Origin of the sequence: Neisseria sp. HMSC075C10 (assembly GCF_001815615.1) — a bacterium.
Classification (GTDB): Bacteria; Pseudomonadota; Gammaproteobacteria; order Burkholderiales; family Neisseriaceae; genus Neisseria; species Neisseria subflava_A.
The window spans coordinates 1-49492 of record NZ_KV821266.1 but is presented as its reverse complement, the minus strand read 5'-3'; the positions used below and the strand labels follow the sequence as shown (position 1 = coordinate 49492).

The following is a 49492-nucleotide window of genomic DNA, read 5'->3' as shown; positions in this document are numbered from 1 at the left end:
AAGGCCGTCTGAAAGATTTCAGACGGCCTTATGATTTGCGTTGATGCAGCTTTTAGAAACCTTGCGCCAACATGGCATCGGCAACTTTGACGAAACCGGCAATGTTCGCACCATTGACGTAGTTCACTTTGTCGCCGACTTTGCCGTATTTCAGGCAGGATTCGTGGATGTTGTGCATGATGTCAAACAGGCGGCTGTCCACTTCTTCGCGTGTCCAAGACAGGCGGATGGCATTTTGACTCATTTCTAAACCTGAAGTCGCTACGCCGCCGGCGTTGGAGGCTTTGCCTGGAGCGTAGAGGATACCGGCTTTGATAAATTGTTCGACCGCGCCCAAAGTTGACGGCATGTTCGCACCTTCTGCAACCACATAGCAACCGTTTGCCAGCAGGATTTTGGCGGCATCTGCGTCCAATTCGTTTTGAGTGGCGCAAGGCAGGGCGACTTCGGCTGCGATGTTCCACGGTTTTTGGTTTTCAAAGTATTGCAGGCCTTGTTCTTTGGCGTAAGTGGCGACGCGTTCGCGGCGTACTTCTTTCAGCTCGATCAAAGCGGCCAGTTGCGCTTCGGTCATACCGCTGTCAGGGAAAAGGACAAAACCGTTGGAGTCGGAAACGGTCAATACTTTTGCACCCAGTTGGATGGCTTTTTCGGCTGCGTATTGCGCTACGTTGCCGGAGCCAGAAATCAACACGCGTTTGCCTTCGATGCTGTCGTTGCGGGTTTCCAACATGGCTTGGGCAAAATACACGCAACCGTAGCCGGTGGCTTCAGGGCGAATCAGGCTGCCGCCCCATTCGAGGCCTTTGCCGGTCAGGACGGAAGCAAATTCGTTGCGGATTTTTTTGTATTGGCCGAACAGATAGCCGATTTCGCGGCCGCCTACGCCGATGTCGCCGGCAGGAACGTCGGTATCGGCACCGATGTGGCGGTAGAGTTCGGTCATAAAGGCTTGGCAGAAACGCATTACTTCGGCATCTGATTTGCCTTTAGGATCAAAGTCGGAACCGCCTTTGCCGCCGCCCATAGGCAGGGTGGTCAGCGCATTTTTGAACACTTGTTCAAAGGCGAGGAATTTCAACACGCCCAAATCGACGGTAGGGTGGAAGCGCAAGCCGCCTTTGTAAGGGCCAATGGTGGAACTCATTTGAATGCGGTAGCCGCGGTTGACTTGGACTTGGCCTTTGTCATCCATCCAAGTGACGCGGAACATAATCACGCGCTCCGGTTCAACAATACGCTCAAGCAGGCTTTGTTGGGTGTATTTCGGGTTTTTCGCCAAAAACGGATCCAAACTCATGAACACTTCTTCAACAGCTTGATGGAAGGGTTCTTGGTTGGGGTTGCGTTGTTTGAGATTGGTAAACAGGGTGTTCAGGTCGGTCATTTTTCTACTCCTATTGAGTGATATATTTCAATATTTATGTTTTGAAATATAGCTGTAAAAATTTTACTTGCCAAGAAAAATTTTACCTAGATTGTTGACATTATTTTTTTACCAATTTGTAAAAATGGAATTATATTTTAAATTTAATTAAAAATATATAAAAATATTTCATTAAATAGATTTAAATAAAAATAAAGTGCTAAGTAATTAAACTAGAAAATGTTGAAAAATTTTTTGTAAAAATTTAATTCAGCTCAAAATTTGTGTAAATTAGCGCTAAATTGTCAACATTGTTAATGAGTGTATTACGCGAATATGGGGAAGATTGCCCCATTGAAGACAGAGAGGCGGGCCGTCTGAAAATTCGGTACAATACACACGAAATTCCCACAATACATACATTAAGGAAACACATGAAAGCCTATCACGACCTTATGCGCCATGTTCTCGACAATGGTATCGACAAATCCGACCGTACCGGCACCGGCACGCGTTCCGTGTTCGGTTACCAAATGCGTTTTGATTTGAGTGAAGGCTTTCCGCTGTTGACCACCAAAAAACTGCATCTGCGTTCGATTATTCATGAGCTGCTTTGGTTTCTCAAAGGCGATACCAACATCAAATACCTGAAAGACAACAACGTTTCCATTTGGGACGAATGGGCGGACGAAAACGGCGATTTAGGCCCGGTTTACGGCTACCAATGGCGCAGCTGGCCCGCACCCGACGGCCGCCATATCGACCAAATTGCCAATGTGGTGGAACAAATCAAGAAAAATCCCGACTCGCGCCGCCTGATTGTGTCCGCATGGAATCCCGCTTTGGTCGACGAAATGGCCTTGCCGCCTTGCCACGCGCTGTTTCAGTTTTACGTTGCCAACGGCAAACTGTCCTGCCAGCTTTACCAACGCAGCGCCGATATCTTCCTTGGGGTACCGTTCAACATCGCCAGCTACGCATTGTTGACCATGATGATGGCACAAGTGTGCGGACTGGAAGCCGGTGAGTTTATCCATACGTTTGGCGATGCCCATTTGTACAGCAACCATATCGAGCAGGCCCGACTGCAATTAAGCCGCGATTTCCGAAGCCTGCCGACCATGAAAATCAATCCTGAAGTTAAAGACTTGTTTGCCTTCAAATTTGAAGACTTCGAGCTGGAAGGCTATGAACCGCATCCGCACATCAAAGCCGCCGTGTCGGTGTAATCCAAGCTAAAAAACAAAAGGCCGTCTGAAAGTTCAGACGGCCTTTTGTTTAGGCAGGTTTATTGACGTTTCGCGCCATAGCCACCGATTAAATGTTCGGTTGCATCTTTGTTTTTCAAGCCGTAAGTGCCGCCAATTTCTGCAGCATTGGGACCGTAGAATTTGCCGTTCAGGTTGCCACTTAACTTGTCATCGGCCGTGCTGACTTTGCCGGAGAAGAGGTTGCCGTCTTTCCAGCTTGCCGTACCTTTGAAATCGTAGTTTTTATCTGCTTGGGATAAACGCTTACCATTTTCCAAAGTATGGAAGTGTGAGTTTGACGTTTCAAAACGGACACCTTTGAGGCCGAAATCAACGATAGCCATGACATTGGAAGTCAACTGACGATTGTTCTTGTCGTTAACCACATAGGCAGTGGAAATACCTTTGTAGGTGGCTGTACCTTTAGCAGGCAGGGTAGTGAAGACAGTTTCATCGCCCAGGCTTTGGTAGCCTTGGTATACATGTCCTTTAGGGTCGGTGTAATGCGCGAAGGTTTGATATGTCCAGCCGGCCGCAGAAGGATCATGCAACACAATTTCTGTGCCATCGCCAAAATTGATGACATAGACACCGTCGAATTGTTTGTCGAATACCAAGCCATCTTGGTCTGGACGGAAATAGGCTAGATTATTGCTAACATTCTCATTAATTTCTGCTAGTTTAGCTCGATTTTCAAGATTTTTAGCGTGTGAAGTCTTTAATTCTTCAATCTTTGCTTTGATCTCCGTTACTTTTTTATTGTTAACTGGACCTGCTTCTGGATTTTCTTCTTTTTCAAGCTTTTCTTCTTCAACCTTTAATTTTTTATAATCTTCAGCAATTTTGTCATCCAAAGTTGATTTGCCGTATGCAAATTCAGTATTTTTCTCTTTGCCCGTTTGTTCGCTGATATCTGTTTCAGTATTTCCTTTTGAATATACTTTGGCAATAACAGAAGCGTAGCTTGTCCATGTAGGTTGGGTTGCGCTGCCATTGCTGGTTTTGTTAAACAATACAACGCCGTCCATTTTGACTTCATCATTGCTGTTAAAGTCAATAGAACTGATCAGGCCATTTTGGTTGCGGTCTTGATTGTCCGTTTGGAACATTTTGCCTGCGGCATCTTTGCGGATTTGTACGTTGGGGTTGGATTGCTGTGCACCTTTGGAGGAGATGAAATGTGTGTGCAAAGGCTGGCTAACGTTGGCCGGATCGATTGGAGCTTCATCGGTCAGTTTGGCGAGGTTGTCGGCGCTGTTGGTGAGCGTAGTAGACGGCGCTTTCGGAGTGTTGGCATTGCTGTTGTTGGCAGGATTGCCATTGTTGCTAGCAGAGTTGCCGGTATTAGTGGTAGGAGTTGCGCCGGTGCTTAAAGCAGATGAACCGCCGCCTCCGCCACCACCGCATGCGGACAAGATGGCTGCGCTGATGGCTGTAAAAACGATGGTTTTAAGTTTGGTTTGGATGTTTGACATGAGATTCCCTGTATAGTTATTCGCTTGATGAAAAGGTCGGAGAGATCGTTTATCTGATTTTTAAACCTTTAATGCCCGATAATAACCATAAATCATAAAAAAATAAACAGTTTGTTTGCATTTCTGTACAAAAATTAATCAAATGGAAGGTGGTCGGGTAGATATTTTTTTAGTTAATTGTTTTATATGGATTTATTTTGAATATTTTAGTGAGTTCGATAGCTGGTCTGTTTCTTTTTAACAAACTTTTCAGACGGCCTTTTGAAGATAAAAAAGCAGTCGGACTTTATGGATGCTTTTCTCTCAACGGATCAGCGTATTTCCGTTAAAATACGCCTTCTTTTCCGATTCGAAACATTGCCATGCGCCTGACCCACATCAAACTCTCCGGCTTCAAATCTTTTACCGACCCGACCACGATTCATGTGCCGGGGCAGCTTGTTGCGGTTATCGGGCCGAACGGCTGCGGCAAGTCGAATGTGATTGACGCGGTGCGCTGGGTGTTGGGCGAGGCTTCGGCGAAGCAGCTTCGCGGCGAGAGTATGCAGGACGTGATTTTTAACGGTGCGGCGACGCGCCGTCCTGCGCCGAGGGCTTCGGTGGAGCTGGTGTTTGACAACAGCGACCACAGTTTGCAGGGGGCGTGGGGGCAGTATGCCGAGGTGAGCATCAAGCGGCAGCTGACGCGTCAGGGCGAATCAACTTATTTCATCAATAATCAGACCGTGCGCCGCCGCGACATTACCGATTTGTTTTTGGGTACGGGCGTGGGCGCGCGCGGTTATGCCGTTATCGAGCAGGGGATGATTTCACGCATCATCGAAGCGCGGCCGGAGGAGTTGCGCGCCTATATCGAAGAGGCGGCGGGCGTGTCCAAATATAAGGAACGCCGCAAGGAGACGGAAGGCCGTCTGAAAGATACGCGCGAGCATTTGCAGCGTTTGGGCGATTTGCAGAACGAGTTGGCGCGTCAGGTGGAAAAGCTGGAAAAACAGGCTGAAACTGCCGAACGCTACAAATCCCTGACCGCGCAGTTGAACCAACAACAGGATTTGCTCGATTACGCCCAATGGCAGCAATCGCTTGCCGCCGCCGATAAGGCAACTGCACAACATCAGTCTTTACAGGCGCAGCAGGATGAAACCGCCGCGCAAGTTCAGGCGTTAAACGACGAAGTACATGCCTTGCAGACCGCCGAACAATCGCAGCAACAGGCGGTACACGAATTGAGCAACAAACGCGGCGTGTTGCGCGAGCAGATTGCCCGTTTGGAAGAACAAATCCGCCACCAACAAAACCTGCACCAACGCATCGAACGCGACAAGCAGGCGGCGCAGGCGCAGTTGCAACGCATCCATCAAGAGCAGCAGCAAATCCGCGTGAAGCTGGAAGAAAACGAGTTGCAGGCCGAAGAAAAGCAAACCGAGCTGGCGGAGTGGGCGATGCAGGTTGCCGAACATGAAGAGCGTCTGCCCGAATTGGAAGAAGCCCAAGCCACGCTCAACGCCGCCTTCCAAACCCAGCAGGACGAGGTGAACCGCATCCGCCGCGAGTTAGCGTTGAAGCAGCAGCAGCTTGCCCATGCCGAACAAACCGTTGCCAAGCATGAAGAGCGCAAAGGCCGTCTGAAACAGGAAAACCAAGCCCTGAACCTGCCCGACGAAGCCGAAACCACCGCCGCGCAGGAAGCCGCCGCCTTGTTGCAAAGCCGGCAAGAGCATTACGAAGAACAAATCATTGCCGCCGAAGAAGCCCTACACGCCGCCCGCGAGGCGTTTCAGACGGCCTCAAACTGTTTCCAAAGCCTGAAGCAGCAACACATCACTTTGCAGGCACAGCAACAGGCGTTGTCGCAAATCCTGTCGCAACAGCAGGAAGCCGCCGACTTCTGGCAGGCAACCGACCACACCGCCGCGCCGCAACTGTGGCAACACATCACCGCGCCCGCCGAGTGGCAACACGCCTTGTCCGTCATCCTTGCCGAACGCCTGCATGCCCGCGCCGTGCCGCACGGTTTCGTTCCGCCCGCGCCGTTGCCGCAGGGGCAGGCGGCATGGCTTTCAGACGACCTCTCCGGCGGCATCAAAAAATCCCTGCCCGTACAGGCATTGCTGAACCAAATCCAAGCGCAGCCGCCGTTTCAGACGGCATTGCACCACTGGCTCGACGGCGTATTGTGCGCGCCTGATTTGAGCTACGCCCTCGCGCATCAAAACGATTTGGGCGCACACCAAATCTGGCTCACGCCCGAAGGCCATCAGGTCGATAAAGTCAGCGTCCTGCTCTATGCCAAACCCGCGCAGGAAAGCCTGATTGCCCAAAAAGCGCGTCTCGACGGCATCGCGTCCGAACTGGAAAACCTCGCCCCCGAACTTTCCGCCGCCGAAGCCGCGTTCAAACAGGCGGAGGCTGCCGTGCGTTCGTCCGAAGTGCAGCACAAAAACCTGATGCAGCAGCAACAGCAGCACACGCGCCAATACAGCCAAGCGCAGCAACGCGCCGCCGAACTTCTGGCGCGCACCAACCAAGGGCAAATCCGCCGCGAACACATCGAGCGCGAACTGGCGCAGTTGGCGGAAGAACAGACCGTGTTGCAACACACGTCCGACGGGCTTTCAGACGACATCGCTACTTTGCAGGAAGCCGCCGCCGAACTCGAACACCAGCAGCAAACCACCGCGCACAGCCGCCAAGAGCAGCAAGGCCGTCTGAAACAGGCGCAGCTTGCCCTGTTGGAAGCCAACCGCCAATACGGGCTGACTGAAGTTGCCGTCCACAAGCTCAACCAGCAAAAACAAAACTACCAGCAGCAAATCGCCCGGCTCGAACAGCAAACCCTAGACTGGCAGGAACGCCAGCAAGAGCTTGCCCTTGCCTATGAAACCGAGTTTCAAAACGACGAGCAGCACATCAAGCTCGACGAGTTGACCGAAGCCGTACACTCGCTGGACGAAGAATACATCGCCGCGCAGGAAAGACTCGCGCAGATTCAGGAGCAGGGCAGGGAGCAATACGCCCGCGTACAAACCCTGCAAACCAAGCTGCCGCAGCTTCAGGCCGCCACCCAAACCGCCCTGTTGCAGCAGCAGGAAGCCCTGATCAATGCTAAACGCTACCATCAAAACCTGACCGAACGCGCCGCCGATTTGGACGCGCTCGAAGCGTTGGCAAAAGAATCACCGAAAGTATTGAACAGCAGCATCGGCAGCCTCACCCAGCAAATCGAAGCCCTCGGCGCCGTCAACCTCGCCGCCCTGCAAGAACTCGAAGAAGCGCGCGAACGCGACGGCTACTACCGCAGCCAGAGCGAAGACGTACAGGCCGCTATCACTCTTTTGGAAGAAGCCATCGCCCAAATCGACGACAAAACCAAAGAGCGTTTCAAAGAAACCTTCGACGCCGTCAACGGCAAAGTCCAAACCTTCTTCCCGACCCTGTTCGGCGGCGGCGAAGCCACCCTCAAAATGATAGGCGACGACATCCTGACCGCCGGCGTGTCCATCATGGCGCGCCCGCCCGGCAAGAAAAACAGCACCATCCACCTCCTCTCCGGCGGCGAAAAAGCCCTCACCGCCATGAGCCTCGTGTTCGCCCTGTTCAGCCTTAACCCCGCCCCTTTCTGCCTTCTGGACGAAGTCGACGCCCCGCTGGACGACGCCAACACCTCGCGTTTCTGCAACCTGGTCAAAGAAATGTCGGCGCAAACCCAGTTCCTCTACATCTCCCACAACCGCTTGACCATGGAAATGGCAGAGCAGCTTGTCGGCGTAACCATGCAGGAAAAAGGCGTATCACGCGTCGTTGCCGTAGACATCAAGCAGGCGTTGGAAATGGCTGAACCGAATTGAGGTAAGAATAAAGGCCGTCTGAAAGAATGAGGAAGAAATCTATCATTTCATCTTCCCATTTTTTTAGACGGCCTTTTTGTATTGGATAAAGCGTTATTGTTTCGACGTATTATCTTTGGCGCGTTGAGGCTGCCCCGAACGTTGGTTGCTACGGTTGACGGCATCGCGCCATGCTTTGCGTTCGGCTTCGATTTTGGCGGCTACTTCGTGAACCATGGTTTCTTGTTTTTTGACGGCCGGCTCTTTGGGTGTGTTGTCGGAAAAGTGGAGGCCGTACCACAAGGCGGCGAAAATGCTGCAGACGAAGATCACGGCGATCAAGCCGACGATGGCCTGTTTGCCGGCTAGGGGTTTTTCGGGGGGAGGGACGAGAACGTCAAAGCAGTCGGCGCAATCGAGGGCGAAGCAGACGTTTTCGGCTTCTTTGCGGCCGCGCCGGCCTTCTGTGATGTTGAAGGAGATGTGTTGCCCTTCGGCCGGTAGGCGGGTAAGGGTGGTGAAGGCAGCAAGGGCAAGAAAGATTTCTTGGCCTGTGTCTTCTATGGTAGCGGCGCCGAAGCCGCGCTTGCTGTTCCAGCGAGTAATCGTTCCGTAATAGCGCATAATGTATGTGGGGATATTATTATAGGTAACAGTTTTTCTTTTGACTGATTTTAAATCAAAAAGTTTAGTTATTGTCTTAATTTTACACTAGATTTGGCTTGTTGGAAGAAGGCGGGCCGTCTGAAGGATTTCAGACGGCCTGCATGGTTTATGCCTATTTATTAAGCACTTTTTGGAAGGTGTCGATCAGGTGTTGCGCAATGGCACGGCTGCCGAATTGTTGCAGGCAATCTTGGCGCAAGCGGACGGGATCGTAGTGTGCATGGTTTTCGTATAGGGTGAGCAATGCTTTGGTCAGTTCCGGTATGTTTTCGATTGGCACCAGCAGGCCGTTGTCGGATGTGACGATGGATTCGGGGCCGCCGCAGCGTGTGGCGATGACGGGCAAACCTTGCGACAGTGCTTCGATATAGACGACACCGAAGGTCTCGGTACGGCTGGCGAGGACGAATGCGTTGCTGTGGCGCATAAGGTCTAGGGTTTGGTCGGTGGTCAATGCGCCGGTAAAGGTAACGGCGTGGTTGATGCCCAAGTCGCTTGCCAGTTGTTTCAGACGGCCTTCTTCTGCGCCGCCGCCGCCGATTTTGAGTTTAAGTTGCGGATAGGTTTTGAGTGCTTCGGCAAAGGCAGGCAGGAGCAGGTCGTGGCCTTTGAGGTGGCGCAGGTGGGAGACGCTGCAGAAGGTGAAGTCTTGATGGTTTTTTTCGGGGAACTCGAAATCCTGTTCAAAATTGCCGCCCAGCATATTGGGCAGGTATTGCCAGTCTGTACCGGCGTAGGTTTTTTCGAGAATGCGGCAGAAATCACGGCTGACGGCGAACCGTGCCGCGCTGTGGCACACGGCTTCATGCATGGACGGCCATTGGTTTTTGCGGACAAGGCCGCGTGAAATGGCGCTGCTGTGTTCGGTAATCACATAGGGAATGCCGTATTTTTTGAAGATGGCGCAGGCCAAAATGGCGGCGTAGTTGACGCAATGGGCGTGAATTACGTCGGGTTTGCCGTTGTCGGCGATATAGGCTTCAAAAGCTTTCATGCCTGCGTTGACCCAGCGGATGCGGTCGATGTCGACAACCGGGCAGCGCGGGAAGAAATACATGCTGTCGTAGGCGTAAGTGTTGAGTCCGCCTTGCTGATGGCGGCGCAGGCCGTAGAAGCGCGAGAAGATGGTTTTCGGCTGGCTTCTCAAATAGCGAAACATGGGTACGACCATGCCGATTTTCATGCCTTCGCGTTGCAGGGCTTGGGCTTGAAGGCGGAAAAAGATTCCGTCCACGTCGGTTTCGGAAGAGGGGTACCAAGAGGGGATGACGACAATATGCATGATGTGTTTTTTATAGAAGTAGATAACGGCGAGGCCGTCTGAAAAGAAAAGATATCTTTCAGACGGCCTTTTGTATATTTAGTTCAATCAGTTGCCGGCAACCGTCATTTTGGAAACCAAGACGGAGCCGATTTGGTTGGACGAACGGCGTAATGCGTCGTCTGCCACGCCAATGATGTCGCGGTACATATCCTGTAAACGTCCGGCAATGGTGATTTCCTGAACCGGATAGGCAATGACGCCGTTTTCCACCCAAAATCCGGCCGCGCCGCGCGAGTAGTCGCCGGTAATGGTGTTGACACCTTGCCCCATCAATTCGGTAACCAGCAAACCTGTTCCCATTTCTTTCAATAGGTCGGCCTGCGTGGCATGGGTGTGGTTCAGATACAGATTGTGCGCGCCACCTGCGTTGCCCGTTGTCTGCATACCGAGTTTTTTCGCGCTGTAACTGCTGAGGAAATAGCCTTCGACTATGCCGTCTTTCACCACAAAACGCGGCTGCGTGGCCACGCCTTCAGCATCGAAATAAGTGCTGCGGAACGAGCGCAGGATATGCGGCTCTTCACGAAGGCTGAGAAACTCGGGCAGCACCTGTTTGCCGATGCTGTCAATCAGGAAGCTGCTTTGGCGGTAGAGCGCGCCGCCGCTGAGTGCGCCGATAAGGTGGCCGATTAAGCCGACGGCGACAGTGGTGTCGAACAGTACGGGATAGCTGCCGGTCGGAACGCTGCGGCTGTTCAGACGGCGTAAAGTCCGTTCGGCCGCGGTTTTGCCGATGAGTTCGGGTGTGTCCATGTCTTCGTGACGGCAGGAAGAATCGTACCAATAGTCGCGCTGCATGCCGTGTTCGTCGCTGGCGACCACGCTGCAAGAAATGCTGTGGTGCGTGCTTTGCTGGTGTGCGGCAAAGCCGTGGGTGTTGCCGTAAACGTATTGGTAATGGCCGGTATGAACCGATGCGCCTTCGGAGTTTTCAATGCGTTTGTCCGTTGACAGCGCGGCCTGTTCGCATTGCTTGGCCAAATCAATGGCGGATTCGGTACTCAAATCCCATTCGTGGTAGCGGTCGAGGTCGCCGATATGGGTTGCCATCAAGGCAGCATCGGCAAGGCCGGCGCAATCGTCTTCGGCGGTATAGCGCGCAATATCGATGGCGGCTTTGACCGTATCTTGCAGGGCGCGTTCGGAGAAGTCGGCAGTGCTGGCGCGGCCTTTGCGTTGGCCGACATAGACCGTAATGTCTAAAGATTTGTCTTGTTGGAACTCGATTTGTTCGATTTCGCCCAGGCGCACGCTGACGCTTTGGCCGAGCGACTCGCTGAAATCGGCTTCGGCCGAGGTGGCGCCGGATTGTTTGGCCAAATCCAGCGTGTGTCCGCACAAGCGCAACAGCTCGTCCGGTGTGTGGTTAAACAGCATAAAAAGGTTTCCTGACAGGGTTTTGCGGCATTTTAACCGTTTCAGACGGCCTCTGCAAAAATCGAACGGAAAGGCCGTCTGAAAACTGATAAAATAGGCAGATTCAGAAAATCAGGTAAACACAATGTTTGAACAAGAAGACGAATGGGTCAGCAAAACCCAAATGAAAAAGCAAATGAATGATTTGCAGGCTTTGGGTATGGAATTGACCAAGCTCTCCAATGATACGCTGAAAAAAATCGGCTTGGACGAAGAGCTATTCGAGGCCATCGCCACCTATAAAAAAATCACGTCCAACAGCGCGCTCAAACGCCAAGCCCAATTTATCGGCCGTCTGATGCGCGATACCGACCCCGCACCCATCGAAGCCTATTTGGCCAAACTGCGCGGCGACAATGCAGCACACAATGCCTTTTTGCAACGCGTCGAGCAGGCGCGTACCCGACTGTTGGCAGACGATGGCGCGATTCCCCAATTTATGGCCAATTTTCCGCAAGCCGATGCCGGTAAATTGCGCACCTTGATCCGCAACACCAAAAAAGAGCAGGAGCAAAACAAACCGCCGAAAAACTTCCGCGCGCTGTTCCAAGAAATTAAAGCAGTGATGGAGGCCGGTCAATCCGATGCTTCAGAAGAAGGGCAGGATTGGGAGGAATAAACCTTAAGGCCGTCTGAAAACGGATTGCGGTTTTCAGACGGCCTGTATCGTAATACCGAAGGAGGATGACCATGAAATTTCGCCGCTTTGTACCCGCTTTGTTAATCAGTGTACTAACCCTGAATGGTTGTACTGCTTTTCTTTGGGGAGGGAACAACCCGTTCCATAAAACCACAACCGAAAAAACCGTTGCCAAAGACAAGATTCACGCATTTGGCGTGGTTGCCAAAGACAATACGCAATTGGAAACAGGCAGCTTGGTCATGATGGGCAAAAAATATTGGTTTGTCGTTAATCCTAAAGATTCGGCCAAGTTGAAGGCGGTCTTGGATGTTAAATTGGACAAACAGTTTCAAATGGTTCAGCAAAACCCAAGATATGCGTATGAGGCTTTGCCGGTCGAATTGAAATCCCCTGAAGCGCAAACTTTCCGTTCAAAATTCTGCCTGCGTTACGATACTCAAAAAGCCGCCGAGATTGCCAAGTTGAAACAGCTGGCGTTTAAGCCGGTCGAGCTCGATGACAAAACTGTCTACACGCGGTGTATTTCTACCGAAGGTCATTATTACGCAACGCCGAAAAATGTTGCCGAAGACCGCCGTTTTGATACTGCCGTCCCGGTCAGAATTTATTATACGGAAACCAAAAAAAGCACAGACGTTCAGAAGTTGACGGAGAATATCCTGCAAACACCATTTACATTGGCTTTGGACGCAGTCGGCGCAGTGATAGCAGTCCCCTATGTCGTAGTCAGTGAAATTATCGATGCTTCACGCAAATAATATCCAAGGCCGTCTGAAAACGGATTGCAGGTTTCAGACGGCCTCCTCCTTAAAATAAACGCTTAAAAATATTAATTTTTTCTCTTTAAACCCACACACCATGTCCGTCAAAATCCAAACACGTTCCATTAATCCGACTGTTTTCAACGACTTGCTCACTGCCGGTACCGATCCTTTGATTGCGCGGCTATGTGCTGCGCGTGATGTGCAAAGTCCGGCTGAGTTGGACGACAAGCTTGCTGCGCTTTTGCCGTATCAAACGCTGACAAACTGCGAAGCCGCCGCCGGCCGTTTGGCAGATGCGGTCGAGCGCAAGGAAAAAATCCTGATTGTCGCCGACTACGATGCCGACGGAGCGACGGCGTGTGCCGTCGGTATGAGCGGTTTGGCGGCGATGGGGGCGAAAGTGGATTTTCTTGTGCCCAACCGATTTGAACACGGCTACGGTTTAACGCCAGAGCTGGCTGAAATCGCGGCAGAACAAGGTGTGGATTTATTGGTAACGGTGGATAACGGTATCGCCAGCATTGCAGGCGTGGCGCGTGCGCAGGAGTTGGGTTTGGATGTGATTGTGACCGACCACCATCTGCCTGCCGAGACCGTACCCGACTGCATCATTGTCAATCCGAACCAAAAAGGCTGCGGTTTCCAAAGCAAAAGCTTGGCGGGCGTGGGCGTGATTTTTTATGTATTGATGGCTTTTCGTGCCGAACTGCGCCACCGCAATTATTTTTCAGACGGCCTGAAAGAGCCGAATCTGGGCGACTTCTTGGATTTGGTCGCACTCGGCACCGTCGCCGACGTCGTCCCCCTCGACCACAACAACCGTATCCTCGTGTCGCAAGGTTTGAAACGGATGCGTTCGGGCAAGATGCGCCCCGGTATCCGCGCTTTGTTTGAAGTGGCGCGGCGCGATTGGCGCAAGGCGCAGCCGTTTGATATGGGCTTTGCGTTGGGGCCGCGCATTAACGCCGCCGGACGGCTGGACGATATGTCGGTCGGTATTGCCTGTCTGTTGGCGCAAGATGATGCCGAAGCGCAGGAACTGGCAGCTCAGTTAAACAACCTCAATATCGAGCGCCGCGAAATCGAGCAGTCTATGCTGCAAGATGCGCTGAATGATTTTCCTGAAACCTTGCCTCCAGGTCAGACGACTTTGGTGGCGTATCGCGACGACTTCCATCAAGGCGTGGTCGGCATCGTGGCCAGCCGCCTCAAAGACCGTTTTTATCGTCCGACCATCGTGTTTGCGCCTGCCGACAACGGCGAAGTGCGCGGTTCGGGTCGCTCCATTCCCAATCTGCACCTGCGCGATGCTTTGGACTTGGTGTCCAAACGCCATCCCGATTTGATTTTGAAATTCGGCGGACACGCAATGGCGGCGGGTTTGAGCATACTTGAACACAATATTCCCGCGTTTCAGACGGCCTTTGAAGAAGCCGTGCGCGAGATGGTGTGCGAAGACGATTTGTCGCAAACCTTCATCACCGACGGCAGCCTGCCTGCACGCGACATTACGCTGGAACAGGCGCAGAACCTTGCCAAACACGTTTGGGGGCAGGGCTTCGCGCCGCCGAGTTTTACCGATGAATTTCACGTCATCCGCCAGCAGCCGTTGGGCGCGGAAGGCAAACACAAAAAAGTCTGGCTGCAAAAAGACGGCTACGAATTTGAAGCCATGTTTTGGCGTTGCAGCGAAGACATTCCCGAATACATCCGCACGGTGTACCGCCCCGTTGCTAACGAATGGCGGAATAACCTCGAATTGCAGCTTTATATCGACTACTGGGAAGCCGCGTAAGTAAAGGCCGTCTGAAAAATGAAGAAACAAAAACCTTGGCTCGGCTTTTCATTGGCGCTGCTTGCCACCATGACTTGGGGCTCGCTGCCGGTTATCGCCCAACAGGCATTAAAAGCCGTCGATGCGCCCACGCTGGTGTGGATACGCTTTTTAGTGGCTTCGCTGGTGTTGTTTGCGTTGTTGGGGCTGACCGGCAAGCTGCCGAGGCCGTCTGAATTTTCGAAGCAAACCTTATTTTTATTGGTGCTGGGCATTATCGGTATTTCTGCCAACTTTGTTCTTGTTGCCATGGGTTTGCACTATATTTCGCCGACAACCACGCAGGTATTGTGGCAGCTCTCGCCCTTTACCATGATTTTGGTCGGCGTTGGCGTGTTTAAAGAAGCCTTTACGCATTGGCAAAAAATCGGCTTGATGCTTTTACTGACGGGTTTGGTCATGTTTTTCAACGACAAATTTGGCGAACTTTTCAGCTTGGGCAGCTACGCGGTCGGCGTGATGATGGCGGCTTCGGGCAGCATGATTTGGGTGTGCTACGGCGTGGCGCAAAAACTTCTGTCCAAACATTTCAATTCGCAACAAATCCTGTTGATGATTTATTTTTGCAGCAGCTTTGTTTTCCTGCCGTTTGCCGAACCATCGCAAATCGCCCATATCGGCAATCCGTTTTTATGGGGCTGCTTTATCTATTGCTGCCTGAACACGCTGATCGGCTACGGTTCATTCGGCGAAGCGCTCAACCATTGGGACGCTTCAAAAGTCAGTATCGTCACCACGCTGATTCCTGTATTCACCATGATATTTTCCACCATCGGCCATCATCTCGCCCCCGATTATTTTGCCGCTTCGGATATGAATATCGTCAGCTATGTGGGTGCCATGGTGGTTGTGGCCGGGGCATTGCTGGCTGTAGCTGGAGAGAAAGTGATGGGGCTTTTTTTGAGAAAGATATAAAGCATTTATTGCGAAACAGAATAAACAAGGCCGTCTGAAACAGGTTTCAGACGGCCTTTATATTTTCTAAATCAGATTACTGTGAATCACCGAATCAATAGAAGCCTTCGCGTTCTTCACGGGTGCTGATGTAGATGTTTTTCACTTGGGTGTAGGCGGCGAGCATCATTTTGTGGGTCTCGCGGCCGATACCTGAAGTTTTGTAGCCGCCAAACGGCGCACCGGCAGGCAGGCGGTTGTAGCAGTTTACCCAAACGCGGCCGGTTTCCAATGCGTTGGAAACGCGCAGGCAGCGGTTGATGTCGGTACTCCACACTGCGCCGCCCAAGCCGTATTCGCTGTCGTTGGCCATTTTGATGACTTCTTCTTCGGTTTTGAATTTAATCACGGTGGCAACCGGGCCGAAGATTTCTTCTTGGGAAACACGGGCTTCGTTGCTGGCCTCAATCAAAGTCGGTTCGACAAATTCGCCTTTGCCCAATTCGCCTTCGATTTTTTTACCGCCGGTAATGATGCGGCAGCCTTCTTGTTCACCGATTTTGACGTATTTCAAAATGGTCTCGAGTTGACCGGCATTGACTTGCGAACCCATTTGGGTGTCGTCTTCCCAAGGCAGGCCGACTTTGATTTTTTTGAATTCTTCAGCCAACGCATTGACGAATTTGTCGTAAATGCCTTCTTGTACAAAAATGCGCGAACCGGCGCAGCACACTTGACCTTGGTTGAACAAAATACCTTTTTGCGCGCCTTCGAGGGCTTTGTCGAAAGGCATATCGTCAAAGAAGATGTTGGCAGATTTTCCGCCCAATTCCAAAGTGGACGGAATCAGCAATTCGGCGGCGGCGATACCGACGCGGCGGCCGACTTCGGTTGAGCCGGTAAAGGCCAGTTTGTTGAAGCCTTTGTGGTGGAGCATGTATTCGCCGGATTTGGAACCGCGGCCGGTAATCACGTTCAACACGCCTTTAGGCAGCAAGTGGTTGATTTTTTGAGCGAGGGACAACAGGCTCAATGAAGTGCTGGAAGAAGGGTGGATGACGATGGTACAACCTGCGGCCAATGCCGGAGCGATTTTCCATGCGGCCATCAAGAATGGAAAGTTCCAAGGAATGATTTGGCCGACAACGCCGATCGGTTCGCGCAAAACGATGGATAGGTCTTCGGCGTCAAGCTGGGTTGCCGTGCCTTCTTCGCCGCGGATGACGCTGGCGAAATAGCGGAAATGGTCGGAAGCCAAAGGTACGTCGGCGGCGCGGGTTTCGCGGATGGGTTTGCCGTTGTCCAAGGTTTCTTGCAGGGCGAACAATTCGGCGTTTTCGTCAATCACATCGGCGATTTTATTCAAAATGGCCGCGCGTTCGGCAGTCGTGGTTTTACGCCATGTTTTGAATGCTTCTTGGGCAGCGGCCACGGCAGCATCGACATCGGCGTCAGATGCGTCTGTGAACTTGGCCAATTCATCGCCATTGGCAGGGTTGTAAGAGGATAAAAGTTTGCCTTCGCTACCTTTCGTCCATTCGCCGTTGATTAAAAGGCCGTATTCTTTATCAAACACATTTAAATCTTTTGCCATAATGCTGTCTCCTTAATGAATGGGAATAGGTGTTTTGACACCATGAAAAACAGCTTATGCTTTTTTCTTTTTAAGTTCAAGTACTAAAAATGAGAATATTCTCAAAATTTACATTTACAATGTTATCTCATGTAGCAGGCCGTCTGAAAAATAAAGGATTTGATTGAAATGAAAGTCCATTTGTTAATGTATTTAAAGATTTATACGGCTTAAATAGATTTTGTTATGGTATAACATTATAACTTATTGTTTTAAAAAAGATTATGGGTTGACGGCTTCGGATATGGGGAGTATTCTCATTCATAGCTAAATAGTTTTTCAACACCCTAGGAGACGCTCCATGAAAATGCATGCTGTGGTAGTAAACAAAGATGTAGCAGGTGATGTAGAAGTTGTTGAACGCGAACTGCGTCCGCTGGAATACGGCGAGGCGTTGGTGGAAGTCGAGTATTGCGGCGTTTGCCACACCGACTTGCACGTTGCGGCAGGCGATTACGGCGACAAACCGGGTCGCGTGTTAGGACACGAAGGCATCGGTTTGGTTAAAGAAGTTGCCGACGGTGTGAAAAATCTGAAAGTCGGCGACCGTGTCAGCATTGCATGGCTGTTCCAAAGCTGCGGTTCTTGCGAATACTGCAATACCGGCCGCGAAACCTTGTGCCGCTCCGTATTGAACGCAGGCTATACTGCCGACGGCGGCATGGCAACCCACTGTATCGTGAGTGCCGATTACGCGGTCAAAGTTCCTGAAGGTTTGGATCCTGCGCAAGCTTCCAGCATTACTTGTGCCGGCGTAACTACTTATAAAGCGATTAAAGTTTCCGGCGTTCGTCCGGGCCAATGGATTGCGATTTACGGCGCAGGCGGTTTGGGCAACTTGGCGGTTCAATACGCGAAAAAAGTATTCGGCGCACACGTTGTCGCCATCGACATCAACGATGAAAAACTGGCATTCGCTAAAGAAAGCGGCGCTGATTTAGTCATCAATGCCGCCAAAGAAGATGCGGCTCAAGTCATCCAAGAGAAAACCGGCGGCGCACACGCAGCCGTTGTGACAGCCGTATCCGCTGCCGCCTTCAATTCAGGCGTTAACTGTGTCCGCGCCGGCGGCCGTGTCGTTGCAGTCGGCTTGCCGCCTGAGTCTATGGATTTGTCTATCCCACGTTTGGTATTGGACGGCATCGAAGTGGTCGGCTCTCTGGTTGGTACCCGCAAAGATTTGGAAGAAGCATTCCAATTCGGGGCAGAAGGTTTGGTTGTGCCTAAAGTCGAATTGCGTGCTTTGGATGAAGCGCCTGCCATCTTCCAAGAAATGCGCGAAGGTAAAATTACCGGCCGTATGGTGATTGATATGAACAAAGAGTGCAGTTGCATTCATCACTAATCAAATGATTCCGTGACAAAAAGGCCGTCTGAACAATTTCAGACGGCCTTTTTTATTGGATTGGATAACTTAAAGCGCAAAACCGCTTTCAAATACGCGGATTTCTCCACTGACAGGATCGATAAACTCTATTTTTTTAGCCAGAAGTTTTAAAGGTTTGTCGTAGTCTTCATCACCGGCCGCCAATGGGGTAGGGTAAAGCGCATCGTTCATCAGCGGCATATTCAAACTCATCATATGCACGCGGAGCTGGTGTTTCTTTCCGGTATGCGGCGTGAGGCGGTAGAGGCTGAAGGCGCCGCGGTTTTCGATAAGCTCGATGGTTGTGTGGGCGTTGGGTTCGCCTTCCGTTTCACGCGTGAGAAAGAATTTTTCGCCGCGTTCCATTCGGGATGAAATATCCAGCGGATAGTCCAAATCCGTCCGCGTCGGCGCCACCGCTTCATAGGTTTTTCGGACGGTTTTTTCTTGGAACATGGTCTGATAACCACGACGCGTGGCAGGGTTGAGCGAAAGCAGCATAACGCCTGCCGTATCTTTGTCCAAGCGATGAATCGGCGTAATGTCTTCAACATTCAAATGCTGCAATTCCGGCCGCAGACGCAGGCGCGTGAGCAAGGTTTCCCGCAAAAACCTGCCGCTGGGGATGACGGGCAGAAAATGCGGTTTGTCCACTACAATCAAATGCTCGTCAATATGCAAAATCTTTTCTTCAAACGGAATACGCGGCTCGCTCTCACGGCTGGTTTCACGGTAATAAAACATCGTCTTGCCGGGTTCGAACAAGGTATTCTCATCAAACGGCACGCCATCCGCGCCCACCACAAAACCGCTGTTCAGCCGCCGCCGCCAGTTTTCTTCGCCGACAAAGGGAAAATGAGCGCATAGAAAATGCAGCAGCGGCAAGCCGTAAAACTGCTTTTCATGCGGCAAAACCAAGTAGCTGGGTTTGACACCGTCTAAAAGGGGGAGGGGATTGGTACATTTTTTCATGCGGCGGATTGTACTCGGTTTTTAGGATTTTTTCAGACGGCCTTGTTTATATGGAAAATAAACTTCTAATAATAGATATGTATTGATGCAGGTTTTGTGTTTAAATAGCCTCTATAAATGGAACCAGATAAACTGGTTTTGTTTGAGCTTGCTTTTATGGCATGAATTAAAGAAATGATAAAGAAGCAATTTTTGAGAAAAGGAGAATATTATGCAGAGAAAAATCGGCATAATCATCATGTTATCCGTATTTTCCGTATCCTCTATGGCGGGAGGGGAAGTTCAGCTTGGCAAGAGTAAGGCATACGATAATGAGTATGAACTTGTGGCAGAGCATGAAGTCAATGAAGAAGGTTCACAATTAAATCAAGACGAGTATGCCGCACATCCAATACGCAACGATAGCGGCGTCATGCAGTCAGGAAAAGCAGCTTCAGGCAGACAAGCTGTTTCCCAATACGGAAAACCTAATTTGCCGCCTGTCCGCTTAAATCCGCATCCTTCACGACCTTGATTTCAAAATCAAAGGGTTGCTTCATTTGTTTCGGCAGCCCTTTTGTTTTGTCGGCTCACTCACATTTTTGTTTGCGCAAAACAAGTTTGTAATCGGTTTTGATGCTGGTTTGATCGCCAATCATCTTAAAATCATCTATTAAACAACGGTTTTTCGTATATTTCAACGTGAAATCTGCACCGACCCTATGGCCGTCAAATTGTTTAAATGTTGCCGGACGGTATAGGGAGAAGTGACCTTGATTTGCAAAGTTTTATGGAAGTTATCAGGATGATCCTGACCAAAGCCCAAGTAGTAATGTATCGGCATGTCACATCCCATCTCCATATCGGGTTGCTTACGGATATTTGTGTCGAATTTATTGAATTGTCGGATGATTTTTTGCAATTCAAGCGTAGTAACACGATTGTGTTCAGAGCCTAAATCCACTTTGGTCAGGTAAACCTTTTTGACTAAATCTATTTTCGTTTGATTATTTGTGGCCTTATTTGTAGCCATTGCTTGGGAGAAAAAGGGAGGGTAGTTTTTTCATATTGGGCAACTACTGGATGCTGAATCCCAATATCTCCTTCGCCGCCAACGACAGGATCAGCCTCACAGGCGGCATCCAATGGCTGGGCAAGCAGCCCGACCGTCTGGACGGCAAAAAAGAATCCGCAAGGAATACATCTACCTACGCCCATCTCGGCGCAGGCTTCGGCTTCTCCAAAGCCACGTCTTTAAACGCATCCGCACGTTTCAACGCTTCAGGGCAGAGCAGCTCCGAACTGAAATTGGGCGTACAGCATACGTTTTAAGCAGATTTTGATTTTCCAACGTTGTAATCCAAAGGAGTTGTTATGAAAAAACAAATCACCGCAGCCGTGATGATTTGACGATGATTGCCGCTCCGGCGATGGCAAACGGCTTGGACAATCAGACATTTGAAAACCAAGTATTCCATACGCGGGCAGATGCGCCGATGATGCAGTTGGCGGAACTGTTGTCGTAAGAGATGAGAGAGACTGAGTGGGCTTTTGCTCCTTGGGTAGCCGGCGGTATTACAGGAGGCATATGGGGAGGTGCCGGCTATGCATGGGGTGCCTATCAGGGTCATTACAAATGGGACAATGCCAAATGTGCAGGTAACGTAGCAACAGGTGCTGTCATTGGCACATCATTTGGTACTGTGGGGGCAATTGCCAGTGGAGGAGTCAAATTTATTCCCAGCCTGACAAATGCAGGAGCAAACATATGGAGAGTAAATAGTACACTTGCCAACAATGGTGCAAATCGCGTATGGTGTAGATAAATCATAACAAACAGGTAATGAATTAAAGACATTACCTGTTTTTACAGAAACTTTTAAAATGGATGATTTGATTGCAGCTTTTTTAGGCTATTTATCAGGTAAATATAGCGAAGGGAAAATAAGCAGATTAAAAATATCTCTAACGGCAGGAAGTATTTTCTTTGCAGTATTCTTTATTCATGACCTGATAATTTTTATTATTGATGGAAATAAGGAAAATCTTTGGAATTTTATTACTGAGATAATGAAAGATTTATTTTTATTTTCCTGTTCTGTTATCTTATTATGTTATTTTTTGTTATTTATTGCCGAAACAGTTGGGGAAATAATGAATAAAATTAAATAAAATATTTGAAGAATAAGCTAACCGGTATGGCCATTAAGAAAAAAAACCTAAGTTTTTGATTTTTAATAATTTTATTAATTATTTATCTTGGGTTTGAAATACTGCAATCAGGAGGCTAAAACTTTCATTATAATGGTAAGCATATATTTCATTATTTTAATTTCATCAAAAAATGAAATTCAAGATTATGCATACCGCCAATAGTTTTCTTGATTGTTTTGTATATTTATCTGATATATCAACATCTCTCTATCTTATTCCGAAATTTATTGTTGAAACTTGCATTAAAAACTATACAATATTATGAAAAACAAATATATTTTAATAAAACAGCAATTGGTATAACTGCCATATTTATATTTTATCTTATAATTCAAGAAAGCAGCGGCAAAACTGAAAAACCATCATATTTCTTGATGGCCATGTTTCTAAACTCGCTTTGGTTTGAAGAAAATAAAACAGTTATGGCTGCCGTTACGGCAATGATTGCCGTCTACTTTATATTTGTTGCACTATCCGATTAATAAGCAAACAAAAAAGGCTGCTTGGAAATTTCAGGCAGCCTTTCAGGAGGATTTTGATGGAACATTATCTCCTCCCCAAGAATTTGTTATGAAAAAAAACAAATCACCGCAGCCATGATGATTCTGACGATGATTGCTCCCGCAATGGCAAACAGCTTCGACAATCAGACATTTGAAAGCCAAGTGTTCCACACGCAGGCAGATACGCCTATGCAGTTGGCGGAGCTTTCTCAGAAGGAGATGAAGGAGGCTGAAGGGGCGATGGCGCCGTTGGTGGCACTTGGGTATTTAACTATGATAGGTACTTTTGTTGCTGCAAGATATGCTACCCCAGTAGTTCGAGGGCTCATATTTTTTATGGACGCCAATTGGCTAAGACTCCAAAATAATTAGAATTTGTTGCGGGCTTGGGCAATAATTGCCCAAGCATATTGTGTATTTTAAGAGGGGTAGCGATGATAATTGAATTTGAAATTGATAGTACTAATAACGAGCAGGTTTCTTTTTTAAAAAATAGCCGTTGGTCAAGTTCTGAAATTATAAGAAAATTTCCAAATAATAAATTATTTTTTTCAAAAAATACGCTGCATTATAATAATGCGGACAAATTACTGTGCAGAACAGTCATTTTTCCGGAAGGGACGATTCTTTCCTACGAAGAGAATTCTAAAAAATTTAATTTACAGGTAAAAAATGCACAAAAAAATAATATTAAGTTGCAAGGTGGATATACACCTTCCACCGAACTGGTTCATGTAGTTCATAATCTTTGCTTGTTAGGAAATGTAGTTCTCCGTATCATAGGAGATAATACTGATCTGAATAATATGGAAAAAATAGAACTTAATTTTGAGAAGTTTGATAAGTATTTTTTTATATCGGAAGATATGGAAATAGTGTTTATAAATAAATAAACCAATTTCCAACCAAACCTGCTATCGGTTTGGTTGGAAGCAAGAGGAGGTAAGGTAGTGTTTCCTGTTATTTTCTTTTCGACATTGGGCTGTATTTTAGTATGGATAAAAGATATGCCTAAAATAAAATCAAAAAAAATTTTGGGAAGATCCTTATATATTATAGGAATAATAAATGTAATAATCGGCTATGTATTAATTAAAAATATATTAGTTTCTGTTTCGGATGAAGTTGGAATAAAATATCTTGCAATATATTTATCAAATATTTTTTTTTGGACAATCCTGATGATGGTATTCGTAAAAAGACTGTCTAAGAAGCGGTAAGGGCAGTAGGTCATGGTGCAACATGGTTTGCCCCTAATACCTGTTATATCCCTTACTATTTATACTATTAAGAATAATTATGTAAGAGGTCGTCTGAAAACCTTTTCAGACGACCTTTTACATATATCTTTAGAATGTATGATGATGTTTAAACGTATTTTTCTGTCAGTGCCTATTGCCGTTTCTTTATCCAATCCTCTGAATGCTGCACCTATGTTTAATGATAATCCTGTTGTTTACGGAAAAATCAAAGTGCAAAGTTGGAAAGAGAGGCGCGATTTCAATATTGTGAAGCAGGATTTGGATTTTTCCTGCGGGGCGGCTTCGGTGGCGACGCTTTTGAACAATTTTTACGGGCAAAAGCTGACGGAGGAAGAAGTGTTGAAAAAGCTGGATAAGGAACAGATGCGCGCGTCGTTTGAGGATATGCAGCGCATCATGCCTGATTTGGGTTTTGAGGCGAAAGGCTATGCCCTGTCTTTCGAGCAACTCGCGCAGTTGAAAATCCCCGTCATCGTGTATTTGAAATACCGCAAGGATGATCATTTCTCGGTATTGCGCGGCATAGACGGCAATACGGTTTTGCTTGCCGACCCGTCGCTGGGTCATGTTTCCATGAGCAAGGCGCAGTTTTTAGATGCTTGGAAAACCCGTGAGGGAAATTTGGCAGGTAAGATTTTGGCTGTCGTACCGAAAAAAGCGGAGACGATTTCAAATAAATTGTTTTTTACACATCATCCCAAGCGTCAGACGGAATTTGCAGTCAAACAAATCAGGCTACGGCGTGTAGAGTGAGTCAAAGGCCGTCTGAAAACTTTTTCAGACGGCCTTTTGATTTGTTCCCAATCTCACAAACCCTTAAAAATCAGCTATAATGCCCAACTATTTGATTTTCGCTTATCCCATATTGAAATGGCACAAAAAATTCAATCTGTAAAAGGTATGAACGACCTTTTACCTGTCGAACAAAAAGATTTCAAACTGACGGCTGCGTTTTGGCAGGCGTTTGAAGATACGGTCGGCCGTTGGACACGCGCTTACGGCTATCAGCAAATCCGTACGCCGATTGTCGAGCAAACCGGTTTGTTTGTCCGCTCCATCGGCGAGGAAACCGATGTGGTCGGCAAGGAAATGTACACCTTCTCCGATTCAAACGATTCTTTGAGTTTGAGCCTGCGCCCTGAAGGTACGGCTTCTTGTCTGCGTGCGGTGGTCGAACACAACCTTCTGTACAACAGCCCGCAAAAGCTGTGGTATATGGGGCCAATGTTCCGCCGCGAGCGTCCGCAAAAAGGCCGTTATCGTCAGTTCCATCAGGTCGGTATCGAGGCTTTGGGTTTTGAAGGGCCGGATATTGATGCGGAAATCATCGCGATGTCTGCCGACTTATGGGAGAAATTGGGTATTCGCGAATACCTGACTTTGGAAATCAACAGCTTGGGCAACCGTGAGGAACGCGCGGCACACCGTGCGGCATTGGTTGAATATTTGACCCGCTATGAGGCGCAACTGGATGAAGACAGTAAACGCCGTCTGAAAACCAATCCTTTGCGCGTTTTGGATACGAAAAATCCTGATTTGCAGGAAATCTGCAACGCGGCGCCGCGTCTGGTGGATTACTTGGGCGAGGCTTCGCAAAACCACTATGCACGCTTCAAGGCGATGTTGGACGGTTTGGGTATTCAATATATTGAAAATCCGCGCTTGGTCCGTGGTTTGGATTATTACAATCAGACGGTTTTTGAGTGGACGACCGACAAACTCGGCGCGCAGGCGACTGTGTGCGGTGGCGGCCGTTACGATGGTTTGATTGAAGAACTTGGCGGTAAGCCTGCGCCGTCTATCGGCTTTGCGATGGGTATTGAGCGCCTGCTGCTTTTGGTGAGCGAATACGGCTCACTGGAAGTGAACGCCGCGCCTGATGTCTATGCAATGCACCAAGGCGAAGGTGCGGACTTGCAGGTGATGAAATACGCGCAAGCCTTGCGCGCTCAAGGCTTCAATGTGATGCAGCATTCCGGCTACCAAAGCCTGAAGGCGCAAATGAAAAAAGCAGACAATAGTGGCGCACGCTTTGCCCTGATTGTGGCTCAGGATGAGCTGGCAAACGGTACGGTTACCCTGAAAGATATGAAGGGCAAGCACGAACAACAAACTGTTGCCGCCGCTGATTTGACAGACACTTTACAACAATGGAAGAACGCATAAATGGCAGCCCATTTGGAAGAACAACAAGAGTTAGACAACTTTAAATATTTTTGGAAAAAAACCGGCCGTTGGATCTTTGCCTTGCTGATCGTGGCGGCTTTGGGGTATTTGGGTTACACCATTTACCAAGGCCAAAAAACTTCAAAAGATCAGGAAGCCGCCGCCGTATTGGCGCAAATGGTGGAAAAGGCGCAGCAAAAAACCGACCCTAAAGCCATCAACGCCGATTTGGCCGAATTGCAAAAAAACTATCCTGATTCTATTTCGACAGCCCAAGCTACGTTGATGGTAGCGGCGACCGAGTTTGATGCCGGCCGTTATGATGTGGCGGAAGGTCATTTGAATTGGGTACTGAAAAACCAAAACGCACCGCTGGTTCAAGCTTTGGCAGCTCAGCGTTTGGGCGTTGTCCTCTTGCAGCAGAAAAAATACGATGCCGCCATCAATGCCCTGAATACTCAGGTTGAGGCTGATTTCGAGCCTTTGATGCTGGAAACCAAAGGCGATGTTTACGTTGCCCAAAATAAAACCAAAGAAGCCGTGCAAAGTTACGAAGCTGCTTTAAGCAAAATGCCGCAGACCGCAGTAGGCCGCGAATTGCTGCAAATGAAAATTGACAGCTTGAAATAAGTTTGTTTGAAATCAAGGCCGTCTGAAGTTGCAATGACTTTTCAGACGGCCTACACTTATCCTTATCAACCGTGTTTTTAATACACCTGCTTGTGTTCCGCTCCCGTTTTTAGGCGACACTTGACACAGAAAGACTCAATCATGAAACCAACCATCGCGCTTGTCGGCCGCCCCAATGTCGGCAAATCTACTTTATTCAACCGTTTGACGCGCACCAAAGACGCGCTTGTGCATGACCTGCCCGGCCTGACGCGTGACCGACATTACGGTCATGGCAAAGTCGGCAGCAAACCTTATTTGGTCATCGATACCGGCGGTTTTGAGCCGGTTGTGGACAGCGGCATTTTGCACGAAATGGCAAAACAGACCTTGCAGGCTGTCGATGAAGCCGATGCGGTTGTATTTTTGGTGGACGGCCGTACCGGCTTGACCCCGCAAGACAAAATCATTGCCGACCGTTTGCGCCAAAGCCCACGTCCTGTTTATTTGGCCGTGAATAAGGGCGAGGGCGGCAATAGGGCTGTGCTTGCCGCCGAGTTCTACGAGCTTGCCTTGGGCGACCCTTATGTGATTTCAGGTGCGCACGGCGATGGCGTGTATTATCTGATTGAAGATATTTTGGAAACCTTCCCCGAGCCTGAAAAGGAAGAGGAAGAAGCGAAACATCCTGTTTTTGCTGTAATCGGCCGTCCAAATGTCGGTAAATCAACCTTGGTAAACGCCATCCTCGGCGAAGAACGCGTGATTGCCTTTGATATGGCAGGCACGACGCGCGACAGTATCCATATCGATTTTGAACGCGAAGGCAAGCCGTTTACCATCATCGATACCGCAGGTGTGCGCCGTCGCGGCAAAGTGGATGAAGCAGTAGAAAAGTTCTCCGTTATCAAAGCCATGCAGGCAGTTGAAGCGGCAAACGTTGCCGTTTTGGTATTGGACGCGCAACAAGATATCGCCGATCAAGATGCGACGATTGCAGGTTTTGCTTTGGAAGCAGGCCGTGCTTTGGTGGTGGCAGTCAATAAATGGGACGGTATCAGCGAAGAGCGCCGAGAGCAAGTGAAACGCGATATCAACCGCAAACTGTATTTCCTTGATTTTGCTAAGTTCCACTTTATTTCTGCATTGAAAGAGCGCGGTATAGACGGTTTGTTTGAAAGCATTCAGGCTGCCTATAATGCGGCGATGATTAAGATGCCGACGCCGAAAATCACGCGCGTATTGCAAAGCGCGATCGAGCGTCAACAGCCGCCACGTGCTGGTTTGGTGCGTCCGAAAATGCGTTATGCCCACCAGGGCGGCATGAATCCGCCGGTGATTGTGGTTCACGGCAATTCGCTGCATGCCATTTCTGACAGCTACACACGTTATCTGACCCAAACGTTCCGCAAAGCCTTCAACCTGCAAGGCACGCCGCTGCGGATTCAATACAATGTTTCGGAAAACCCGTATGAAAATGCGGAAGACAAACCGAAGAAAAAACCGCTGCGCCGTGTCAGCCTGAGTAACCGTATTGAGAAACGCGAAGGCCGCAAGGAAGAGAAAAACCGCTTCAAGAAGAAAACCAAAGTCAGCGTGAAAAAACAATTCAGCAAATAAGCACAAAGGCCGTCTGAACAATTTCAGACGGCCTTTTTATAATGAAAAACAGCTTGTTAGAACTTCATGGCATATTTTCGATAGGATTTGCCGAATTTTAAAAAACATCAAATTTGAATTTGGAATTGTTGTGAATATGGAAATGAAACAGTCGGTTTGACGGGAAGTTCCCTTATTGCTGGATTCCTAAATGGTGTGATAGAAAAAAATAGTTGGTAATTTATCCTATTCGGGGCTACAATCCCATCAAACGCCGATTTTGGCGTCTTTACAATCATAATAATGGAGCTCAAGAATATGACAGCTAAAGGACAAATGTTACAAGATCCTTTTTTGAATGCGTTGCGTAAAGAGCACGTTCCGGTTTCAATCTACTTGGTAAACGGCATCAAGCTGCAAGGTCAAGTGGAATCATTCGACCAGTACGTTGTTCTGCTGCGTAATACTTCCGTCACTCAAATGGTTTACAAACACGCTATCTCAACAATCGTTCCTGCACGCGCAGTCAGCCTGCAACACGAAAACAAACAACCTCAAGCCGCTGCCGCAGCTGCTCCGGTTCAAGTTGAGACTGTGCAACAACCTGCCGAATAAATGATGTAACGCATTCCTGTTTTTCAATACCTTACCGCTTTTGCGGTAGGGTATTTTTATTTTCAGACGACCTTTATCATGCTGCTTGAAAACATTCTTCCCTTTGCACACTCCCTGTTACGACAAGCCTTAAAATCAGGCGGCCACGCTTTGGATGCGACGGCCGGAAACGGGCATGATACTTTGCTGTTGGCGCAGTTGGTTGGCGAGACGGGTAGGGTGTGGGCGTTTGATGTGCAATCTAAAGCACTGGCGCAAACCCAAGGCCGTCTGAAAGAAAACGGTGTAGATGGTCGGGTAGTCCTGATACATGACGGCCATGAAAACCTTTTGTCTTATATCGACGAGCCTCTAGATGCCGCAGTATTTAATTTCGGTTGGCTGCCAGGTGGCGATAAAAGCTGTACGACTGAAGCGGAAAGCAGCATCCGTGCGCTGACGGATACTTTGGGTTTGCTGAAAGAGGGCGGGCTTGCCGTGGCGGTATTGTATCCGGGGCATGAAGCCGGCCGAATAGAGGCTGAAGCGATTGTGCAATGGGCGGAAACTTTGCCGCAGGAAGCCTTTGCCGTGTTACGTTATGGCTTTGTCAACCGCCGCAATGCACCTCCCTATCTGCTGGCGATTGAAAAGTTGCGTCAGAAATAGATGTTTGCGGTAAAATAGCTGCTTTGTTTTTCAACCTTTAACATAAGAAACTGCCATGCAATATCTGTTTGTAAAATACAGCCATCAGATTTTCGTTGCCATTACCATCCTGTTGTTCAACATCCGTTTTTTCCTGCTCTGGCGTCATCCTGAGAAACCGTTGTCAGGCATTTGGAAAGCCATGCCGCATTTGAACGACACCATGTTGCTGTTTACCGGCTTGTGGCTGATGAAGATTACCCATTTTTCGCCGTTCAATGCGCCGTGGCTCGGCATGAAAATCCTGCTGTTGCTGGTTTATATTGTGTTAGGCATGATTATGATGCGTTCGCGTCCGCGTTCGCCGAAATTCTATATCATCTACGTTTTGGCCATGTCGTGTGTTGCCACGATTGTTTTCCTTGCCAAAACCAAAACGCTGCCGTTTTAAAAGAGGCCGTCTGAAATGTATCCGCATTTTGCCGTTATCGCTTTGGGCAGCAATCTTGCCAATCCTGCCGAACAGGTTCGCGCTGCTTTGGCCGAATTGGACGCGCATCCGCATATCCGGCTCGAAAAGACTTCTTCCTTGTATCTGACTGTGCCGGTCGGCTATGACGATCAGCCAGATTTTGTGAACGCGGTTTGTGCGGTGAAAACATCATTGGACGGCGTAGCGCTGTTGGCAGAGTTAAACCGCATCGAGGCCGAATTCGGGCGCGAACGTACCTTCCGCAATGCGCCGCGCACCTTGGATTTGGACATTATCGATTTTGACGGTATCCGCGGCGATGACCCGCATCTGACCTTGCCGCATCCGCGCGCGCATGAGCGCAGTTTCGTTATGTTGCCTCTGGCCGAAATCCTTCCGGATTTCGAGTTGGGCGAGCATGGCCGTGCGGCTGATTTGGCTCAGGCTTTGGGCGGACAGGGTATTCGCCTGCTGAAAGAATAAGGGCCGTCTGAAAAACGGACTAAAACAAGAAAGGGCGTGTTGGACACGCCTTTTTTGCTATAAAATATTGTTGGGAAACACATTACAAAGAGTTACTATGAATCCTCGTTATATTGTTGTCGAAGGCGCCATCGGTAGCGGCAAGACTGCTTTGAGCCGCCGCTTGGCAGAGCATTTCAGTGCGTTGCTGTTGTCGGAGAATCCGGATCACAATCCGTTTCTCATAAAGTTTTACAGCAATGTTTCCAATAATGGCTTGGCTGCCGAACTTTTCTTCCTGATGCGCCGCGCTGAAAGCGTGAATATTATTGAAGACCAATGTGCGCAAGGCGGAATGGTTGTGGCTGATTTTTTGCCGGAAAAAGACCGTATTTTTACGCCTATCGTTTTGAATGATGACGAGCAGCAGCTTTTTGCCGATATGAAGCAACGTATTCTGCCGCAATACGCAGAGCCCGATGTGGTGATTTATCTGCAAACAGCCGTCGAAAACAACCGCAAACGTCTGCAAAAACGTCACGAAGGCATTATCAGCTTGTTCCCCGAAGGCTATTTGGGACGGGTGCATGACGAATACAGCCATTTCTTCCATTTGTATCAAAGCGCGCCTTTGCTGACCGTCAATGCCGATGAGTTGGATTTGGCCGGCAATGACGACCACTTCCAGCTTTTGTTGCGCGCATTGGAAGATTTTCAAGGTACGCGCAGTTATTTGAATTTAAGCGAAAAATAAACGAAGGCTAGGTTTAGGCCGTCTGAAAGGAATAATATGTCAAAATATCAATTCACACTCCCATCTTCTTCCGGTAGCGATTTTAACTCCGCCGAACATTTGCCGTTGGTTGTCTATTTTTATCCTAAAGACAACACGCCCGGCTGTACCACCGAAGGCTTGGATTTCAATGCCCGATTGGAACAATTCAAAGCATTGGGCTATACCGTTGTCGGTATTTCGCGTGACGGCGTTAAATCGCATCAGAATTTCTGCGCTAAACAAGGCTTCCAGTTTGAATTGTTGAGCGATAAAGAAGAAACCGTCTGCAAACTGTTTGACGTGATCAAGCTGAAAAAGCTTTACGGCAAAGAATCCCTCGGCATTGAGCGCAGCACGTTTGTGTTGGACGAAAACGGCGAAATTGCCCATGAGTGGCGCAAAGTCAAAGTGGCCGGACACGCGCAGGAAGTTTTGGATACAATCTCTCAAGCCTCTTAAATAGGGCTTTGAAAACCTAAGGCCGTCTGAACGGATGTAAAGTTATGCCGTTCAGACGGCCTTTCAATACAGTTTGATGAGTATGGACGATTTAATAGACAAGCTGCTTGAATCCCTTTGGCTGCAAGACCGGCTCAGCCACAATACGCTGCAAAGTTACCGCCGTGATTTGGTTAAAATCGCAGAGCGTTTGGCCGAGTGCGGGCAGGATTGGTTGAGTGCTGATGAATTTGCCCTGTCTGATGCCGTGTATGCGGAGGGGGAAAAAAGCACGTCCCAAGCGCGGGCATTGTCGGCTTGCAAGCGTATGTACGGCTGGTTGGAAGAAACAGGCCAAAGAGCAGACAATCCCACCCGTTTTCTCAAGGCGCCGAAATCGGAACGCAAACTGCCCACGCTGATTACCGAAGCCCAAATCGACGCACTGCTGGCTGCGCCGGATGTGGAAACGCCGCATGGACTGCGCGACAAAGCCTTGCTTGAAGTCATGTATGCAACAGGTTTGCGCGTGACCGAAGCCGTCAAATTGACGCTCAGCGATATCGATTTACATCGCGGCAGTATCCGTACCATAGGCAAGGGCGACAAATTGCGTCTGGTTCCGTTGGGACAGGAAGCGGCATATTGGGTGGAACGCTATTGCAACGAATCGCGTCCGTTGTTGCTGAAAAACAAAATTTGCGACGAAGTATTTGTCAGCCAGAAACGCAGCGGCATCAGCCGTCAGCTTGCATGGATGATAGTCAAAGAATATGCCGAAGCGGCCGGTATTGCTTCGCTCAGCCCACACGGTTTGCGCCATGCTTTTGCCACGCATTTGGTCAATCACGGCGTCGATTTGCGTTCGGTCCAGATGATGTTGGGACATTCCGATATCAACACCACGCAGATTTATACCCATGTTGCCAATATCCGTTTGAAAAACATGGTCGATGAACACCATTCCCGTTCATAAATAAAGGCGGCATCTCGAAGATGCCGCTTTTTGTTATTGAGGCCGTCTGAAAGGTTATCAAAATTTAAAATTATAAAATATCAATCATAATATAAAATTTCATAGAAAAATTTCAAAACAAAAGGACAGTGCCAATATTGCAATGCAAACCGTTTTTATTTATATTTACGTTCAAGAATAAATCCTACTCTCAATTACAGAGGGTAACAAAATTATTGGAGCACATCATGTTTGTCTGCATCTGCAACGCCATTACTGACCACGACATCAAAGAGACCATCGCCGCCGGTGCAACCACCATGAGCGATTTGCAGGCTCAATTGGGCGTGGCGACTTGTTGCGGTTGCTGCGGCGAATTGGCTGCATCGTTTTTGACAGCAAGCAGTGCCCAAAATACCGTGACTGCAGGTATTAACGTTCAGTCTTAATTTCAGAATACACACAAAGGCCGTCTGAAGGCGTTATCTCGCGCCTGTTCAGACGGCCTTTGTTATGCCTGTATGGTTTGGCGGCATTTTGCTATACAATGGCCGCTTTTGTCCCTCCGAGAGTAACCGCCATGAAACTGACCTTGATGTTTCGGGAATATTGCAGCCTGTGCCACAAAATGCGCGAACAATTAAAGCCTTATCAGGAGCAGTTTGGATTTGAACTGGATATTGTTGATGTCGATGCCGATCCGGTTTTAGAAGAAAAGTACAATGAGCTGGTGCCTGTTTTGCTGGATGGCGATACCGAAATTTGCCATTGGTTTTTGGACGAGGAAAAACTGAAAGCGCATTTGAGTGCATAACAAACTGTTGACTATATTGTATTTCAGACGGCCTTTGGCTATTTATGCTGTCTGAACATTGATTTTATTATGACTGAAAAACTTTCTCCCGATGCGCTGATTGAAGCGGCGCTGTTGACACAAGTCGAACCCTTAAACGAAAAAGCCATGCGCGAATTGTGCGTGCCGCCGTTGTCGCAAGACAAGCTGATTGATGTGTTGGCGCAACTGAAGGCTCGCTGGCAGGACAGGGCTTTGCAACTGGTGCATACCCATGAGGGCTGGCGCTTCCAAATCGCCCAAGCCGCGTTTGAACGACTGGGCAGCCTGCAAGAGCAGCGCGCGCCGCGTTATTCCCGCGCCGTGATGGAAACGCTGGCGATTATTGCCTATCAGCAACCGGTAACGCGTGGCGATATCGAAGGCATACGCGGCGTGGCGGTGTCGCAAAATGTCATGCAAACCTTGCAGGATAGGGGCTGGATTGAAGTCATCGGCCACCGTGATTCTGTCGGCCGTCCGGCATTGTGGGCAACAACGGCAGCATTCTTAAGCGATTTGCGTTTGGAAAGTTTGGAAGAATTGCCGCCACTGACTGAATTGGGCGAGCTGGTGTTGCCTGATTTGATGGAAACGCCGCCGACAGGCGATGAGGAGGCTGAAGAAGCAGTAGAATCAGGAAGCAGACTGATTAACTGATTTGAATGTAAAGGCCGTCTGAAATAATTGTGTTTCAGACGGCCTTTGTGTTAGTTATTCTAGCGTTTTATAGTATTAAATGAACGCTTTATATCATTGAATAAGCCAGCCAGGGTAACAATATGGCGTGGTGCGTTTAGCAGTTTCTTAAAAAATAATTTGTTTAAAATAAATATCTTAGATAAATCATAAGAAAAATCTGATTTAAACTATAAAAAATCTTAGTTATAATCAGCTTATCTAAAGCTATTCCGCATGGTTGCGGGTAATTTACTAAGGAATACTGCAATGCTGTTGGCACTTTCTTTGCGTGATTTTGTCATTGTTGAAAACCTGAATCTTGATTTTCAAAACGGCTTTACCGTATTGACGGGCGAGACCGGCGCAGGCAAATCGATTACTCTGGATGCAATTGGCCTGTTGTTGGGCGATAAAGCCGATTACAGCCAAGTGCGCAGCGGTGCCAAAGAAGCGCAGTTGTCGGCTTTGTTCGACATCAGCGGTTTGTCTGAACTGAAAGCGCAGCTGCAGGAGCAAGGCCTTTTGGAAGAAGATGCGGAAGAGCTCAGCATCCGCCGTATTATCGATGCCAAGGGTAAAAGCCGCAGTTATATCAATAATCAGGCAGTAACATTGGCGCAGCTGAAGGCCATTGGCGAGCAGTTAATCGATATTCACGGCCAAAATGCCCATCATTCGTTGAATCAAGAGTCTGCGCAACGCGAGTTGTTGGACGCATTTGCCGGCAGCAAAGAGCAGGCAGAAACGGTCAAACAGCTTTATCAAAATTGGGTCAATGCGAAAAAGGCACTGCAAGAAGCACAAGAGCAGGCAGAAACCATGGCCATCGAACGCGAGCGTTTGGAATGGCAGTTTAATGAATTGAACCAATTGGAGCTCAAACCCAACGAATGGGAAACCTTAAGCCAAAGCCATGACAGCCTGGCGCATTCGGCCGAATTGCTGCAAACCGCCGAGCAGGTGGGCGACAGTATAGACGGAGACAACGGCATCCAACGTCAAATCTATCAATGCCAAAAACTGCTGGGCAATCTGCAAAACATTGAGCCGCGCTTTGCCGAGAGCCTGAATATGTTGGCAAGTATTGAAGCAGAATTGGGTGAAATCAGTGCCAATATGCGCGATGTGGCTGGTCGCAGCGACATCGATCCTAATGAATTGGCCGCACAAGAAAGCCGTATGGGCGAATTGATGAGTATGGCGCGCAAATACCGCATTGAGCCGGAAGAGTTGCCGCAAAAGTTGGCGGAAATCGACGAGCGCTTGCAAAACCTGCACGCGGCTGCTGATTTGGAAGCCTTGGAAAATGCAGTCGCACGCAATCTTGCCGAATACCATGAAGCCGCGCATATTCTCTCTGCCATGCGCCATCAGGCAGCCGGCCGTTTGGGTGAAGAGACCACCGAGCATATGCAACATTTGGCCATGAAAGGCGCACGTTTTGACATCGTCTTGTTGCCGTCTTCGCCGACCGCGCATGGTCTGGAACAGGTGCAATTCCAAGTGGCAGCGAATAAAGGCAATCCGTCCCGTCCTTTGAACAAAGTGGCTTCCGGCGGCGAATTGGCGCGTATCAGCTTGGCTTTGCAAGTGGTTGCCAGCCAATACACGCAAGTGCCGACATTGATTTTTGACGAAGTGGATACCGGTATTGGTGGCGGTGTTGCTGAAATGGTCGGTAAAGCTTTGCGTGCCTTAGGTAAAAAACATCAAGTCTTGGCGGTAACCCATCTTCCTCAAGTCGCCTCTTGCGGTGAAAACCATTGGCAGGTGCGCAAGCATAGCGAAGGCGAACAAACCGTTAGCGAAATCAGCGTCTTGAACCATCATCAGCGCATTGAGGAAATTGCGCGTATGCTGGGTGGCGAAATCATTACCGATACCACACGCAGCCATGCCGCCGAACTCTTGCATTTGGCAGCCGCCTAAAAGCTTCAAGGCCGTCTGAAAATAGGATTCAGACGGCCTTTTCTATATTTTGCCACCTTTTCAGGCAGGCAGAATACAAGGTATGATTATATCGTCTGTTTACAAGGAAATTTTGATGAAAGTCCTGTTTATCGCCGATCCGATGGCAAGTTTTAAAACCTATAAAGACACTACTTACGCCATGATGCGTGAAATGGCAAAGCGCGGTTGGCAGCTTTTTCATACCTTGAGCGGAGAATTGTCCGTCCGTGAAGGTTTGGTAGTGGCTCAGGCAGCGGCATTTGAGTTTGTCGGCGCGAAGAACGATGACGATCACGAATGGTTTAAAGCAGAGGCAAAAGTTCAGACGGCCTTGAAAGACTTCGATGCGGTCATTATGCGCACTGATCCGCCGTTTGATATGCAATATCTGTATGCAACCCAGTTTTTAACTTTGGCACAGCAGCAGGGCGCAAAAGTATTTAACAGCGGACAAGCAATGCGTGATTTCAATGAGAAATTGGCGATTTTGAACTTCAGCCAGTTTACCGCGCCGACTTTGGTTACCACACGTTCCGCCGATGTCCGTGCCTTTTTGAAAGAACACGGCGACATCATCATCAAACCGTTGGACGGCATGGGTGGTATGGGCATTTTCCGTCTGACCGAATCCGACCCCAATATCGGCAGTATCCTTGAAACCCTGATGCAGCTTGATTCACGCACCATCATGGCGCAACGTTATATTCCTGAAATCGTACATGGCGACAAGCGCATTCTGATTATTGGCGGGGAAGTTGTTCCGTATGCTTTGGCGCGTATTCCGCAAAACGGCGAAACACGCGGCAACTTGGCTGCCGGCGGTCGCGGCGTGGCACAGGAATTGAGCGAGCGCGACCGTGAAATTGCAGAAACCCTTGCGCCTGAATTGAAGCGCCGCGGTATTTTGCTTGCCGGTTTGGATGTCATCGGCAGCAACCTGACCGAAGTCAATGTAACCAGCCCGACCGGCTTCCAAGAAATCATGAAGCAAAAAGATTTCGACGTTGCCGCCATGTTCGCAGATGCCGTTGCATCTTGGGCAAAACAATAGAACCAAAGGCCGTCTGAAGATTGACCCGACCGTTTCTCTTCAGACGGCCTTTTTATGTTGAGAATATGATGGAACCATCTTCCTACGCATCTGAAAAAAAAGGTAAAAACGGCATTAAGCGCATCATTAATGCGTTCGGTTATTCCAAAGACGGACTGGCTGCCGCGTACCGTTATGAAAGTGCATTTCGCCAAGTTTTTTGGTTGAACCTGATTTTAATTTTTTTGGCTTTCTTCCTTGATTTCGGCCCGCTCACTAAAATGGTGCTTGTTGTCGCATCGTTTATTTCACTGATTACCGAATTGTTTAATACCGCCGTCGAGGCAGCCGTTGACCATACCTCTACTGAAAAACACGAGCTGGCCAAGCGTGCCAAAGATGCCGGTTCGGCCGCGCAACTGATGGCTTTGTTCATGTTATTTATTGTTTGGATTGTTGCATTAACTGCTTAGAAATGTGGTAATATGGTAATTCATTAGGATTAGATAGTATTAGTTAATCTATATCAAAGTTTTCAGACGGCCTTCGGTTGTAAGATGAAGGCCGTATATTCCAGCCATGTGGCAAACATAAGGAGCAAAACATGAAAAAATTAATGGCAACCCTGATTCTGGCAGGCTTGGCAACTTCCGTATCTGCAGCCGGTATCCATATTGAAGACGGTTGGGCACGTTCTACCGTTGAAGGTATGAAAATGGGTGGCGCATTCATGAAAATCCAAAACGATGAAGCCAAACAAGACTTCTTGGTAGGCGGCAGCAGCCCTGTTGCCGAACGTGTTGAAGTACACACTCACGTGAACGACAACGGCGTTATGCGCATGCGCGAAGTTAAAGGCGGCGTGCCTTTGGCTGCGAAAGGCGTAACCGAACTGAAACCAGGCAGCTACCACGTTATGTTCATGGGTCTGAAAAAACAATTGAAAGAAGGCGAAAAAGTACCTGTAACCCTGAAATTCAAAAACGCGAAACCCCAAACTGTCGAGCTGGAAGTGAAAACCGCACCGCAATCCGGCATGGATCACGGTCACGGCCATGGTCACGGTGGCGCGCATCAGCACTAATTGCTTGAATTTGCATATAAAGGCCGTCTGAAAGTCATTGGGCTTTCAGACGGCCTTTTCTGTCGTTAAATCAAAATGTGCTAAAATTACGCTTTAAAAAATGCATTTGAAACCCACATTCCGCTCATGAATACTACCAACACACCAACAAACATCATCGTCGGCCTTTCCGGCGGCGTCGATTCATCCGTTACCGCGGCCCTGCTCAAGCAGCAAGGCCATCAAATCAGCGGCGTGTTCATGCAGAACTGGGAAGATGACGACAACGACGAGTATTGCAGCATCAAACAAGACTCCTTTGATGCCATTGCCGTTGCCGATATCATCGGAATCGATATCGACATCGTCAATTTTGCCGCACAATATAAAGACAACGTATTTGCCTATTTCCTCAAAGAATACAGCGCAGGCCGCACGCCAAACCCGGATGTCTTGTGCAATGCCGAAATCAAATTCAAATGCTTTTTGGACTATGCCATCGAGCAGGGCGCCGATACCATTGCCACCGGACACTATGCCCGCAAAGAAGTTCGCAACGGCGTGCATTACCTGCTCAAAGGCTTGGATCAAAACAAAGACCAAAGCTATTTCCTGTACCGCCTCAAACCTTTCCAACTTGAGCGCGCAATTTTCCCATTGGGTGAGTTGGAGAAGCCTGAAGTCCGCCGTCTTGCCGAAGAATTCAAATTACCGACTGCAACCAAAAAAGACAGTACCGGCATTTGCTTTATCGGCGAACGCCCGTTCCGCGAATTTCTGCAAAAATACCTGCCGACCAATAATGGCAAAATGGTTACCCCTGAAGGCAAAGTGGTTGGCGAACACGTCGGCTTGATGTTTTACACGCTGGGCCAACGCAAAGGCTTGGGTATCGGCGGCGCAGGCGAACCATGGTTTGTCGCGGCCAAGGATTTGACCAAAAACGAACTGATTGTCGTACAAGGCCATGACCATCCTTTGCTTTATACTCGAAGCCTGGTTATGAACGATTTGAGTTTCACATTGCCCGACCGTCCGAAAGAAGGCCGCTATACCTGCAAAACGCGCTACCGTATGGCTGACGCGCCTTGCACGTTGCGTTACTTAGATGATGAAACCATCGAGCTTATCTTTGACGAGCCGCAATGGGCGGTAACCCCCGGACAATCAGCGGTACTGTACGACGGCGATGTGTGCTTGGGCGGCGGCATCATCATGTCCACCGACAAGCCTGTCATCATTACTGCTTAACACAAGGGCCGTCTGAAAACGAAGCGGCAGATTGAATAAAGCCTTCAGACGGCCTCGATTTCAAAAAACGACTCAATAAAAGACTGATTAATATGGAAAAACTCTGGCTCAAAAGCTACGAACAAGGCGTAAACCCTGAAATCGATATTTCTCAATACAGCTCCATCAGCGACGTATTCCGTCAAAGTGTCGAGAAATTCGCAGATAAACCTGCTTTTCAAAATATGGGCAAAACACTGACTTATGCCGAAGTAGGCAAGTTGGCGACCGATTTTGCATCTTACCTGCAAAATGTATTGAAACTGCCGCGCGGTGAGCGTGTGGCGATTATGATGCCGAACGTTTTGCAATATCCGATTGCGCTTTTCGGTATTTTGCAGGCAGGTTTGGTGGCAGTGAATACGAATCCGCTTTATACGCCGCGCGAGTTGGAACATCAGTTGAAAGACAGCGGCGCGACAACGATTGTCGTGTTGGAGAACTTTGCCAATACGCTGGAATTGGTGTTGCCGCGTACACAAATCAAACATGTGATTGTCGCGTCGGTCGGTGAGATGTTCGGCATGATTAAAGGCGTGTTGATGAACTTTGTCATCCGCAAAGTGAAAAAAATGGTGCCGGAATACCGCATTCCCAATACCGTGACTTTTCAGACGGCCTTGAAGCAAGGTGCAGCAAATACGCTCAAACCAGTCGAGTTGACGCGCGACGATACTGCCTTGCTGCAATATACAGGCGGTACAACCGGTTTGGCGAAAGGCGCCGTCCTTAGTCACGGCAATATCTGCGCCAATATGCTTCAGGCGAAAGAATGGATTAAAAATAGCCTGCACGAAGGCAAAGAAACGGTCATTGCCGCGTTGCCGCTTTATCATATCTTTGCCTTGACGGTAAACCTGATGATTTTCGCCAATACCGGTTCTAAAATCATCCTGATTACCAACCCTCGCGATATGAAAGGGTTTATCGGTGAATTGAAAAAAGAGCCGATTAGCGTATTCATCGGTGTGAATACCCTGTTTAATGCGATGGTCAACCGTCCGGATTTTGCCGAAGTTGATTTTTCCCGTTTGAAGCTGACTTTGGGCGGCGGTATGGCAACACAAAAAGCCGTGGCGGAAAAATGGAAAAAAATTACCGGTACGCCGATTGTGGAAGCTTATGGTTTGACCGAAGCCAGCCCGGGCGTATGTTGTAATCCTTTGAATATCGAAGCTTACAGCGGCGGTATTGGTCTGCCTGTTTCTTCAACCGAGGTCGAATTGCGTGATGCGGATGGCAAAGAAGTGCCTATCGGACAGCCGGGCGAATTGTGGGTACGCGGCCCGCAAGTGATGAAAGGCTATTGGAACCGTCCGGAAGAAACCGCCAAAGCAATCGATGCACGCGGCTTTTTAGAGACCGGCGATATTGCTGTGATGGATGAAAAAGGCTGGTTGAAGCTGGTGGACCGCAAAAAAGATTTGATTGTGGTATCCGGTTTCAATGTGTATCCGAACGAAATCGAAGAAGTGGTGGCCGGAAACGACAAAGTCTTGGAAGTCGCCTGTATCGGCGTGAAAAGTGAGAAAACCGGCGAAGCGATTAAGGTCTTCGTCGTACGCAAAGACCCGTCTTTGACTAAGGAAGAGCTGATCGATTTCTGCCGCAAAGAACTGACGGCGTATAAAGTGCCGAAAGACATCGAATTCCGCGACGAGTTGCCAAAATCCAACGTTGGCAAAATCCTGCGCCGCGAGCTGCGCTGATATATAGAATCAGTATGATAAGGCCGTCTGAAAACGCTGTTTTCAGACGGCCTGAAGCTTTTGCCGTTTGCCAGAATATGCTGCTTCAAGTTAAAATCACACATTCCAACATGGGTATCACATCATGACTAAATTTATTTTCGTAACCGGCGGCGTTGTATCTTCTTTGGGTAAAGGTATCGCCGCCGCTTCTATTGCTACTATCCTTGAGTCGCGTGGCTTGAACGTGACCATGCTTAAACTCGACCCGTATATCAACGTTGACCCGGGTACCATGAGCCCTTTTCAACACGGCGAAGTATTCGTGACCGATGACGGCGCGGAAACCGACCTCGACTTGGGTCACTACGAGCGCTTCATCAACGCCACCATGACCCGCCGTAACAGCTTCAGTACCGGCCAAGTCTATGAAAACGTGATTGCCAAAGAGCGCCGCGGCGACTATTTGGGTGGTACCGTACAAGTGATTCCGCACATTACTGATGAAATCAAACGCCGTATCCATGAAGGCGCGGCTGGTTATGATGTGGCGATTGTTGAAATCGGCGGTACAGTCGGTGATATCGAATCGTTGCCTTTCTTGGAAGCCATCCGCCAAATGCGCAGCCAGCTCGGCCGCAACAATACATTGTTTGCCCACCTGAGCTATGTGCCTTACATTGCCGCCGCCGGCGAAATCAAAACCAAACCGACCCAGCATACCGTTAAAGAAATGTTGAGCATCGGTTTGCAACCGGACATCCTGATCTGCCGTATGGACAGAGAAATGCCTGCGGACGAGCGCCGTAAGATTGCTTTGTTCTGTAACGTTGAAGAACGTGCCATCGTGGGCAGCTACGATGTGGACAGCATCTACGAATGCCCTGAAATGCTGCACAACCAAGGCATCGACAGCATTATTACCGAGCAGTTGCAGCTGAATGTCAAACAAGCCGATTTGACCGAATGGAAGAAAATCGTTCACGCGATTCGAAATCCGAAACATACCGTCAAAATCGCGATGGTCGGCAAATACGTTGATTTGACCGAGTCCTACAAATCATTGATCGAAGCCCTGAAACACGCCGGTATTCACACTGAAACCGACGTACAAATTACCTTTGTCGACAGCGAAAGCATCGAGAAGGGCAATGGCGACGTTTCCATGCTCAAAGGCATGGACGCGATTTTGGTGCCGGGCGGCTTCGGTTCACGCGGCGTAGAAGGCAAAATTGCCGCCGTACGCTATGCGCGTGAAAACAACGTACCATATTTGGGCATCTGTTTGGGTATGCAAATTGCCCTGATTGAATACGCCCGCGATGTTGCAGGCTTGAAGGGTGCGAACTCTACCGAGTTTGACTTGAAATGCGCCGCGCCTGTCGTTGCCCTGATTGACGAATGGCAAACTGCCGACGGCAGCGTAGAAACCCGTGACGAATCTGCCGATTTGGGCGGCACCATGCGTCTGGGTGCGCAAGAAGTTGACCTCAAACCGGGCAGCCTTGCTGCAAAAATCTACGGCAGCGAACATATCCGCGAACGTCATCGCCACCGCTACGAAGTTAACAACAACTACGTTCCTCAGTTGGAAAAAGCCGGTTTGGTCATTGGCGGCGTATCCGCAGGCCGCGAGCGTTTGGTTGAAACCATCGAATTGCCAAATCATCCTTGGTTCTTCGCGTGTCAGTTCCATCCGGAATTTACTTCCAATCCGCGCAAAGGCCATCCTTTGTTCAGCGCATTTGTGAAAGCTGCGTTGGGTAACAAAAAAGCCTGATTGATGTGATTGAAAAAGCACCCGTTTCCGGGTGCTTTTTTGTTTTCAGACGGCCTTAGAAGTTATTTGTCTTCATTGACTTCGCGCTCGTTCAAAGGTTGTACGGGACGGTTGTTTTCGCCACCGATAATGTCGCGTATGGCTTTAAACTGCGCCGCATCTGCCTGAACCGGAGTTTTTAAGACAACCCAAGTAATGTTTTCGCTGCAAATAGGAAAGGCCGTCTGAAATTGCTTTCAGACGGCCTGTTTTATTTGAAAATGTTGTAAAAAGTCTAAACTCTAATGAATAAAAGTGTCTATCAAGATGAAAGTAGTTGTTTGTAGCGTTGGAAAACATTAATATTGCCAAACGTGTTTTCACGAGATTTTAACTTTGTTTTGGAGAGAATAATGAAAAAATCGATTATCGCTTTGGTTATTGCCGGTTTGCCACTGGCTGCCTCTGCAGAAGTGATTCTGTATGGTCAAATCAAAAGCAGCGTGACCGTCGGTCAAGTAAAAATCAAAGGTGATGCAGGTTCTGAAACCAGCTCTACCGCAACCAGCATCAATGACAATACTTCCCGTATCGGTTTCAAAGGCAGCGAGAACTTGGGCGGCAATTTGAAAGCCATTTGGCAAGTTGAACAAAAAACAGCAATCACGGGCGGTTCCCAAGGTTTTGCCACTCGTGATTCCTTCATCGGTTTGCAAGGTAAATTCGGTAAGATTCGCGCCGGTAAACTCAGCAATATGCTGAACGAAATGGACACCATCGATCCATGGATGTACAAAACCAATGCCGCAGGCTTGGGCATCTTTACCCGTACCGGCAACCGTAACGCTGCTGTACGCTACGACAGCCCGGATTTCGGCGGATTCAAATTCAACGTGTCTTACGCACCGCGCGATAACCGCAATCCTTCAGACAAATACACGCACACCAAACCGGCCAAAGACCAATACACCGGTGGCGTGAGTTTCTCTAAAAACGGCTTTACCGCCAATGCGGCTTACGGCCACTACAACGGCGCGTACACCGACAAATCAGGCAAAGTCAAAGCGGCGCAAATTGCCAAAGTCGAAACTTATTACGATAAAGACAATCTCTTTGTCGGCGGCGGCGTACACTATGCCAAAGGCCATGAGACAGGCAACGAATATTTAGGCTATTTCACTGATGGTTTTAATGAGTACAAGGGTAGTGACATCACTGCTGATTCAGGCAAATCTGAAGCCGTGAAAGTGGTTGATGCAGCGGTAACTGTCGGCTACAAATTCGGTAATGTGACCCCACGCATTACTTACGCGCACGGCTGGCCTGCCAAGGGCGTGAACAGTGGCGAAAAATTGGTGGATAAATTCGACCAAGTCGTTGTCGGCGGCCAATACACCTTCAGCAAACGCACCGGCGTAGTTGCCCAACTGGCGTATCTGAAAGTCGGCAACAAAACCCGTCTGACTGCGGCCAACAAAGGCGGCGTTGAACAAAAAGCCGCTTCTGTGGGCCTGTATCACAAATTCTAAGCCGTCTTGAAAGACAAGGCCGTCTGAAAAATTTCAGACGGCCTTTTTGTTGATTAAAGCGGTTTATTTGTCGTGCTTGGTCAGCGTTGTGCCGTGACGGCCGCCGCGTTCTTTCAAACGTTGTACCAAGCCTTCAACCGTTGTCGGCATACCGTCGATACAGAATGCCTGATACAGGGCGGTGTGCAGGGCGTCGTTGCGGCTGAACGCATTGCCGATCAGCTTCCAATCGCCTTTGCGCGGCTCAATCCAGCGGTGATTTACTGTGTCGCCGTAAGCGAATACTTTGTAAGACGAACGTTTGTCTTTGCTGTAAGTAAAGGATGTGCGGGCGCAATAGAGGCCTTCGACGGAGAGGTTGTCGTAGCCTTTGTCGGAGCGCACATTCAAGACGTAGCGGATGCTGTTGTCAGGCGCAGGCATAATTTGCAGGCTGCTGAGCAGGATTTTAGGCTGCTTGCCGTAGGTTTCGTTGACATAGAGGTCGAACCAATCGCCCGATTGGGTATCGGGCAGGGGCGGCAACTCGGCTTTGTGTTCTTTAAACTCGCGTGCGGCAACTTCTTCAGGGCTTTCCTGATAACGCGTGTTGGTCAGCGTATCCTTTTGGCTGAAACCCAAAGCAAATGCTTGAGTCGCGGCAAGGCTGAGAGCGAGAAGGGCAAAACGGCGCATAGACAGCTCCAAAGTGAAAAACGGCTTTATTTTATGGGCTTGCAGGGTGGGGTGCAAGTAAGTGCGGTATAATTGACGTTAATTCTGATTAATATGACGAGTTTTCATCATGAATACACAAACTCTGGATGTCATCGGTTTGAAATGCCCTCTGCCGATTTTGCGTGCCAAAAAAGCTTTGGCGCAAATGCAGGAAGGCGAAGTGCTGACCGTATTGGCCACCGATGGCGGCGCGCCCGGCGATTTTGAAGCGTTTTGCCGTCAGACTGGACATGTTTTGTTGGAATCGAGCGAGGCCGACGGCGTGTTCAAGCTGGTGTTGAAGCACAAATAAAGGCCGTCTGAAATGTCTAAAGCCGTCGCGTTGTCTGCCGCTGTATTGGCCGTCTGCCTGAGTGCATGCGGTAATGAAGGCGTTTCGCCGCAGAACGCTGCCGATTATGCCCAAAATGTAACCGACTTGTTCCGCCAAAGCTGCGTGTCCGCAGACGGAGATGTCGCCCTTGTCGGCGAGTTTGCCAATGCCAACAAACTGGTTTTATTGTCGAAAAAAGATATTGCCGATTTGCCTGCCGGAATGATGGATTTGGAGGCATTAAGCATTTGGAAGAAAACGGAAAACGGCGCAGATTATTATTTGAGCCTGACTGAAGACAGTTGCAGCGTGCGCACGGCTAAAGCCGACGACCATCTGATTTTTAAACAATTTTTGGCTTTGGCAGAAAATCCGCCGCAAGGTTTGAACGCTGAGTTGCGTGCCGATAATTTGGCGGAAACCCCGTTGCCTATGCGTCAGATTTCCTACGCATGGCGCGCGTCCGGCAGTCCGAAAGAAACCTTGCTGACCGTTAAAACAACGTCGTCCGAGCATTTTCCGGTACAGGCTGTTTTTTATTTGACCCATCATTCTTACGACAATAAGGCCGCCGTTTTGCCTTAGGCCGGTTGACGATTGAAACATCAAATCGATAGAAACCGTTACCGCCGAATAAAGGCCGTCTGAAACATTATCAAACCAAACCACTCGAAAGTAAGCTATGCAAACCCTGACCATCATCCGCCCCGACGATATGCACTTACACCTGCGCGACGGCGACGCACTCAAAGCCGTTGCCCCGTACACCGCCCGACAAATGGGCCGCGCGGTTATCATGCCCAACCTGAAGCCGCCCGTTGTCAGCGTTGCCGATGCCCAAGCCTACAAAGAGCGCATTATGGCCGCCCTGCCTGAAGGCAGTACCTTCCAGCCGTTGATGACGCTTTATTTGACCGACAATGCCACTCCCGAACTCGTGCGCGAAGCCAAGGCTGCCGGTATCGTGGCTTTCAAACTCTATCCGGCAGGCGCGACCACCAATTCCGATTCCGGCGTGACCGACCTGTTCAAACTGATTCCCGTGTTGGAAGAAATGGCGAAACAGGGTATTTTGTTCTTGGTTCACGGCGAAGTCACCGATCCTGAAATTGATATTTTCGACCGCGAAGCCGCCTTTATCGAGCGCGTGATGAAGCCGGTTTTGGCGCAAGTGCCGAATCTTAAAGTCGTGTTTGAACACATCACCACTGCCGAAGCAGCCCGACTGGTATTGGAAGCAGGCGATAATGTGGCCGCGTCTGTGACGCCGCAACACTTGCTGCTCAACCGCAACGACCTCTTGGTCGGCGGCGTGCGCCCTCATCATTTCTGCCTGCCTGTACTCAAACGCGAAACCCACCGTCAGGCTTTGGTTGCCGCCGTTACCGGCGATAAGGCGCACAAATTCTTCCTCGGTACGGATTCTGCGCCACATGCCAAAACTGCCAAAGAAAATGCTTGTGGTTGCGCCGGTATGTTCAGCGCGATGACTGCCATCGAGCTTTATGCCGAAGTGTTTGAGAAAGCAGGCGCGTTGGACAAACTGGAAGCCTTTGCTTCTAAAAACGGCCCGCGTTTCTACGGTCTGCCTGAAAATTCCGATACCATCACACTGGTCAAACAAACGCAAACCGTACCTGCCAGCGTACCTTACGGCGATGGCGAGCTTGTGCCGATGAGGGCCTGCGGCGAGATTGAATGGACGGTGCAATATTAAATTTGCCGTCAATGAGGCATAAAAAGAAACAACCTGCTTGAAAGGGCAGGTTGTTTTTTTATTGTCGTTCAGACGGCCTGTCATGGGGAGGGAGGCTCACTAGGCCGTCTGAAAACCGGATTAGAGTGTGTGTTTATTCGGTCAACATGGGTTTCAACGCTTCCCAAGCCTGCGGCAGCTGGGTAAAGCCGTCTGAAGCCATCAAATGGCCGCCTTCGGGAATATGGGTAACAGGGCTTTTGAGCTTGGTTGCCATGTCCAAAGTCAGTTCGGGCGGAACATGGGTGTCGTTGTCGGAAACCAGACAGTGTTTGGGCATGTCGATTTTGCGCAGGATGTCGAAATCGGGGGATGCTGCTTTAATGTAGGCATCAAGTGTGGGCAGGGGCAGCAACGTATCGGCAAAACCGGCGGCAAGCAGCAGACCGCCGATTTTTTGCGGCTGTTGGCGGCTGAGGAAGTGAAGGAGGGTAATGCAGCCGAGGCTGTGGCCGACTAGGAAGGTATGGGCATCGGGCTTGCCGATGTGCTGGTCAAGGGTAAACTGCCACGCGGTCGTGCTTGGTTTGTCGGGATTGGGCATGGCGAGGGAGATTGCTTGTGCGCCGGTGCTTTTGACTTGGGCGCAAAGCCAGTCAAACCAGTTGCCGTGCGGATTGCCTTCAAAGCCATGTACGATATAAACGCGTCGATTCATGTTTTTCCTCCTTCAGACGGCCTGAGACTTTTGTCTAAATCTCTGCCTATAAGCGTTTATTATACCATGTTTGTTTATGTTTTATTGTTTGCCGTTTGGTAAGGATGGTTGATTAAGCTTTTGTTGTTAAATGATATTTGCAAGAATAGTAAAGCAAACAACACGGCAGGGGCGGATGGCGTTGCCGTGTTGTTCGGGTTTGAAATATATATGGGCCGTCTGAAAAACCGGTTTAGAAATAGCCTTGTTTTTTGCGCTCTTCCATTGCCGCTTCCGATACGCGGTCGTCCATGCGTGTGGCGCTGCGTTCGGAAATGGTTGCGGCGGCGGTTTCGGCAATGATGTCTTCGGGTGTGGCGGCGGTGCTGGCAACAGGGCAGGTGCAGGAAATATCGCCGACGGTGCGGAAACGGACATCACGGATTTGGGCAACTTCGCCTTCGCGCTTCGGCGTCAATGGTGTAACGGGAACGAGCAGGCCGTTTCGTTCGACCACTTCGCGTTTGTGGGTGTAATAAATCGGCGGCAGGGCGAGTTTTTCGCGTGCGATGTATTGCCAGATGTCCAATTCCGTCCAGTTGGAAATCGGGAACACACGCATGTTTTCGCCTTGGAACAGGCGCGTATTGTAGAGCGACCATAACTCAGGACGTTGGTTTTTGGGATCCCATTGGCCGAACTCGTCTCGGAAAGAGAAGATGCGTTCTTTGGCGCGCGCTTTTTCTTCATCGCGGCGTGCGCCACCCATCAGCGCATCAAAGCCTTGTTCTTCGATGGTTTCAACCAGTGTAACGGCTTGGGCGGCGTTGCGTGAATCGGTTTCGCGGCGCAAGACGACGCTGCCTTTGCGGATGGATTCTTCTACGCTGCCGACCACAAGTTGTACGCCGGTACGCGCGACCGTATCGTCGCGGAATTGAATCACTTCGGGGTAGTTGTGGCCGGTATCGACGTGCAGGAGTTTGAACGGCAGCTTCAGCGGACGGCCTTCGATTTGGAAGGCTTTGACGGCAAGCGCCAGCAATACGACGGAGTCTTTGCCGCCGGAAAACAGCAAGGCCGGGTTTTTGGCATTGGCAATCACTTCGCGGATAATGTAGATAGACTCGGCTTCGAGCCAGTCGAGGTGGTGGTTTTGGATGGACATTTTTTCTCTCTTTACAACCTTGGCGACAGTCGATACTTTAGTGAGGCCGTCTGAAAAAGGGAAAGAATGGTTTGTTTGTTGCAAAGATGTTTTTGTTATATTGCAAGGCCGTGTTTTTCAGACGGCCTTTGCGCTTTAACTTATTTTTAACCCGAATTCTCTGACGAAGCATCTATCTTGGCGTACACTTTGGTCTTTTATAAATGAGAATGGTTTATGTATCACGGCGAGAGATTTAATGCGTACAGCCATTTGGCCGGTTTCTTGTTGGCAGTGGCGGCCTTGGTGCTGATGCTGGTGAAAGCGGTGGAATCGGCGGACGGCTATCGGATTGCCGGTGCACTGACTTACGGAATCTGCCTGCTGCTCCTGTATTTGGGCTCAACCTTATACCACAGTATTCCGCAGCCGAAGGCCAAGGCAATTTTGCAAAAGGTCGATCATTGCATGATTTATCTTTTGATTGCAGGCAGCTATACGCCGTTTACGCTGATTACCCTTCACGGCGGCTGGGGCTGGTCGCTTTTCGGCGTGTCGTGGGGGCTGGCTTTGCTGGGCATTGTTCAGGAGTTGACGATTGGGCGTAAAAGCGAGAAGCGGCTGCTGTCGATGGTGATTTATGTGTTGATGGGCTGGCTGATTGTGGTGGCGGTATGGCCGCTGATACAGTCGCTTTCGGCCGGCGGATTATTTTGGCTGGTGTTGGGCGGCGTATTGTATAGCGCGGGGATTTATTGGTTTATCAACGATACGAAAATCCGCCACGGACACGGTATCTGGCACTTATTTGTCTTGGCAGGCAGTTTGACTCAATTTATCAGCATTTATTTTTATGTGTTGTAGATTCAGACGGCCTGAGACCTTTGCAAAATTCCTTTCCCCCAACAGCCGAAACCTAAACACAGGTTTTCGGCTGTTTTCATCCCAAATCACTCCTGATTCGACTCAAATACCCCCTTAATCCCCCTTGGAT

Annotated in this window: 50 protein-coding genes and 3 pseudogenes; 41 read left to right on the top strand and 12 right to left on the bottom strand. The window is 49.1% G+C overall.

Annotated features, from left to right (window positions below; translation table 11 throughout):
• Positions 1 to 52 precede the first annotated feature (52 nt).
• Positions 53 to 1387, bottom strand: a complete 1335-nt coding sequence (gdhA, locus tag HMPREF3047_RS07715) for an NADP-specific glutamate dehydrogenase (protein WP_070713095.1) — start codon at positions 1385 to 1387, stop codon at positions 53 to 55.
• Positions 1388 to 1800: 413 nt separating this feature from the next.
• Between gdhA and HMPREF3047_RS07710 the strand changes: the two genes are divergently transcribed.
• The gene (locus HMPREF3047_RS07710; RefSeq protein ID WP_070713092.1) at positions 1801 to 2595 is read left to right on the top strand and encodes a thymidylate synthase; all 795 of its coding nucleotides are present in this window, start codon (positions 1801 to 1803) and stop codon (positions 2593 to 2595) included.
• Between the two features lie 59 nt (positions 2596 to 2654).
• On the opposite strand, the gene HMPREF3047_RS07705 is transcribed toward HMPREF3047_RS07710, so the two are convergent.
• Positions 2655 to 4091, bottom strand: coding sequence for a transferrin-binding protein-like solute binding protein (locus tag HMPREF3047_RS07705; RefSeq protein ID WP_070713088.1), 1437 nt, complete (start codon positions 4089 to 4091; stop codon positions 2655 to 2657).
• Between the two features lie 362 nt (positions 4092 to 4453).
• Between HMPREF3047_RS07705 and smc the strand changes: the two genes are divergently transcribed.
• Complete coding sequence (smc, locus tag HMPREF3047_RS07700; RefSeq protein WP_070713083.1) at positions 4454 to 7939, top strand: chromosome segregation protein SMC; 3486 nt, start codon at positions 4454 to 4456, stop codon at positions 7937 to 7939.
• A gap of 93 nt (positions 7940 to 8032) precedes the next feature.
• On the opposite strand, the gene HMPREF3047_RS07695 is transcribed toward smc, so the two are convergent.
• The 3 genes from HMPREF3047_RS07695 to pmbA all read right to left on the bottom strand — a co-directional run bounded on the left by HMPREF3047_RS07695 (position 8033) and on the right by pmbA (position 11285).
• Positions 8033 to 8542, bottom strand: coding sequence for a cold-shock protein (locus HMPREF3047_RS07695; RefSeq protein WP_036491771.1), 510 nt, complete (start codon positions 8540 to 8542; stop codon positions 8033 to 8035).
• A 154-nt stretch (positions 8543 to 8696) separates the two neighbouring features.
• Entirely contained in the window at positions 8697 to 9866 is a 1170-nt protein-coding gene (locus HMPREF3047_RS07690; RefSeq protein WP_070713080.1) for a glycosyltransferase, read from the bottom strand.
• Positions 9867 to 9953: 87 nt separating this feature from the next.
• Entirely contained in the window at positions 9954 to 11285 is a 1332-nt protein-coding gene (gene pmbA, locus HMPREF3047_RS07685; RefSeq protein WP_070713077.1) for a metalloprotease PmbA, read from the bottom strand.
• A 124-nt stretch (positions 11286 to 11409) separates the two neighbouring features.
• Here pmbA and yjgA point away from each other — a divergent pair, with 124 nt between their 5' ends.
• The 4 genes from yjgA to HMPREF3047_RS07665 all read left to right on the top strand — a co-directional run bounded on the left by yjgA (position 11410) and on the right by HMPREF3047_RS07665 (position 15480).
• On the top strand, positions 11410 to 11943 hold the full coding sequence (yjgA, locus tag HMPREF3047_RS07680) for a ribosome biogenesis factor YjgA (RefSeq protein WP_070713074.1): 534 nt from the start codon (positions 11410 to 11412) through the stop codon (positions 11941 to 11943).
• A gap of 71 nt (positions 11944 to 12014) precedes the next feature.
• Positions 12015 to 12725: a hypothetical protein gene (locus HMPREF3047_RS07675; protein ID WP_070713068.1), complete on the top strand. Its 711-nt coding sequence runs from the start codon at positions 12015 to 12017 to the stop codon at positions 12723 to 12725.
• A gap of 100 nt (positions 12726 to 12825) precedes the next feature.
• Positions 12826 to 14526 carry a single-stranded-DNA-specific exonuclease RecJ gene (recJ, locus tag HMPREF3047_RS07670; protein WP_070713063.1) on the top strand — a complete coding sequence of 567 codons (1701 nt, stop codon included), beginning with the start codon at positions 12826 to 12828 and terminating at the stop codon, positions 14524 to 14526.
• Positions 14527 to 14544: 18 nt separating this feature from the next.
• Positions 14545 to 15480, top strand: a complete 936-nt coding sequence (locus HMPREF3047_RS07665) for a DMT family transporter (protein WP_070713061.1) — start codon at positions 14545 to 14547, stop codon at positions 15478 to 15480.
• Positions 15481 to 15574: 94 nt separating this feature from the next.
• On the opposite strand, the gene HMPREF3047_RS07660 is transcribed toward HMPREF3047_RS07665, so the two are convergent.
• Positions 15575 to 17053, bottom strand: a complete 1479-nt coding sequence (locus tag HMPREF3047_RS07660) for an aldehyde dehydrogenase family protein (protein WP_070713058.1) — start codon at positions 17051 to 17053, stop codon at positions 15575 to 15577.
• Positions 17054 to 17393: 340 nt separating this feature from the next.
• Here HMPREF3047_RS07660 and adhP point away from each other — a divergent pair, with 340 nt between their 5' ends.
• Positions 17394 to 18437: an alcohol dehydrogenase AdhP gene (adhP, locus tag HMPREF3047_RS07655; protein WP_083315957.1), complete on the top strand. Its 1044-nt coding sequence runs from the start codon at positions 17394 to 17396 to the stop codon at positions 18435 to 18437.
• Positions 18438 to 18506: 69 nt separating this feature from the next.
• Here the strand turns inward: adhP and HMPREF3047_RS07650 are convergent, their stop codons facing one another.
• A complete protein-coding gene (locus HMPREF3047_RS07650; RefSeq protein ID WP_070713055.1) occupies positions 18507 to 19430 on the bottom strand; it encodes an RluA family pseudouridine synthase in 924 nt (307 codons plus the stop codon).
• Positions 19431 to 19641: 211 nt separating this feature from the next.
• Between HMPREF3047_RS07650 and HMPREF3047_RS07645 the strand changes: the two genes are divergently transcribed.
• Complete coding sequence (locus HMPREF3047_RS07645) at positions 19642 to 19944, top strand: hypothetical protein (RefSeq protein ID WP_070713054.1); 303 nt, start codon at positions 19642 to 19644, stop codon at positions 19942 to 19944.
• A 162-nt stretch (positions 19945 to 20106) separates the two neighbouring features.
• Here the strand turns inward: HMPREF3047_RS07645 and HMPREF3047_RS07640 are convergent, their stop codons facing one another.
• Positions 20107 to 20442 (bottom strand): hypothetical protein, encoded by a 336-nt coding sequence (locus tag HMPREF3047_RS07640; protein WP_283122346.1) that lies wholly within the window; start codon positions 20440 to 20442, stop codon positions 20107 to 20109.
• Positions 20443 to 20480: 38 nt separating this feature from the next.
• On the opposite strand from HMPREF3047_RS07640, the pseudogene HMPREF3047_RS07635 reads away from it, so the two are divergent.
• The 28 genes and pseudogenes from HMPREF3047_RS07635 to HMPREF3047_RS07500 all read left to right on the top strand — a co-directional run.
• Positions 20481 to 20741 (top strand): annotated as a pseudogene (locus HMPREF3047_RS07635) (meta-pathway of phenol degradation family protein); the annotation flags it as partial.
• Between the two features lie 42 nt (positions 20742 to 20783).
• Positions 20784 to 21004: pseudogene (locus HMPREF3047_RS11315) on the top strand (hypothetical protein); the annotation flags it as partial.
• A gap of 289 nt (positions 21005 to 21293) precedes the next feature.
• Positions 21294 to 21581, top strand: a complete 288-nt coding sequence (locus tag HMPREF3047_RS07625) for a hypothetical protein (protein ID WP_070713047.1) — start codon at positions 21294 to 21296, stop codon at positions 21579 to 21581.
• A gap of 300 nt (positions 21582 to 21881) precedes the next feature.
• Positions 21882 to 22105, top strand: a pseudogene (locus HMPREF3047_RS07620) (hypothetical protein).
• A gap of 114 nt (positions 22106 to 22219) precedes the next feature.
• Complete coding sequence (locus tag HMPREF3047_RS07615) at positions 22220 to 22498, top strand: hypothetical protein (RefSeq protein WP_070713043.1); 279 nt, start codon at positions 22220 to 22222, stop codon at positions 22496 to 22498.
• A gap of 62 nt (positions 22499 to 22560) precedes the next feature.
• Positions 22561 to 23019 (top strand): hypothetical protein, encoded by a 459-nt coding sequence (locus HMPREF3047_RS07610; protein WP_070713041.1) that lies wholly within the window; start codon positions 22561 to 22563, stop codon positions 23017 to 23019.
• 57 nt (positions 23020 to 23076) lie between these two features.
• Positions 23077 to 23346: a hypothetical protein gene (locus HMPREF3047_RS07605; RefSeq protein WP_070713038.1), complete on the top strand. Its 270-nt coding sequence runs from the start codon at positions 23077 to 23079 to the stop codon at positions 23344 to 23346.
• Positions 23347 to 23484: 138 nt separating this feature from the next.
• Complete coding sequence (locus HMPREF3047_RS07600; protein ID WP_070713036.1) at positions 23485 to 24141, top strand: C39 family peptidase; 657 nt, start codon at positions 23485 to 23487, stop codon at positions 24139 to 24141.
• A 117-nt stretch (positions 24142 to 24258) separates the two neighbouring features.
• Positions 24259 to 25554, top strand: coding sequence for a histidine--tRNA ligase (hisS, locus tag HMPREF3047_RS07595; RefSeq protein WP_070713413.1), 1296 nt, complete (start codon positions 24259 to 24261; stop codon positions 25552 to 25554).
• Positions 25555 to 26184: a YfgM family protein gene (locus HMPREF3047_RS07590; protein WP_070713034.1), complete on the top strand. Its 630-nt coding sequence runs from the start codon at positions 25555 to 25557 to the stop codon at positions 26182 to 26184. It abuts the gene before it with no gap.
• Positions 26185 to 26325: 141 nt separating this feature from the next.
• Positions 26326 to 27783, top strand: coding sequence for a ribosome biogenesis GTPase Der (gene der / locus HMPREF3047_RS07585; protein WP_049331367.1), 1458 nt, complete (start codon positions 26326 to 26328; stop codon positions 27781 to 27783).
• A gap of 297 nt (positions 27784 to 28080) precedes the next feature.
• Positions 28081 to 28377 (top strand): RNA chaperone Hfq, encoded by a 297-nt coding sequence (hfq, locus tag HMPREF3047_RS07580; RefSeq protein ID WP_036493792.1) that lies wholly within the window; start codon positions 28081 to 28083, stop codon positions 28375 to 28377.
• 78 nt (positions 28378 to 28455) lie between these two features.
• Complete coding sequence (locus tag HMPREF3047_RS07575; RefSeq protein WP_070713031.1) at positions 28456 to 29025, top strand: tRNA 5-(aminomethyl)-2-thiouridylate-methyltransferase MnmM; 570 nt, start codon at positions 28456 to 28458, stop codon at positions 29023 to 29025.
• A gap of 55 nt (positions 29026 to 29080) precedes the next feature.
• On the top strand, positions 29081 to 29455 hold the full coding sequence (locus tag HMPREF3047_RS07570; RefSeq protein ID WP_070713027.1) for a SirB2 family protein: 375 nt from the start codon (positions 29081 to 29083) through the stop codon (positions 29453 to 29455).
• Between the two features lie 15 nt (positions 29456 to 29470).
• Positions 29471 to 29959: a 2-amino-4-hydroxy-6-hydroxymethyldihydropteridine diphosphokinase gene (gene folK / locus HMPREF3047_RS07565; protein WP_070713025.1), complete on the top strand. Its 489-nt coding sequence runs from the start codon at positions 29471 to 29473 to the stop codon at positions 29957 to 29959.
• A gap of 97 nt (positions 29960 to 30056) precedes the next feature.
• Positions 30057 to 30692 (top strand): deoxynucleoside kinase, encoded by a 636-nt coding sequence (locus HMPREF3047_RS07560; RefSeq protein ID WP_070713023.1) that lies wholly within the window; start codon positions 30057 to 30059, stop codon positions 30690 to 30692.
• Positions 30693 to 30728: 36 nt separating this feature from the next.
• The gene (locus HMPREF3047_RS07555; RefSeq protein WP_070713021.1) at positions 30729 to 31172 is read left to right on the top strand and encodes a peroxiredoxin; all 444 of its coding nucleotides are present in this window, start codon (positions 30729 to 30731) and stop codon (positions 31170 to 31172) included.
• A gap of 76 nt (positions 31173 to 31248) precedes the next feature.
• Positions 31249 to 32127, top strand: a complete 879-nt coding sequence (gene xerD / locus HMPREF3047_RS07550) for a site-specific tyrosine recombinase XerD (RefSeq protein WP_070713019.1) — start codon at positions 31249 to 31251, stop codon at positions 32125 to 32127.
• 227 nt (positions 32128 to 32354) lie between these two features.
• Positions 32355 to 32555 (top strand): (2Fe-2S)-binding protein, encoded by a 201-nt coding sequence (locus HMPREF3047_RS07545; RefSeq protein WP_003681978.1) that lies wholly within the window; start codon positions 32355 to 32357, stop codon positions 32553 to 32555.
• Positions 32556 to 32686: 131 nt separating this feature from the next.
• On the top strand, positions 32687 to 32920 hold the full coding sequence (locus tag HMPREF3047_RS07540; RefSeq protein ID WP_070461515.1) for a glutaredoxin family protein: 234 nt from the start codon (positions 32687 to 32689) through the stop codon (positions 32918 to 32920).
• 69 nt (positions 32921 to 32989) lie between these two features.
• Positions 32990 to 33598, top strand: coding sequence for an SMC-Scp complex subunit ScpB (locus tag HMPREF3047_RS07535; RefSeq protein WP_070713016.1), 609 nt, complete (start codon positions 32990 to 32992; stop codon positions 33596 to 33598).
• Between the two features lie 288 nt (positions 33599 to 33886).
• Positions 33887 to 35548 carry a DNA repair protein RecN gene (gene recN / locus HMPREF3047_RS07530; RefSeq protein ID WP_070584322.1) on the top strand — a complete coding sequence of 554 codons (1662 nt, stop codon included), beginning with the start codon at positions 33887 to 33889 and terminating at the stop codon, positions 35546 to 35548.
• 115 nt (positions 35549 to 35663) lie between these two features.
• A complete protein-coding gene (gshB, locus tag HMPREF3047_RS07525) occupies positions 35664 to 36620 on the top strand; it encodes a glutathione synthase (protein ID WP_070584324.1) in 957 nt (318 codons plus the stop codon).
• Between the two features lie 68 nt (positions 36621 to 36688).
• Positions 36689 to 37072 (top strand): diacylglycerol kinase, encoded by a 384-nt coding sequence (locus HMPREF3047_RS07520; protein ID WP_070584350.1) that lies wholly within the window; start codon positions 36689 to 36691, stop codon positions 37070 to 37072.
• A 131-nt stretch (positions 37073 to 37203) separates the two neighbouring features.
• Positions 37204 to 37683, top strand: a complete 480-nt coding sequence (locus tag HMPREF3047_RS07515; RefSeq protein WP_070584325.1) for a copper chaperone PCu(A)C — start codon at positions 37204 to 37206, stop codon at positions 37681 to 37683.
• A gap of 126 nt (positions 37684 to 37809) precedes the next feature.
• A complete protein-coding gene (gene mnmA, locus HMPREF3047_RS07510) occupies positions 37810 to 38913 on the top strand; it encodes a tRNA 2-thiouridine(34) synthase MnmA (RefSeq protein ID WP_070584326.1) in 1104 nt (367 codons plus the stop codon).
• Between the two features lie 92 nt (positions 38914 to 39005).
• A complete protein-coding gene (locus tag HMPREF3047_RS07505; RefSeq protein WP_070584327.1) occupies positions 39006 to 40661 on the top strand; it encodes an AMP-binding protein in 1656 nt (551 codons plus the stop codon).
• A gap of 124 nt (positions 40662 to 40785) precedes the next feature.
• Positions 40786 to 42420: a CTP synthase gene (locus HMPREF3047_RS07500; protein WP_063076388.1), complete on the top strand. Its 1635-nt coding sequence runs from the start codon at positions 40786 to 40788 to the stop codon at positions 42418 to 42420.
• Between the two features lie 62 nt (positions 42421 to 42482).
• Here the strand turns inward: HMPREF3047_RS07500 and HMPREF3047_RS11060 are convergent, their stop codons facing one another.
• Positions 42483 to 42617 carry a carbonic anhydrase family protein gene (locus tag HMPREF3047_RS11060; protein ID WP_283122348.1) on the bottom strand — a complete coding sequence of 45 codons (135 nt, stop codon included), beginning with the start codon at positions 42615 to 42617 and terminating at the stop codon, positions 42483 to 42485.
• 195 nt (positions 42618 to 42812) lie between these two features.
• On the opposite strand from HMPREF3047_RS11060, the gene HMPREF3047_RS07495 reads away from it, so the two are divergent.
• Positions 42813 to 43928, top strand: a complete 1116-nt coding sequence (locus tag HMPREF3047_RS07495; protein WP_070713013.1) for a porin — start codon at positions 42813 to 42815, stop codon at positions 43926 to 43928.
• A gap of 63 nt (positions 43929 to 43991) precedes the next feature.
• Here HMPREF3047_RS07495 and HMPREF3047_RS07490 read toward each other — a convergent pair whose 3' ends face one another.
• Complete coding sequence (locus tag HMPREF3047_RS07490; protein WP_070713010.1) at positions 43992 to 44603, bottom strand: CNP1-like family protein; 612 nt, start codon at positions 44601 to 44603, stop codon at positions 43992 to 43994.
• A gap of 109 nt (positions 44604 to 44712) precedes the next feature.
• On the opposite strand from HMPREF3047_RS07490, the gene HMPREF3047_RS07485 reads away from it, so the two are divergent.
• The 3 genes from HMPREF3047_RS07485 to pyrC all read left to right on the top strand — a co-directional run bounded on the left by HMPREF3047_RS07485 (position 44713) and on the right by pyrC (position 46675).
• On the top strand, positions 44713 to 44937 hold the full coding sequence (locus HMPREF3047_RS07485) for a sulfurtransferase TusA family protein (protein ID WP_003681929.1): 225 nt from the start codon (positions 44713 to 44715) through the stop codon (positions 44935 to 44937).
• Between the two features lie 12 nt (positions 44938 to 44949).
• Positions 44950 to 45543 (top strand): NMCC_0638 family (lipo)protein, encoded by a 594-nt coding sequence (locus tag HMPREF3047_RS07480; RefSeq protein ID WP_070713007.1) that lies wholly within the window; start codon positions 44950 to 44952, stop codon positions 45541 to 45543.
• 97 nt (positions 45544 to 45640) lie between these two features.
• Entirely contained in the window at positions 45641 to 46675 is a 1035-nt protein-coding gene (pyrC, locus tag HMPREF3047_RS07475) for a dihydroorotase (protein ID WP_070713005.1), read from the top strand.
• 133 nt (positions 46676 to 46808) lie between these two features.
• On the opposite strand, the gene HMPREF3047_RS07470 is transcribed toward pyrC, so the two are convergent.
• On the bottom strand, positions 46809 to 47372 hold the full coding sequence (locus HMPREF3047_RS07470) for an RBBP9/YdeN family alpha/beta hydrolase (protein ID WP_070713003.1): 564 nt from the start codon (positions 47370 to 47372) through the stop codon (positions 46809 to 46811).
• Positions 47373 to 47604: 232 nt separating this feature from the next.
• A complete protein-coding gene (gene cysD / locus HMPREF3047_RS07465; RefSeq protein WP_168165907.1) occupies positions 47605 to 48603 on the bottom strand; it encodes a sulfate adenylyltransferase subunit CysD in 999 nt (332 codons plus the stop codon).
• Positions 48604 to 48735: 132 nt separating this feature from the next.
• Between cysD and HMPREF3047_RS07460 the strand changes: the two genes are divergently transcribed.
• Positions 48736 to 49362: a PAQR family membrane homeostasis protein TrhA gene (locus HMPREF3047_RS07460; protein WP_049335514.1), complete on the top strand. Its 627-nt coding sequence runs from the start codon at positions 48736 to 48738 to the stop codon at positions 49360 to 49362.
• The last annotated feature ends 130 nt before the right edge of the window (positions 49363 to 49492 follow it).

Excerpts from the sequence above, each read along its gene's own strand:
- gdhA (WP_070713095.1), bottom strand. The coding sequence starts at position 1,387 with ATGACCGACCTGAACACCCTGTTTACCAATCTCAAACAACGCAACCCC.
- HMPREF3047_RS07710 (WP_070713092.1), top strand. The coding sequence starts at position 1,801 with ATGAAAGCCTATCACGACCTTATGCGCCATGTTCTCGACAATGGTATC.
- HMPREF3047_RS07705 (WP_070713088.1), bottom strand. The coding sequence starts at position 4,091 with ATGTCAAACATCCAAACCAAACTTAAAACCATCGTTTTTACAGCCATC.
- smc (WP_070713083.1), top strand. The coding sequence starts at position 4,454 with ATGCGCCTGACCCACATCAAACTCTCCGGCTTCAAATCTTTTACCGAC.
- HMPREF3047_RS07695 (WP_036491771.1), bottom strand. The coding sequence starts at position 8,542 with ATGCGCTATTACGGAACGATTACTCGCTGGAACAGCAAGCGCGGCTTC.
- HMPREF3047_RS07690 (WP_070713080.1), bottom strand. The coding sequence starts at position 9,866 with ATGCATATTGTCGTCATCCCCTCTTGGTACCCCTCTTCCGAAACCGAC.
- pmbA (WP_070713077.1), bottom strand. The coding sequence starts at position 11,285 with ATGCTGTTTAACCACACACCGGACGAGCTGTTGCGCTTGTGCGGACAC.
- yjgA (WP_070713074.1), top strand. The coding sequence starts at position 11,410 with ATGTTTGAACAAGAAGACGAATGGGTCAGCAAAACCCAAATGAAAAAG.
- HMPREF3047_RS07675 (WP_070713068.1), top strand. The coding sequence starts at position 12,015 with ATGAAATTTCGCCGCTTTGTACCCGCTTTGTTAATCAGTGTACTAACC.
- recJ (WP_070713063.1), top strand. The coding sequence starts at position 12,826 with ATGTCCGTCAAAATCCAAACACGTTCCATTAATCCGACTGTTTTCAAC.
- HMPREF3047_RS07665 (WP_070713061.1), top strand. The coding sequence starts at position 14,545 with ATGAAGAAACAAAAACCTTGGCTCGGCTTTTCATTGGCGCTGCTTGCC.
- HMPREF3047_RS07660 (WP_070713058.1), bottom strand. The coding sequence starts at position 17,053 with ATGGCAAAAGATTTAAATGTGTTTGATAAAGAATACGGCCTTTTAATC.
- adhP (WP_083315957.1), top strand. The coding sequence starts at position 17,394 with ATGAAAATGCATGCTGTGGTAGTAAACAAAGATGTAGCAGGTGATGTA.
- HMPREF3047_RS07650 (WP_070713055.1), bottom strand. The coding sequence starts at position 19,430 with ATGAAAAAATGTACCAATCCCCTCCCCCTTTTAGACGGTGTCAAACCC.
- HMPREF3047_RS07645 (WP_070713054.1), top strand. The coding sequence starts at position 19,642 with ATGCAGAGAAAAATCGGCATAATCATCATGTTATCCGTATTTTCCGTA.
- HMPREF3047_RS07640 (WP_283122346.1), bottom strand. The coding sequence starts at position 20,442 with ATGGCTACAAATAAGGCCACAAATAATCAAACGAAAATAGATTTAGTC.
- HMPREF3047_RS07625 (WP_070713047.1), top strand. The coding sequence starts at position 21,294 with ATGGATGATTTGATTGCAGCTTTTTTAGGCTATTTATCAGGTAAATAT.
- HMPREF3047_RS07615 (WP_070713043.1), top strand. The coding sequence starts at position 22,220 with ATGATGATTCTGACGATGATTGCTCCCGCAATGGCAAACAGCTTCGAC.
- HMPREF3047_RS07610 (WP_070713041.1), top strand. The coding sequence starts at position 22,561 with ATGATAATTGAATTTGAAATTGATAGTACTAATAACGAGCAGGTTTCT.
- HMPREF3047_RS07600 (WP_070713036.1), top strand. The coding sequence starts at position 23,485 with ATGATGATGTTTAAACGTATTTTTCTGTCAGTGCCTATTGCCGTTTCT.
- hisS (WP_070713413.1), top strand. The coding sequence starts at position 24,259 with ATGGCACAAAAAATTCAATCTGTAAAAGGTATGAACGACCTTTTACCT.
- HMPREF3047_RS07590 (WP_070713034.1), top strand. The coding sequence starts at position 25,555 with ATGGCAGCCCATTTGGAAGAACAACAAGAGTTAGACAACTTTAAATAT.
- der (WP_049331367.1), top strand. The coding sequence starts at position 26,326 with ATGAAACCAACCATCGCGCTTGTCGGCCGCCCCAATGTCGGCAAATCT.
- hfq (WP_036493792.1), top strand. The coding sequence starts at position 28,081 with ATGACAGCTAAAGGACAAATGTTACAAGATCCTTTTTTGAATGCGTTG.
- HMPREF3047_RS07575 (WP_070713031.1), top strand. The coding sequence starts at position 28,456 with ATGCTGCTTGAAAACATTCTTCCCTTTGCACACTCCCTGTTACGACAA.
- HMPREF3047_RS07570 (WP_070713027.1), top strand. The coding sequence starts at position 29,081 with ATGCAATATCTGTTTGTAAAATACAGCCATCAGATTTTCGTTGCCATT.
- folK (WP_070713025.1), top strand. The coding sequence starts at position 29,471 with ATGTATCCGCATTTTGCCGTTATCGCTTTGGGCAGCAATCTTGCCAAT.
- HMPREF3047_RS07560 (WP_070713023.1), top strand. The coding sequence starts at position 30,057 with ATGAATCCTCGTTATATTGTTGTCGAAGGCGCCATCGGTAGCGGCAAG.
- HMPREF3047_RS07555 (WP_070713021.1), top strand. The coding sequence starts at position 30,729 with ATGTCAAAATATCAATTCACACTCCCATCTTCTTCCGGTAGCGATTTT.
- xerD (WP_070713019.1), top strand. The coding sequence starts at position 31,249 with ATGAGTATGGACGATTTAATAGACAAGCTGCTTGAATCCCTTTGGCTG.
- HMPREF3047_RS07545 (WP_003681978.1), top strand. The coding sequence starts at position 32,355 with ATGTTTGTCTGCATCTGCAACGCCATTACTGACCACGACATCAAAGAG.
- HMPREF3047_RS07540 (WP_070461515.1), top strand. The coding sequence starts at position 32,687 with ATGAAACTGACCTTGATGTTTCGGGAATATTGCAGCCTGTGCCACAAA.
- HMPREF3047_RS07535 (WP_070713016.1), top strand. The coding sequence starts at position 32,990 with ATGACTGAAAAACTTTCTCCCGATGCGCTGATTGAAGCGGCGCTGTTG.
- recN (WP_070584322.1), top strand. The coding sequence starts at position 33,887 with ATGCTGTTGGCACTTTCTTTGCGTGATTTTGTCATTGTTGAAAACCTG.
- gshB (WP_070584324.1), top strand. The coding sequence starts at position 35,664 with ATGAAAGTCCTGTTTATCGCCGATCCGATGGCAAGTTTTAAAACCTAT.
- HMPREF3047_RS07520 (WP_070584350.1), top strand. The coding sequence starts at position 36,689 with ATGGAACCATCTTCCTACGCATCTGAAAAAAAAGGTAAAAACGGCATT.
- HMPREF3047_RS07515 (WP_070584325.1), top strand. The coding sequence starts at position 37,204 with ATGAAAAAATTAATGGCAACCCTGATTCTGGCAGGCTTGGCAACTTCC.
- mnmA (WP_070584326.1), top strand. The coding sequence starts at position 37,810 with ATGAATACTACCAACACACCAACAAACATCATCGTCGGCCTTTCCGGC.
- HMPREF3047_RS07505 (WP_070584327.1), top strand. The coding sequence starts at position 39,006 with ATGGAAAAACTCTGGCTCAAAAGCTACGAACAAGGCGTAAACCCTGAA.
- HMPREF3047_RS07500 (WP_063076388.1), top strand. The coding sequence starts at position 40,786 with ATGACTAAATTTATTTTCGTAACCGGCGGCGTTGTATCTTCTTTGGGT.
- HMPREF3047_RS07495 (WP_070713013.1), top strand. The coding sequence starts at position 42,813 with ATGAAAAAATCGATTATCGCTTTGGTTATTGCCGGTTTGCCACTGGCT.
- HMPREF3047_RS07490 (WP_070713010.1), bottom strand. The coding sequence starts at position 44,603 with ATGCGCCGTTTTGCCCTTCTCGCTCTCAGCCTTGCCGCGACTCAAGCA.
- HMPREF3047_RS07485 (WP_003681929.1), top strand. The coding sequence starts at position 44,713 with ATGAATACACAAACTCTGGATGTCATCGGTTTGAAATGCCCTCTGCCG.
- HMPREF3047_RS07480 (WP_070713007.1), top strand. The coding sequence starts at position 44,950 with ATGTCTAAAGCCGTCGCGTTGTCTGCCGCTGTATTGGCCGTCTGCCTG.
- pyrC (WP_070713005.1), top strand. The coding sequence starts at position 45,641 with ATGCAAACCCTGACCATCATCCGCCCCGACGATATGCACTTACACCTG.
- HMPREF3047_RS07470 (WP_070713003.1), bottom strand. The coding sequence starts at position 47,372 with ATGAATCGACGCGTTTATATCGTACATGGCTTTGAAGGCAATCCGCAC.
- HMPREF3047_RS07460 (WP_049335514.1), top strand. The coding sequence starts at position 48,736 with ATGTATCACGGCGAGAGATTTAATGCGTACAGCCATTTGGCCGGTTTC.